The sequence below is a fragment of the Gluconobacter cadivus genome, from assembly GCF_015244745.1.
Lineage (GTDB): Bacteria > Pseudomonadota > Alphaproteobacteria > Acetobacterales > Acetobacteraceae > Gluconobacter > Gluconobacter cadivus.
In genome coordinates, this window is record NZ_JABCQI010000001.1 from 115,343 (window position 1) to 171,722 (window position 56,380).

Consider the following 56,380-nt stretch of genomic DNA (forward strand, 5'->3'; position numbering starts at 1 on the left):
ACAAAAAACCTTTCAGAGATAAAACGGAATAACATTCTTACATTTCAGGCGGGTTATCTTCTGCATGTCCGAAAATCGTTCCGCGACCCTTTGCCTCGATGGCCTCAGCCGCCAGTTTCCGCTGCTGGAAGGAACGATCGGCCCGGACGTCATGGACATGCGTGCCCTGTCCCAGAAAACAGGGGTGTTTTCCTTCGATCCCGGGCTGGGCAGCACCGCCACCTGCACCAGCGCCATCAGCTATATTGATGGTGACAAGGGCGTCCTATTGCATCGCGGCTATCCGATCGAAGATCTGGCCCTGAATGCGAGCTTCACGGAAACGGCTTATCTGCTGCTTTACGGCGAACTGCCGACGGCCGCGCAGTATCAGGCCTTCAGCAAGGACATGAACACCCACCGGCTGCTCAACGAGCAGATCCGGAACTTCTTCAACGGCTTTCGCCGCGACGCGCATCCCATGGCGATCCTGTGCGGGACCGTAGGCGCTCTGTCCGCATTCCATCACGACGGGCTGGATATTTCCCAGCCGGAGGCGCGCGACCTTTCCGCCCGGCGTCTGATCGCCAAAGTTCCAACCATCGCGGCCTGGGCCTATAAATACTCCATCGGCGAACCGTTCATCTATCCCGATGAGGAGATGTCCTTCTCCGAGAACTTCCTGCACATGCTCTTTGCCCGACCCGGTAACCATTACCGCGTCAATCCGGTTCTGGCCCGTGCGATGGATCGCATTCTGCTCCTTCATGCCGATCATGAGCAGAACGCCTCCACCACCACCGTGCGGCTTGTCGGTTCAACCGGCGCGAACCCTTACGCCTGCATTGCGGCAGGCATTGCAGCCCTCTGGGGACCTGCGCATGGAGGGGCCAATGAGGCGGCTCTGGGTATGCTGGAATCCATCGGCAGCCGCGACGGCATTCCGGCATTCCTCAATGAAGTCAAGAACCGCAATTCCGGGGTGCGCCTGATGGGCTTCGGCCATCGCGTCTACAAGAATTTCGACCCGCGGGCGAAAATTCTTCAGGCGACCTGCCACGAAGTCATTGAAGAACTCGGACTCAAGCGTGACCCGCTGCTGGATCTGGCGATGGAGTTGGAGCGTGTGGCGACCGAGGACGACTATTTCGTCAGCCGCCGTCTCTATCCGAATGTGGATTTCTATTCCGGACTGATCCTCAAGGCTCTGGGCATTCCCAAAAGCATGTTCACCGTCCTGTTCGCTGTCGCGCGGACGGTTGGCTGGGTCAGTCAGTGGAAGGAAATGATCGAGGAACCGTCCGTCCGCATCAGCCGCCCCCGACAGCTCTATATCGGTGCGGCAGAGCGGAGTTTCGTTCCGATGAGCGAGAGGAGCTAAGGCTCCTCTCCAAAATTCAGCAGTCGCAGCCCGGGGTCTGGCCTCTGGCCTGACGGACGACGTGGTGGTCGATCCATTCCGCCACGAGGCGGCGGGCTTCCTTGACGGAAGATTCGGGGTGATGGATGCGGTACAGCGTCGTGCATGCGGCGAAGGCCTGCATGTCCGGCTGTCCGACCTCTCGCAGTTCCTGATAGGCCGTGACAACAGCGCGTTCGCATTTCCGGCCGATCCGGCTGGTCTCTATGCTCACTTCTGATCCTGCCGTAAATGAGAATGAATATCGATATCCCTCCCTAGAACTCCCCGGCCTCCCATGCAAGCAGGAAGATCGGAACAGCCTGTGACACTGACAGGCAGCGGATAAAATTCACACAGTCCGAAAGGGGCGCGATATTGCCCCTACCCTTCCCGGCGACAGGCCGGTAAACCACGAGAAAACGACGTCAGCGGAGACAAGCATGACCCAGTTCGCCGAGAGCCCGATGGCGGGCCGCACCCAGTGGGACCGCGACGCGGCCCTCACCACGGCCCGTATCCTGCTTGAGATCAAGGCCATCAACTTCCGCCCGGAAGACCCCTACACCCTGACGTCAGGCTGGAAGTCCCCGGTCTATATCGACTGCCGCAAGATCATTTTCTTCCCGCGTGCGCGCACCAAGATCATGGAACTGGCCGTCGAAAAGATCGGCCGCCATATCGGCTATGAAAGCATTGACGCCGTCGTGGGTGGCGAAACCGCCGGGATTCCGTTCGCCGCCTGGATCGCGGACCGGATGATGACGCCCATGGCCTATGTCCGCAAAAAGCCCAAGGGTTTTGGCCGCAACGCACAGATCGAAGGCGATGTGCCCGAAGGCATGCGCACCCTGCTGGTCGAAGATCTGACGACGGACGGCGCATCCAAGATCCGATTCGCCAATGCCCTGCGCGATGCGGGAGCCATCGTGAACCACACCTTCGTTGTCTTCTTCTACGGCGTCTTCCCCGGCGCTCACAAAACGCTGGCGGACATGGACATTTCTCTCCATGCGCTGTGCACCTGGTGGGACGTGCTGGAAGCCTGTGCGGGAGCGAACTACTTCTCTGAAAAAGACAGCGCCGAGGTTCGCCGCTTCCTCGAAGATCCGTGTGGCTGGTCGAAGAAGCATGGCGGCGTGAGCAGCGCCGAAGAAGCGCTGGCCCTCAAGGCCAAAGCCGAAGCCTGATGGAGACTGGCGCATCCGTGCCAGCAGGTCGGAGTCTGGTTTTTGACTCCGGCATCGGGGGGATGGGCGTCGTGCAGGCCCTGCGCGATCTCCTTCCCGCTCTTCATATCGACTACCTCGCCGATACGGCGCTCTTTCCCTATGGCGAACAGCCGGATGACCTGCTGACAGCGCGTATCGTTAGCCTGCTGGTCGCGGCCTGCAACGATCTCCAGCCCGATGTGCTGGTCATTGCGTGCAATACCGCCAGTACGATCGCCCTCCCCGCCCTGCGTGCACGACTCAACATCCCGGTGGTCGGATGCGTCCCCCCCATCCGCTGGGCCGGGCGGGTTTCGGAAACCCGCGTGATCGGCCTGCTTTCGACCTCCGCCACTGCACGACGCCCCTACACCCTTCGGCTCCATCAGGAATTTGCTGCGGATTGCCGTCTGATTACTCATGGCGCGCGCAGGCTGGCTGATCTGGCGGAACGTGCTTTTCTGGGTGAGGTTATTGCGGATACGGACATTCAGCACGAACTGGACTGCCTGTTCGGGCAGCCTTATGGCAGCGAACTTGATACGGTCGGGCTGGGCTGTACCCACTACACCTTTCTGATGGATGCTTTCCAGCGTCTCTCCCCGAAGGACGTCCGCTGGCTGGACCCGGCTGCCGCCGTTGCCCGACAGGTCGGAACTGTCCTTCAAGCGGTGACTCACGGAGCAGAAACAGCGCAGAAAGGCCGTCTCCTGATGACCCGGCTGCCGCATACTGCGCCGGGGCTTGAAGCCGCCGCCGCAAGGCTCGGCTTCAGGAAGTGGGAGTTGCTCACCGCCCCCGTTCCGCCCATGACAGCGGACAGCTGAAAAGCCCCCGCCCGATCAGGCAGGGGCTAACACGCTTCAGCGGGCGCGGTCGACGGTGTACTGGACCGTCTCTGCCATCAGACGCCGCAATTCACTATCCGGAAAAATGGACAGCGCTTCGACGGCCTCGGCAGCGTAAACCCGTGCACGGGCAATGGTCGTAGCAATGGCACCTGTCTTCTCGATCAGGGCCAGCGCATGCGGCAGGTCGGCGTCCGTCTGCTCACCCTTTTCAATGACACGCTCCCAGAACGCCCGGTCTTCGGGGGAGCCCGCTTCGTAGGCCGCCAGAACCGGCAGCGTGATCTTGCCCTCGCGCATGTCGTCGCCAACGGTCTTGCCCAGAACCTGCTGATCGGCAGCATAATCGAGCGCGTCGTCAACGAGCTGGAACGCCATGCCCAGATTGGTGCCGAAACGGTCCAGGGCGACTTCTTCAACTTCGGGACGATCGGCAACGACCGCGCCGACGCGACAGGCCGCCGCGAACAGGGCCGCCGTCTTGCCGTGAATGACTTCCAGATAACGCTCAACCGGTGTGGAAAGGTCGTTCTGCGTCACCATCTGAAGCACTTCGCCCTCGGCAATCGTCGCCGAAGCATCGGACAGGATCGCCATGACTTTGAGCGAGCCATCGGCCGTCATCAACTGGAACGACCGTGCGAACAGGAAGTCGCCAACCAGAACGGACGCCTTGTTGCCAAAAACTGCATTGGCCGACGCCAGCCCACGACGCAGATTGCTTTCATCGACCACGTCATCGTGAAGCAGCGTTGCGGTGTGGATGAACTCCACACAGGCTGCCAGTCCGACATGACGCTGGTTTTCAGGAGTCGACTGATAGCCACACAGGCGGGAGGCGGCGAGCGTCAGCAGTGGCCGCAAGCGCTTGCCACCCGCTGCAACAAGATGGGCGCCAAGCTGCGGAATGAGTGGGACCGGGCTCTCCATCCGCGCGATGATGGCGCGGTTGCAGGCCTGCATGTCCTGTTCCAGATAGGCGGACAGAGCGGAAAGGGCGCTCTCGCTCCCTGCATCCCTGAGCACAGCTTTATCAACGGTCGCAGAAACGTCCGGTGCGGCAGAATCCAAGGGTCATTACTCCAGTTCCCGCAACGGCTCCGGGGGCTGGCCCAGGAGCGCACGGGCACGATATGATGTGGCGTAGCCCGTTCTTTCTCTCCTGTCGCGACAAGAACGAACGGACCATGTAACGCCGGACGACAGGTTGGAAAGACCATATGAGCGGCAGCAGGAAGACGGTCAACCCATTGCCCCCTCCGAACATCTTCTCCGGGCATGCATTTTCCGCTCCCGGCCCAGCCCACGAAGAAGGATCGCTGTTGGGAGGGCGCGTGCGCTACGACCAGTTCACCGAAGGTTACAGGACGGGTCTGGAACCTGTTCTGATGGCAGCCTCCATCCCGGCAAAAGATGGCGAAACGGTTCTGGAAGCGGGTTGTGGGGCTGGAGCAGCCCTGTTGTGCCTCACCGCGCGTCTTCCGGGAGTCCGTGGAGTCGGGTTGGAAGCCGATCCGGAGACTCTGGCATTGGCCGAGCGCAATATCCGCGCCAATGCTGATCCCGACGGTGAAACGCGGATTCAGGTGGTCCACGCCCATCTGCCCGACATCCCCAAAAGCCTGCGCGCCCTCACACCAACCGCCAATGGTCGTTTTCATCATGTGATGGCCAACCCACCCTGGCACAGTCCGCACGGCACGCCCTCTCCCGACAGCCGACGCCGCCTCGCCCTGAGTGCGGAAGCGACCGCACCGGAAGACTGGGCGCGCACCCTGATAAAGTGGGTTATGCCGGGCGGAACGCTGACATTCGTCCTGTCAGCCGCCAGTGCGGACAGGATCTGTCGAACTTTACTGGAAAATGGGTGTGGCTCGATCCAGTTCTATCCCTTCTGGCCACGAGCGAGCCGCGAAGCGAAGCTGGTTCTGGTCCGCGCCGTTTATGGCGGACGGGGGATCTTCCGGCTTAGGGCCGGACTGGTTCTGCATGAAGCAGACGGGCGTTTCACCGCCGCCGCAGAGCGTGTTCTGAGAGACGGAGAAGCCCTTCCTGAAAGTCAGGACCTCTCCAGACCTTGTTTTTAGCTGAAAACGTTTCCTTCGAACGCTTCTTCCCATGTGCCGGAGGTGGAGGCACGGGAATATTCGGTCGAACGGTTCTCGAAGAAATTGGCGTGCTCGACGGCGTTGAGCATGTCATCGATCCACGGCAGCGGATTGCTTTCCTGCCCATAGACCGGATCCAGACCAAGCTGCGTCAGGCGGCGGTCAGCGATGAAACGGATATAAGCCTTCACATCGTCCGACGACATGCCCTCGACCGGGCCCATCTCGAACGCCAGATCGATGAACGCATCCTCATGCTCGACCGTGGTGCGGCAGACCTGCGTGAGTTCGTCGCGGAAATCTGCGGTCCACAGTTCCGGGTTTTCGCGGATGAACGTCCGGAACAGGCGGATCATGGACAGGCAGTGCAGCGTCTCGTCACGCACCGACCAGGACACGATCTGCCCCATGCCCTTGAGCTTGTTGAAACGCGGGAAGTTCAGCAGAATCGCGAAGGACGCGAAAAGCTGAAGGCCTTCCATGAACGCCCCGAAGGCCGCCATCGTCTTGGCGATTTCACGCTTGCTGTCGATGTTGAACGACTGCATGAAATCGTATTTGTCCTTCATCTCCTTGTATTTCAGGAAGGCCGAATACTCGGTTTCAGGCATCCCAATGGTATCGAGGAGATGGGAATACGCGGCGATATGAATCGTCTCGATGTTCGAGAACGACGACAGCATCATCAGCACTTCGGTCGGTTTGAAAACCTGACTGTAGTACTTCATGTACGCGGAATTCACTTCCACGTCGGCCTGCGTGAAAAAGCGGAAAATCTGCGTGACGAGATGCTGCTCGGCCGCCGTCAGTGTCCGGTGCCAATCCTTCACGTCATCGGCCAGCGGCACTTCCTCGGGCAGCCAGTGGACACGCTGCTGGGTCAGCCAGGCGTCATAGGCCCAAGGGTAGCGGAAGGGCTTGTAGACCGGGTTGGCGGTCATCAGGTCGAAATGCTGCTCGTCCGGCGTGCCGGAGATCGGGGTGGTGTCGCTCATGATCGCGTCCTTTCACATCCCGCCATTACTGGCAGGACAGGCACTCTTCGTAATCGCCGCTGCTCATTTCGCCGCGCGGGGCGGCCTGAGCCGTGGCTTCGTATTTCTCGTCTTCCAGAATGTCGCTCTTTACCGCCAGCGTGGACACCGCATCGGCGCGCTGCACGGACAGGGAGCGGCAGTAATAGAGAGATTTCAGCCCCTTTTTCCAGGCCTGGAAATGGATCTGATGCAGGTCGCGCTTATGTACATCGGCTGGCAGGAACAGATTGACCGACTGCGCCTGACAGATGAACGGTGCACGGTCTGCGGCATGTTCCACGACCCAGCGCTGGTCGAGCTCGAACGCCGTTTTGAACACGTCTTTCTCGTCCTGCGTCAGGAAGTCGAGGTTTTGCACCGAGCCCTTGTTCAGCGTGATCGCCGACCAGACTTCATCCGTGTCCTGCCCACGCTCTTCCAGAATTTTCTTCAGGTGGCGGTTGCGCACCGAGAACGAGCCCGAAAGCGTTTTCTGCAGGAACACATTGGCGCTGATCGGCTCAATGCCGGGGCTGGCATTGCCCGTGATGATCGAAATCGAGGCCGTCGGCGCGATGGCGAGCTTGTGCGAGAAGCGCTCCATAAAGCCGTATTCCTCGGCATCCGGGCACGGACCACGCAGTTCTGCCAGATGCTTCGACGCAGCATCGGCCTGCTTGCGGATATATTCGAAAATCTTCCGGTTCCAGACCTTCGCCATCACGGACTCGAACGGGATCATCCGGGCCTGCAGGAATGAGTGAAAACCCATTACGCCTAGCCCGACCGAACGCTCACGGGCAGCAGCGTATTTGGCACGCGCCATGTCATCCGGAGCGCGGTCGATGAAGTCCTGCAACACGTTATCGAGGAACAGCATGACGTCCTCGATGAACTGCGGATCATCCTTCCATTCGTCCCAGGTCTCGAGATTGAGCGAGGACAGGCAGCAGACAGCCGTGCGGTTCTTGCCGTGATGATCGATGCCGGTCGGCAGGGTGATCTCGGCGCAGAGATTGGAGGTCTTCACTTCCAGACCAGCCAGCTTGTGATGCTCGGGCCGCGCACGGTTCACATGATCGGAATAGATGATGTAGGGCTCGCCCTGCTCCATCCGGGCCGTCAGGATCCGGATCCACAAACCGCGCGCCGAAACTTTGCGGATCGTGCTGTGATCCTTCGGCGACAGCAGCGCCCATTCTTCGTCGTTTTCCACAGCACGCATGAACGCATCGGTCACGAGCACGCCGTGATGAAGGTTCAGCGCCTTTCGGTTCGGATCACCACCCGTCGGGCGGCGCATCTCGACAAATTCTTCCACTTCCGGATGCCAGACGGGCAGATACACCGCCGCTGAACCACGACGGAGCGAACCCTGCGAGATGGCCAGCGTCAGGCTGTCCATGACGCGAATGAAGGGAATGACGCCGGAGGTCTTGCCGTTGCGACCGATATTTTCGCCGATGGACCGCAGATTACCCCAGTAAGACCCGATGCCGCCGCCCTTGGACGCCAGCCAGACGTTCTCGTTCCACAGCCCCACGATTCCCTCGAGGCTGTCCTCGGCTTCGTTCAGGAAGCAGGAAATCGGCAGTCCACGCTCGGTTCCGCCATTGGACAGAACGGGCGTGGCCGGCATGAACCAGTGGCGGGAAATGTAGTCATAGATCCGCTGCGCATGACCTGCATCCGCGCCGTAATAGGAGGCGACGCGGGCGAAAAGTGACTGATAATCCTCGCCCGGAAGCAGGTAGCGGTTGTTGAGTGTCGCCTTACCGAAATCCGTCAGCAGAGAATCGCGCGAACGATCGACGCGTACGGCATGATGGCCCGGAAGCTGCACCACATCGTCGAACATGTCCGCCGAATTGGCATCTCCGGGAATCGGCGTCTCGCCCACAGGATGGTCGGAAAGCGGACGCACATCATGCGGTCGGTCGGACTGATCGGACACGTCCATCGTCACGTCATGAAGGGTCATTCGCTCTCTCCGCAGGGCATCTATTTTTGAAATCTTGAGCACTCATTTCCATCACTCCGAACCCGATCGCAAGCACGAAGTTCGCTTGCAAAATCCAAAGAGCTGTGAATGCGAACTATCCCATATCTAGGGAAGGAATTCGTTAATGCCCCTAGATATAGTGCTGATCGCAGAAAACCGCCCCTAAGCGTTGTTATCCCAAGAGTTTTCCCCCGAGGCATTTTCCCGGTGTGTGATAGCGGTCACAGAATTGGGAAATTTCATGAACATCGCGTCGAGCAACGATCCGAACGGCATCGCGTTTGGATTACGAAACCCAGATTGCGAAAGACCCAATCATGACGATCAAAAAGACAGCTTCGGCCCATTGGAGCGGCGGTCTCAAGGACGGCAAAGGCACGATTTCCACCCAGAGCGGCGCTCTGCATGACCAGCCTTACGGCTTCAACACCCGCTTTGAAGACAAGCCCGGCACGAACCCCGAGGAACTGCTCGGTGCGGCCCATGCCGGGTGTTTCACGATGGCGCTGTCCATGATGCTCGAACAGGCTGGCTTCAAAGCCGAGTCACTGGAAACGAAGGCGACCATCTCACTGGACAAGTCCGGCGAAGGCTTTGCCATCACTCAGTCTCATCTCACGTTGCGCGGCAAGGTTCCGGGCGCGTCCGAGACACAGTTTCTCGACATTGCAAACAAAGCCAAGGCGGGTTGCCCGCTGTCGCAGGTCATCAAGGCGAACATCACGCTGGACGCCACCTTCGAACACTAAAACGTCGTGTGCTGGCTGGGGTCTAACGGCCCCAGCCACATTGCGCATGATCGCGCAGCAGATGATCGGCCAGTACACAGGCCATCATCGCTTCCGCCACAGGAACGGCGCGGATTCCGATACAGGGATCATGCCGCCCCTTGGTCATCACTTCGACAGACTCGCCATCACGTGTGATGCTGGGAACGGGCGTGAGGATCGAACTGGTCGGTTTAATCGCAAAACGCGCCACGATGGGCTGCCCTGTGGAAATGCCGCCCAGAATGCCACCTGCATGGTTGGATGCGAACTGCGGCCCCGGCGAAATCGGATCGGCGTTCTGCTCGCCGCGAAGGGCGGCCACGGCAAAACCATCCCCGATCTCGACACCCTTCACACCATTAATCCCCATCATGGCACCCGCAAGATCGGCATCCAGCTTGCCATAAACCGGCGCACCGAGTCCGGCGGGCAGACCTTCCGCCACGACTTCGACAGTCGCCCCAATCGACGAACCCTCTTTGCGAACGGAGTCGAGCAGAGCCTCCCACGAGCCCACGGAACCCGCATCGGGACACCAGAGCGGATTGCGCTCCACCTCGTCCCAGTCCCAGCGGGACGGATCGATGGTCTGACCACCAATGCCGGTCAGAGCAGCGCGGATTTTCACGCCCTCGCCCACGAGTGTCTTCAGCAGTACGCGCGCCACGGCACCCGCCGCAACCCGCATGGCCGTCTCGCGCGCCGAGGAGCGGCCGCCCCCGCGATAATCGCGGATACCGTATTTCATGTCATAGGCAATGTCGGCATGACCGGGACGATAGCGGGTTGCGATATCGCCGTAATCCTTGGAGCGCTGATCGGTATTTTCGATCATTAGCGAAATGGGGGTGCCGGTCGTCTGGCCTTCGAACACGCCCGACAGGATACGGACCTGATCCGCCTCCCGGCGCTGCGTAGTAAAACGGGACTGCCCCGGCCGACGACGGTCGAGCCAGGGCTGGATGTCCTCTTCGGACAGCTTCAGGCGGGGCGGGCAGCCATCAATGACGCAGCCAATGGCTGGTCCGTGACTCTCACCCCAGGTGGTGACGCGAAAGAGCTTCCCGAAGCTGTTGTCCGACATGTCAGGTCCCGGAACCAACCGCTGCGATATCCGGAGCGTCCGGGTTCTTCATGCCGACCGTGTGGTAGCCGCAATCCACATGATGGATTTCGCCCGTCACGCCGCTGGACAGGTCAGAGAGCAGATACATGCCCGAACCGCCGACATCCTTGAGCGTCACGTTGCGCTCCATCGGAGCGTTGAGCTGGTTCCAGCGCAGGATGTAGCGGAAATCGCTGATCCCGTTGGCGGCCAGCGTCATGATCGGACCGGCGGAGATGCCGTTGACGCGGATATCGTCGCGGCCCAGATCGGCGGCCATGTAGCGCACGGAGGCTTCCAGAGCCGCCTTGGCTACGCCCATCACATTATAGTGCGGCATGACGCGCTCGGCACCGAGATAGGTCATGCTCAGGAACGATCCGCCCGGATTCATCATCGCGGACGCACGACGTGCAACGGCGACGAAGGAATAACAGGAGATGTCCATGGCCTGCAGGAAGGCATCGCGCGGCGTGTCGATATAACGGCCACGGAGATACTGCTTGTCCGCAAAAGCAATGGCGTGGAGCACGAAGTCGATCTTGCCCCAGACCTTCTCGATCTCGTCGAACGTGGTGTTGATGGCGTCGTCATCGCTGACATCACAGGAGATGACGAGTTCGGACCCGACACTCTCGGCCAGCGGACGGACACGCTTGCCCAGCGCCTCGCCCTGATAGGTGAAAGCAAGTTCCGCACCCTGTGCCGCGCAGGCACTGGCAATGGCCCAGGCAATCGAGTTCTTGTTGGCGACACCCATGATCACACCGCGCTTGCCCTTCATGAGGGTTCCGGTCACGGGTGCCGGGATATTGTCTTCCGTTTCAGACATGGTGATTTCCTGAATCGCGTTGGCGTATTGAGGGTCGTGGTTGCACAAGCGCCCGTTACAGACAAGACTTTGCGACGATTGCCCGGTTTTTTGCCTTTTGACAGGACATTAAGGCATCACTCCGGCGGACAGAAACTTCCTGACCGTTTTCGGGAACATGGCATCCTTTCAGTCACTCAGATGTCGCCTTCGGATATTGAAGCCATGGGTTTTCCAGACAACAGGAATGCGCCTGACGCAACCCTGCTGCGTTACCATCCGCAAACGCTACTCCAATAAGCCGCGTGATAGCTGCAAGGCGTCAGTCGCGTTATGATCACAGATCAAGCGGTCCTGCACCGCTCCGTCATGCCGATCCCAAGGAGCCCACGATGTCCGACCTCCCCCTGATTGATCTGAAGGCCGATCCCTTCGCCCTGTTCGCAGCCTGGATGTCGGATGCGGAGGCCGCCGAGCCAAACGATCCCAACGCCATGGCCGTCGCCACCTCTACACCTGACGGGCATCCGTCCGTGCGGATGCTGCTGCTCAAGGGCGTGGATGAGCGGGGTTTTGTTTTCTACACCAATCTGGACAGCCGCAAGGGCGGCGAACTGCGCGCCAATCCGCACGCCGCCCTGCTGTTTCACTGGAAATCCGTCCGCCGTCAGGTTCGGATCGAGGGGCCAGTCGAAGCCGTTACCGCAGCCGAAGCGGATGCTTATTTCGCCAGCCGCTCCCGTATGTCGCGCCTCGGGGCCATCGCTTCCGACCAGTCGCGTCCACTTGATGAACGCAGCACATTCGAGGAGCGCCTGAAGGCTGCGGACGAAAAATATGGAGACGGCCCGATCCCCCGTCCCGCCAACTGGTCTGGTTTTCGTGTTCTGCCCGAGGCTATCGAATTCTGGCAGGACCGTCCCTATCGCCTGCATGATCGTGCTGTGTGGACGCGTGATGGAAACCAATGGAACGTCACACGACTTTATCCGTAAATACATCATAACGACGTCACAAAATTACGGCCGGGGAGCCTTCACCCATGCTTATCGACATCAAGAACATCCTTCTCCCCCTGAACGGCACTTATGAGCTGGACGCCGTCATGTCGGTCGCGCTGGACTTCGCGCGCCGTTTCGACGCTCATCTGTCCGCAGTCGTGGTCGGATCGGACCCGTCCGAAGTCGCAACACTGGCCGGTGAAGGCATCTCGGCCGGGATGGTCAATGAAATGATCGACACCGCCATCACCGAGGCACAGCACCGGGCCATCAAGATCCGCAGGGCTTTCGACGCTTTCGTCCATGAACATGGCATCCGTCGTATCGAGCCCTCGAAAATCGGCTCTTCGGCCGGAGAAGGCGTCAGCGCAAGCCTCGACGTCCTCAACGGAACCGAGCACGACTCCCTGACATGGCGCTCCCGTCTGGCCGATATGACGCTGGTCCCGAATCTTGCCAAGGACGGCGACCCGCGTGCTTCCGAGACGTTGCATGCCATCCTGTTCGACAGCGGACGCCCTCTGCTGATCGCACCGCCGTCTCCGCCCAAATCGGTCGGCAGACGGATTGCCATTGCCTGGAACGGAACGCCCGAAGCCTCGCTGGCCCTGCGCTGCATCCTGCCCTGGGCCCACAAGGCCGAAGCGGTGCAGGTTCTGACCTGCCAGGATTATCAGCGCCGCGGTCCGGGGGCAGACGAGGTCGTGACCTATCTGCGGATGCACGGCATTTCCGCCACATCCCGCGAGTTTGAGGCCGTCAACAGGGACATCGGTATGGGCCTGCTGAACGCTGCCACGGAGTTCAATGCCGACATGCTCGGTATGGGGGCTTATTCCCATTCACGCCTGCGTCAGATGATTCTGGGCGGCGTCACCCGTCATATTCTGGAGCACGCCCAGATCACGGTTCTCATGAGCCGCTGAACACGCCTGTTACCGCTTTCTGCCTGCTGACCTGAAGGAACCGTCCCATGTCCCTGCCCCGCCTCCTCTGCGCCACCTGCCTAACCCTCACGCTGGCAAGCACCGCACTGGCTCCCGCATCGGCCATGGACGCGCATGCCCCACCTCAGGCTGTTGGCTTTACCCTTCAGGAACCGCAGGCACGCCTCAAACTGCGCCTCGTTCCCGGCACTACGCTCGCTGCGGGCTATCGCAGCCCGTTCTATGAGCAGAATGCTGCGACCGGCGCTATTACCCTGCGGACGGATGCGCTCCAGCCGTCCATCCGCGGCCAAACGGCTCCCGCGACCGTGCTGCGCGAAGGGACCGCATGGTATTCCCAGCAGACTCCTGCGGACATGACCGCCACATTGCACATCGACACATGGCCCAGCAATCAGCGCGTCATCATCGGCCAGATCCAGAGCGCGCGGGGACCGGTCGTACAACTGATCGCTGACGGCAAACGTTCGCAGGTTATTGCCATCATTCATAATGGTACCGAAACGCGCCGCGTCGTTGCCGGGACCATCTATCCCGACCGCAGCATTAGCTACGGTCTTTCTTCCCGACCCGACGGAGCGCTGCTCGTCGTTGTGAATGGCACCCGCAATATATTCGCCATGCCCGCCGCCGCAACGGCTCCTGCCATGTGGTTCGAGGCTGTTGCCGGGCAGACCGGCTGGCACATGCCCTGTCACAGCGATGCAGCGCGCGTAACGTTCACATCCCTTGAGATGAATCATCCGGCAGCCTGATGGCTCTGCCTGTCGAAATGCCCGGTCTTTGCCCCCTGTAACGTCGCGTGCTACCCGACGCGACATGACCCTGTCTCCACGCCTGCTCCGCCTGTGGCTGGGACTCTGCCTACGCTCCACGCGCTGGCAGGTCAGCGGCTCCCCCCGTGCGGTCGAAACACTGCTCACGCCCCAAAAGGGGGCTGTGGTTGCTTTCTGGCACCGCTCCCTGACGCTCAGTCCCGCACTCTGGTTCTGGGCCCGTTCGCAGGAGCCACGGCTGCAATTACGGGTACTGATTTCCCGCAATCCGGATGGCATGCTGATTGCCGATGTTGTCCGGCCATGGGGCATTATCGGTATCCATGGCTCCTCCAGTAAGAACGGCAGGAACAAAGGCGGCGCTGCAGTTTTACGGACCGCCCTGAAAGAACTGCAGGGCGGTGCGATCGTAGGCATCACTCCCGACGGCCCACGCGGACCAGCCGAACACGTCCAGCCCGGCGCCGTGGCCTTATCGCGCCTTGCCGGATGCGCCGTGGTGCCGGTCGGCATGGCCTGCACGAGTCTGCGTCTGCCCTCGTGGGACGGTCTCGCCTTCCCGCTCCCTTTCGGACGCGGCGCGCTCATTCTGGGCGAACCCCTTTTCCAACCAGGCGCCCCTGACCTCCAGAACGCACTGAATACGCTTTCAGGGCGAGCAGAGAGCATTCAGCGGCATCACCAATCTGGCGTGAGCGAGCATCTGTGGCGTCTGACCGGAACCCTGCTGGCCCCGGCCCTGACTGTCATGCTCCGCATCCGGTTGCAGAAGGGTCGTGAACTCCCCGATCGTCTGCGTGAACGCATGGGGCTGGGCGACACCCGCCGCCCCACAGGCCGGATTCTCTGGCTCCACGCCGCCAGTGTTGGCGAAACCCTCTGCGCTCTGCCTCTGGCCGAGGCCCTGCTCGACGCCCGACCGGAGCTGACACTTCTTTTTACGACAGCAACCGTCACAGGGAGCGAAATCGTCGCGCGCCACCCGCTTTTCGGAAAGCGCATCATCCATCGCTTTATTCCGCATGACGTGCCCCGCTGGCTGAGGCGCTTCCTCAACCGCTGGCAACCCGAAGGCGCAGTGTTCGTCGAAAGCGAGCTCTGGCCGGGCATCATCGCGGCTTGTTCGGACCGGGATATTCCCGTCATGCTCGTCAACGGACGCCTGTCGGACCGCTCTTCCCAACGTTGGGGCCGTCTGCGTGGCCCTGCACGGCGCATGATGGGACGTCTCTCTTGGGTAGCAGCCCGCGGCCCTGAAGATGCAGCGCGATTTCGCGCACTTGGAGCCGCTCCGGTCTACGAAGACGGCGATCTCAAACAGGATGCCCCGCCCCTTCCTTATGACGAAGCGGAATATAACCGTTTGAAGGCCTTGTTTGGGGAACGTCCGATATTCGTTGCCGCATCCACCCATCCGGGTGAGGAGGACCTCGTCCTTCAAGCCGCCGAAAGCGCCCGCACCTTTCAACCCGATCTTCTAACCATCCTTGTCCCGCGCCATCCCGCCCGTGGGGCGGAACTGGCAGAGCGTTTCAGCCTTCCCCGCCGTTCCTCAGGACAGGACCCAACGCCACAAACCCCAGTCTGGCTGGCCGACACACTCGGCGAGCTAGGCCTGTTCTACAGACTGGCGGACCGCTGTTTTCTGGGCAATTCCCTAACCGGAAAAGGCGGCGGCCATAATCCGTTCGAACCGCTGCGTCTGGGAACTCCAACGGCAACCGGCCCGAAAATGGAGAACTGGCGGGAGGCAATGGCCACCATTTCTGATACCATCCAGATCGTGAACGATGTGGAGTGTCTCACACGATGGCTCAAATCCCCTCTCCCGCCCGTCAGGACCACGGGATTGCAGCGCTCGGTCGTGAGCGTCCTGCGAGACCGTATCCTCAGAACGGTTGAACGATGAGAGGTCGCCCACCCCGTTTCTGGCTGCATCCGAGGCGCAGTCTCACCGCCCGCCTTCTCAGGCCGTTCTCTCTCGTCGCCACGACCCTTACCCGCCGCCGCCTCAGGCGGCCCACATTTCATGCTCCCATTCCGGTTCTGTGCTGCGGTAACATCACTACAGGCGGAACAGGCAAAACTCCTCTCGCCCTCGACCTCGTGCAGCGCCTCAAAGACCGCGGCCACCATCCTCATATCCTCAGCCGGGGCCACGGCGGACGTGAGCGCGGCCCCATTGACGTCAATCCCGGACGCAGCACCGCCCGCGACGTAGGCGACGAACCGCTCCTCCTCGCACAGTCCGCGCCGACATGGATTGGCGCCAACCGGGCTGAAACCGCGCGCCTCGCCATTGGTCAGGGGGCAGACTGCCTCGTCATGGATGACGGCTTCCAGAACCCAACGCTGCACAAGACCGTCTCCATTCTGGTGGTGGACGGCATAACGGGTTTCGGCAACGGATGCGTCCTCCCCGCAGGCCCGCTCCGAGAACCCATCCCGGACGCGCTCTCCCGCGCACAGGCCGTCGTCGTCATCGGAGACGACAGACACAACCTGCTCCCGACATTTCCGCGTCATCTCCTGACCGCACAGGCTAGACTGGTTCCCGGCCCTGAAATCCGAACCCTTCAGGGACGGCGGATCGTGGCGTTCGCAGGAATCGGGCGCCCCGAAAAATTTTTCGACATGCTACGGGACGCCGGTGTCACACCTATCCGCGCACTCCCGTTCCCCGATCATCATGTCTACACGCCCCGCGATATTCAGCGCCTCGAAACCCTAAGCCGGGAATCGGGTACCACACTGGTCACGACCGCGAAGGATGCCGTGAAACTGCCCTTTCCATTCCGCACACAAGTGAAGGTTATCAGCGTCGAATTACTCTGGGCCGATCCGAAAGCGCCCGAACGCCTTCTTGATCTGCTGTTCAGCACTCCATGACATCTTTTCTTTACCGCGCGGAAACCTTGCTGATCCGTGGACTTGTGGCCGTGATCCGCGCCCTTCCCGCGGCCACAGCCTCGAATCTTGGAGGGGGTGTGGCCCGCACGATCGGCCCAGCACTGCCAGTCTCGAAAATAGCGGACCGGAACCTGCAACTCGCCATGCCCGAACTCGACGCCCTCGCCCGACGACGTATCGTGCGCGACTGTTGGGACAATCTGGGCCGGACGGTCGGCGAGTTCCCTCATATCGGCCACCTGAAACACAACACCCCCTCCGGCGCGGGATGGAGCGTCGAAGGCGCGGAACATCTTGAAGCCGCAAAGGCTTCAGGGCGACCCGTCATTTTCTTTTCCGGCCATATCGGGAACTGGGAACTCATGCCGCCGGTCGTTGCGCGTTACGGTATGCCGTTCGCCTCCTTCTACCGGGCCGCCAGCAACCCCGGCGTCGACGCTCTGATCCACAGCCTTCGTCAGGAGGCCATGGGACAGGATGTGCCAATGTTCCCCAAAGGGGCCAAAGGCGCACGCTCAGCCTTGAAACACCTGTCTAAAGGCGGTCATCTGGGCGTTCTGGGCGATCAGAAAATGAACGACGGAATCGAAGCCCGCCTTTTCGGACGCTCCGCCATGACAGCGTCCGCCGCCGCAGTCTTCGCCCTCAGACATGATTCCCTGATCGTCACCGGCCATGTGCGCCGTGACGGACCTGCCAGACTCGTGCTTGTGGTTGATCCGCCCTTTTCGCCTGAAAAAACGGATGATCGCGCAAAAGATGTCCTCGCCCTAACGCAGCTTTTCAACGACCGTCTTGAATCCTGGATCCGTGAAATCCCGGGCTCCTGGCTCTGGTTGCATCGTCGCTGGGACAAATCCCTGTACCGGAATATGGCAACACCCTGTTGAGCTATGCGTTTACAGCATGGCAGATTTGCCACAGTAGGGATGGTTTGTGTCGCAAAACCTTCTTCAGACGTTATTAAAGATTGTGAAACGTGCCCTCTAAACCCTAGCCTGAATTCATCACCACAGCCCGGGTGCCCTGCCCGGCTTTTTGATGAGGACTTCCTGATGGCGCAGGTGGCTCACCTTCACGACCTTTCTCACAGCCGCAGCACGAGCAATATCGTGCCTCTGCGACAGGGCCTGCTGCCGCGTCATCGCGAATATCTGCTGCGCTGGCTTGAAGCGGGACAGCGTATGGGCGTTTTCGACGCAGAAATCGCAGACGCCTCCCACGACATCATCAATGTGGACGGAAGCGCACCTGTCGATCATGTTCTGGTCTGGGTCCGTGAAAATCCCGATCCCGCTTACATGCTGCGGCCACAGGGTATGCGCTGGGTGCTGATCGACCAGATCCGAAACCATGAACTGGGCAGCTATGCCAGCTTCGAGCTCGCCCTGCATGTCATCCGCCCGGTTCTGCCGCTCGCCGAGACCTGCGCCGCCTGAACCTGCACCAGGGCTTTCTCGATCAGACATAAAAAAAGCGCGCCGTTCAAAGAACGGACGCGCTTTTTTTTGAAAAAATACAGTCTTAGCTTGGGCGAATCGCCACATCCCGGGAAGCCGGAACCACGATGCGCGCACCACCACCACGCTGGATCTGATAAATCGCCAGCGCCCGCGTTACATGTCCGTCCGGCCGCAGGCGGAATAGGCCATCCACACCCATATAACCATCCGGGCGCGTCAAAGCTTCGACCGTCACACCGCCCTGCCGGATCAGACTGCCAGCCAGAGCCGCCGCGTCATACGCAAAATCGCTGACGGGCGACGGTGCCTGTTTGTAGAGGGCTCGATACTGCGCGACATAGCCTAACCGGTCATGCGCGTCGGGGGCTGCATACCAGGCGCCATGCAGCGCGCCGAGCTTGCCATCAAAGGCCTTCCACAGCGCGGGCCCCATGATCTGCACCTGCGACGAATCGATATGATCGGCCTGAAGCGCGGTGATGACTCGTCCAAGCTCCAGCCCGGTATCAGCCAGCACCAGAGCATCGAATGGCGGCGGCGGGATCGGCGCGGGTTGCGCCGCAGGCGTGGGGGCGGGAGACGGAGTCCCCCCTGGAGCAGCAGCGTCCGGAGTGGCCTCACCTGTCGGGTCAATTGCGGATGGGCCAGACGGCGTCTCCATAACCACTGGCGCAGCGGGCTGACGTGTTTCGATGGCGGACAGCGTTTTCAGCCCGTCGTCGATGTTCTGGGCATCCATCGTATGGAAGACGATCTGCGGATCCTTCAACCCGGCATCCCGGCAGGCCCGGGCCAACCCGTCTCCCATGGCGTGTCCGAAAGCATTGTCCGGCAGGAAAGCCGCGAAAGTCTTGCGACCCGTCGCCCGCGCGGCATCGACCATCCGGCGCACCTGCTGCTCCGGCGTCAGTCCCATCACCCACACACCCGGACGGGCCTGCGTGGAGTCGCTGGTGAAGGCAAGCTCTGGCTTGCCTGCATTGATCGCAAGCGGTGCAGCGGCGGCAGTTTCGGTAGCGGTCAGAGGGCCCAGCAGAATGGCGTCACCCCGCGCAAGCGCATCGCGCACGGCCTGTTCCGTCCCGCCCGGCCCATTGGTGTCATGAACGTCAAGTGCAGGCGACCCCTTGGCGGAAAGGGCCAGTTTCGCTGCATCGCGCATCCGCGTGCCGTAAGACGCATTGCGTCCCGTCAGCGGCAGAATCAGCCCGACATCATGGGCGCCCGGCCCTTCGGAAACACCCGGAATACCGCCCACACCTGGCACGGAAGACGACCCGCCACCCGAGCAGGCGGCAAGGGTCAGGAAGGTTCCCGCGGCAAGGCCGGTGCTTACACCCTTGCGCAGACGGCTCAAGGGGCGACAATACGCCCCTGAGTTTGTCACCGAGGATGCAGATGTCCGAAAAGTCATGTTCCGCTGAAACTCCCTTGAGCGATGCGGCTGAAACGTTACCGGCCGCCCCCCTGCCAGCGCAGGGCCAGGCCGAAGGTGGATGTCTGATATTGGTTGCAACGCCAATCGGCAACCTGGCCGATATCAGCGAACGCGCAATCGAGGCCCTGAACACCGTGGATGCGATCCTCTGCGAGGACACGCGCGTCACGGCAAAGCTCCTTCTTTCGCGCAATATTGCCACACCGACCCGAACACTACACGACCATAACGAACAGGACCGCACTCCGTTCCTGATCGAAAAACTGCAAGAAGGTGCCCGCTATGCCGTCGTTTCCGACGCGGGCACACCTCTGGTCTCTGATCCCGGCTATCGACTAGTCCGCGCCGCCATTGCAGCCGGAATACATGTCACGGCTATTCCCGGCCCGAACGCCGTCATCACCGCCCTGACGCTTTCGGGCCTGCCACCCCTGCCCTTTATGTTTCTGGGCTTTCCGGCCCCACGCAGCGAAGCTCGCAAGAGCGGATTCTCTGCCCTGCGCGCCGCAGAACAGGCGGGTCTGCACGCAACCCTGATCTGGTACGAAGCGCCGCACCGGCTGGTCGAGAGCCTCGAAGACCTGATCGACGTGTTCGGTCCCGAGCGCGAAGCGGCAGTCGGACGCGAACTCACCAAACGGTTCGAGGAAATGGTGCGCGGCACGCTCACCGAGGTTCTCGAACATTTCCGCGTCACGGCACCACGCGGCGAAATTACGCTCCTGATCGGCCCGTCCGCCGAAGACGACAGTGGCGCGGCCGATCTGGACACGCATCTGCGCGAGGCTCTTGCCACCCATTCCGTCAAGGACGCGGCGGCTCTGGTGGCGGGCATCGTCAAGCTGCCCAAACGCACGGTCTATGCCCGCGCGCTGGAGCTTTCACGCGAACTGAAGCACTGAAAGTTCAGTCCGCTTTCGGCAGCACGAACAGCGATTGCGACACATCTCCGCCGAGATGCACATCGGACAGCGCAATCGTGGTCGTGCGTCCCTGCGCGTCCACAACGCTCCAGCCTTCCAGTGCCAGAGGCGCATCGGAAAACACGAGCGTCAGACTGCCCTCACCTGCACTCTGCGTCCGGACAAGCTGAATCCTGATCTGCCCGTCCCGATGCTCGAATCCTGTTACAGTCACATCGCCTGAAAGCTTGAACTCGGGCCGTAGCAGCAGCCCAAGCGGCGTGCGGTCGAGCGGAAGGGTTGTGACCTGATCGACGCTGCGGTCCTGAAACACCACACGTCCGTCATTGGCGACCAGCAGCAGCGGGCTCGGTTTGTCATAATCGAAGCGCATCCGACCCGGTCGGTCGAGCGTGGCCGTCCCGGCTGTCACGCTGCCATCCGCAGCCGTCTGGCGAAAATGCGCCTGAAGCGTCGTCACCTTTCCGAGCGTGTCTTCAATGCGGGACACCCATCCCTGATCCGTGGGACGAAGCTGCACGGGGGCCGTCTGTGCAAAAGCACTGCAAGGCAGGGAGACAGGAAACAGCGCCGCCAGAGCAGCCGCGCGGAAAAAGGAACGGTTCATCATGTCTCAGGAACTGCCAATCAGCACGCCGGTTGCAAAAACAAGAGCCCCGCCAAGGAAAACCTGCACCATGGCCGAGCCGAACGGTGTGTCCTGATAGCGCCAGCGCACCCAGGAAATGAGCAGAAGCTCAATCGCCACCGCAACGAGCGCCACGCCGAAAGCCAGACGGAAATCCGGCACCAAAAACGGCAGCGTATGGCCGATGCCACCGCCGAACGTCATGGCTCCACAGATCAGCCCACGCAGAAGCGGCGCTCCTCGCCCGGAGAGCTTTCCGTCATCAGCCAGCCCTTCCGCCAGCCCCATGGAAATCCCGGCCCCCAGCGATGCCGCAAGCCCAACCAGAAAAGCAGCATGGGGGCTGTGCGTCGCGAACGCCGCTGCAAACACAGGCGCTAGCGTCGATACGGAGCCGTCCATAAGCCCGACCAGACCCGGCTGGACGATCCGCAGTACGAAGTCGCGGCGGCTATGCTCGTCCTCGCGGTCACGACTGTTATCGTTCAAGTGCTCGTCTTCCAGACGGCGCGCTTCACGCTGGTGACGGTCTTCTTCTGTTGCCAAGTCGCCCAGCAGTTTGCGGATTTCCGCATCCTGCGTCTGTCCAGCGGCCTGACGGTAAAACCGTGCCGCCTGCCGCTCCATTTCGGCAGCCTGCGCCCGGATGGCCTCAATTCCGCGATTCTGCATTTGCCAGGCCGATTTACGGGACGGAAACCCCTGCACGTCCTGCCGACGAACCAGCGGAATATGATTGCCGAAGCGCCGGACGAACAGGTCGATCAGCGCCCGGCGGTGATGGTTTTCCTCTTCCGCCATATCCTGAAAGATGGCGGCGCTGTCGGGATAATCTTCCGCCAGCATCTGGCCGAAATCCGCGTAAATATGACCATCCTCCTCCTCGCTGGCGATGGCCAGCGCAAGGATTTCGCGTTCGGTCAGCTCGGAAAGTTTTGTCACGTAGGCAGCAGGTCCCGTCTCATAAAATCAGATGGCGGCTTCGGTGAAGAGCGGCTTCACGCTCTGCCCCCACGCACCATTATACAGATCCAGCCAATGCTGTGCCTGATTCGGACCACCATCGGCAATGAGATGCAGCGGATCGAGATAGCTGGCCTCGTTGCGCACGCGGGCCCGCAGGCCCTGCTCCGCAAGCTGGACCACACGCTTGGCCAACGGCTTCAGTCCACCCGGGAACGCAGCATCCAACCCAAGACGCGGCACTTCGGCGCGAAGCTGCTGATAGGCGCTCCAAGGCTGTTCGCGCACAAGCTTTTCCGCCGCTTCCAGCGTTGCGGGGTCGTAGAGCAAGCCAACCCACAAAGCCGACTGCGCCACCATCATCTCCAGTTTCCCCGCATCCGCACCGCGCATTTCAAGGAACTGCTTGAGGCGCACGTCCGGGAAAACCGTCGTCAGATGGTCTTCAAAATCGCCAACCGTCGGCGTCAGACCCTTCAGTGGCTCCTGAATGTCTCCAGCAAGCCAGCGACGGAACGAGCAGCCTGCCACGTCGATGTTCTTTCCCTCACGCGAGACGAAATACATCGGCACGTCGAGCGCCCAGTCCACATATTGCTCGAAGCCGAACCCGTCCTCGAAGAACACCGAAGGCTGGCCCGAACGCTGGTTGTCCGTATCGGTCCAGATCCGCGCACGGTTGGACAGAAGCCCGTTGGCCTTGCCCTCGACGAACGGGGAGTTCGCAAACAGCGCGGTGGCCAGCGGCTGAAGGGCGAGAGAGACCCGCATTTTGCGCGCCATGTCGGCTTCGTCGCTGAAATCGAGATTGACCTGAACCGTGCAGGTCCGCGTCATCATGTCGAGACCAAGCGTGCCGACTTTCGGCATGTAGTTGCGCATGATCGCATAGCGGCTCTTGGGCATCCACGGCATCTCATCGCGCGACCAGAGCGGCTGAAAACCGAACGGCAGGAAACCCAGCCCCAGTTCCGCAGCAGGACCGCGGACCTGATCGTAATGCTCCTGCATCTCCGCTTCCGTTTCCTGAAGCGACACCACCGGCGCACCCGAAAGCTCGAACTGCCCGGCCGGTTCAAGCGAAATTGCCCGTCCAGCCTGTGCGTTCTGCCCTTTCAATCCGATCAGGTTTTCGCCGTCCATGATGGGGGCCCAATCCGGGCCCTGAAGCTTTTCCAACAAGGCTCCGATTCCGCGCGGCGCGTAAGGCGGCGGTGAGAGCGGCTCGCGTCCATCAGCATCCTGAGGAAGGATGAAACCGAATTTTTCATGTTCGGTCCCGATCTTCCATTCCGATTTCGGTTTGCAACCCCTTGCGATCGCCTCGACGAGCTGCGCCCGGCTTTCGATCGACGCAGCATTGGACGTTCCGGGATTGGACATGGCGTTTGGCCTCGGTCTGAATTCGTTGTTCGATAATGATTGAACTGTAGCAGGTCCGACGGTTCTGTCACCCTCAGGGCGTACCGCCGGCTCCCGCTGCCAGACGGGCCAGCCCCGCGCACACGGCCGTCTCCGCCCGCAGCACAAGCGGCCCCAAACTCAGCGCATGAACGGCACCATGCCGCCTGAGCATCTCCACTTCGGTTTCCGAAAAACCGCCCTCCGGCCCGATCAGCAGAGCGGCGGCCCGCACGTTCGCGTCTTCGCCGGGGCGACGCTCCAGCGCGGCAAACAGCGGGCGATCCTCCGGCCACTCCGCCAAAACCACACGCAGCGACTCTGGCGGCAGGATCTCTGGAACGTCCAGCCGTTCACACTGCTCTGCCGCTTCCGTCGCAATCACCGCCAGACGCTCCAGATTGAGCCGGTGCGTATTGGTCCGCTCCGTCACGACAGGGCGGAACCGTGTCACGCCAAGCTCCGTGCCCATGCGGATGACAAGTTCCGTCGCATCCCTCTTGAGCGGCGCAAACAGCAACTCCACGCCCTGTGTCGGCATGGGGTCCCGCTCGCGATGTTGGAGCAGGATGCTTCCACGATCCTTCTTCAGAGCCGCAATCTCGGCACTCCACTCCCCGTCACGCTCGTTGAACACCCGCACAAGGCTTCCCACGCCCTGACGCATGACATTGCCCAGATAATGCGCCTGTCCCGGTGGAAGCGGCACAGTCTGGCCTTCCACGAAAGCTGTTTCAGACGCAGGCACATAAAGACGGGGATCGGATCGGCTCATCCTTTTCCGATAGCGCGCCTGAGCCATTGACGGAAGCACGTCCACACAGCATCACATCTTCCCATGAGCCAGACCCGCGCCCATACCGACATTGATCTGAGCGGCCGTATTGCCCGCCTCCCCGAGCCGTGGCGTTCCTATGCGCTGCTCGCCCGTCTCGACCGCCCGGTTGGGACATGGCTTCTGCTCCTGCCTAGCGTGTGGGGCCTGTTCCTTGCCCCCGGTGCCTCTCTCCAGACGCGGTTGATCGACACGGCGCTGTTTGCGTTTGGCTCTCTGGTCATGCGCTCCGCCGGATGTGTCGTGAACGACATCTGGGACCGCGACATCGACGCAAAAGTCGCCCGGACCGCAGGCCGCCCCCTCGCCAGCGGGGTGCTATCCCTGAAACAGGGGCTGCTGCTTCTGGCGATGCTGCTCCTGATGGGGCTCGGCGTTCTGGTCTGCCTGCCACCTGTCTGCTGGGCGCTTGCCCCGCTCGCGCTCCTGCTCGTCGCGCTCTACCCGGCGGCCAAGCGAGTCACATGGTGGCCGCAGCTCGTCATGGGGTTCACTTTCGGATTCGGCGCCCCCATGGGATACGCCGCAGCAGCCGGGACGCTCGATGGTAACGGGCTGCTGCTCTATGGCGCCGTCATCCTGTGGCAGCTCGGATTCGATACGATCTACGGCTTTCAGGACATGGATGACGATGCCCGCATCGGTGTGCGCTCCACCTCGCGCCTGATGGAGAAAAACGCCCGTTCCTTCATCGGCACCTGTTACAGCCTCATGATTCTGGCTCTGGCGCTCGTCGGTATCCATGCGCATCTGCACTGGATTTTCTGGCCGTTCCTCGCCATTGCAACAGCCATGCTGCTCCAGCAGGTCCGGGTGCTGAACCCGTATGATGCTCCGGCGTGTCTGAAGGAATTTCGCCGTAACGTGCCCATCGGGTTCGTGCTGGCCGCAGGCTTCGTCGCGGCAAGAGTATTGGGATGATCACCACCTTAGGCGATCCCGTCAGCTTTATCCGCGACAATACGCTCGTTGAGCAGGCCCCGCTGGTTCCCGAGATTTCCCTGTATCTGGCAACGGAGATCACCCCGATCTGGCAGGCCAGCGAGACCTATCTCGAACAGATTGGGATCGAACCGCCTTTCTGGGCCTTCGCATGGCCTGGAAGCCAGCTCATCGCCCGCTTCATCCTCGACAACCCGGAGCTTGTGCGCGGACGTCGCGTTCTGGATGTGGCCTGCGGATGTGGACTGGCGGCCATTGCCGCGACCCTGTCTGGCGCATCGGCTGTGCAGGCCAACGATATCGACTTCATGGCGCTGGAAGCCACGGTTCTCAATGCGGGGTTGAACCGCACGACCATTACTCCGCTTCCCGGTGATCTGATCGGAACGGTTCCGGACTGTGACCTGCTGGTCATCGGAGACGTCTGCTACAACGAATCCATGGCCTCACGCATTATTCCGTGGCTTCTGGAGTGTTCGAAAACCTGCGAAGTCTGGCTCTGCGATCCGGGTCGGCATTATGCGCCATCAATGCCGCTTGAAGTGCTGGTCCGGCAGTCCGTCTCCGTCACGCAGGAACTGGAAAGCGTGGAGCAACGCGCGACCACACTCTTCAGGCTGCGAGATATTTCCGCCCCAGACTGAGGATTGATCCCGTCAGCGCCACAGTCATGGCCGCCCCGAGGCAAATGAAGGCCGGATGGGGGAAGATCGTAAACAGTGCTGCAACGAGGAGCGCTCCTGTCGTTTGTCCTGCCAGTCGTGCAACAGACAGCATACCGCTCGCCCCACCCTCCCGTCCGGGAGGGGCCGTCACCATGATGGCGCGGTTGTTGGGCGGCTGAAACAGTCCAAAGCCACATCCGGCAAAAAGCGTCCGCCAGGCGATATCCCAGTTACCTGCATCCGTCGGCAGGAACCAGAGCAGGCAGAAACCGCTCGCAGTAATGAACAGTCCGATCGAAGAGAGCACTGAGGCCGGGAAACGGTCGGCCAGACGGCTGACTACAAAAGACATCGTCGCCACACCCACCGCCCATGGCGCGATCAGAAGGCCGATCGTTCCCGCCCCGCGATGAAATGCCGTAGCCAACGTGAAAGGCATCGCCACAATGTAAAGATTGGACGCCACGAACCCCAGAAATCCAACCAGACAGGCCAGCAGAAACGGCCGACGCGCCAGAAGATCGACCGGCACGATCGGTTCAAGTCGCTCACGCTGATAATGCAGCAGCATCGCCCAGCACAGCACACCCGCAGCCGTGACTGCGGCACCGGACACGAAATCGGCGTGCATCAGCCCATCCAACCCGACACCGGTCAGGGCAAACGACGCCACCGTCAGGAGCGAGCCGACCACGTCGGTTGGAATATCGCTGCGTGGAGTCTGGGGAAGCGCCGCATGTGCCAGCGCCAGAGCGGCCAGAGCCAGTGGCAGATTAATCCAGAAAATCCAGGGCCACGTCGCAACAGACAGGATCAGAGACCCCAGAGTGGGTCCGAGCGCCACGCCGATACCGACGAACAATCCGTTCAGCGCAATCCCGCGCCCCAGTTCATTATGCGGATAGATGAAACGGACGAGCGCAATGTTCACGCTCATGATGCAGGCCCCGCCCACGCCCTGTAAGGCGCGCGCCAGCGTCAATTCCAGCAGATTTTGCGAAAGCGCGCAGGCCACGGACGCGATCAGGAAAAGGAAAATCCCGAACTGGCTCAGCCGTCCGAACCCCACGCGGGCACCCAGAGAGGCCAGCGGCAGAAGACAGGACAGATTCGCAAGCTGATAGGCATTCACGACCCAGATGGCCCGCGACGATGACGCATGAAGATCCACCGCGATCAGCGGCAGGGCCACATTGGCAATCGCATAATCCAGAACCGACAGAAGAAGCGCCAGAAGAACAGCCGACATCGCCTTGATCCGCTGCGCCCCGTAAAGCCCCGCATGGCGTTTGGAGTCGTATTCTTCGTGTTGTTGCTCGTCTTCCGTCGTGGTCGTCATGGTATCAGCGCCCCAGATCACGCAGGCGCATGCCTGCAAAAAGGTTGGCCTCCAGCTTTTCGAGCGAGACGCCTTTCGTTTCGGGAACGAACAATACGGTCACAACGATGAAAAGACCATTGAAGAGGGCAAACATCAGGAACGTCACGGACGCCCCCATCATGGCCATGCCGAGCGGAAACACGTTGGAGATGGCCCAGTTTGCGGCCCAGTTCGTCACGGTCGAGCAGCCAATCCCGAAATCGCGTCCCCGCGTTGGTTGCACTTCCGAGCACAGCGTCCAGACCAGCGGCCCTTCACCAATGGCAAACCCGGCCACGAACAGAAGCACAAACCCGCAGAGCAGAAGCTGGGATTCAAAACTGTTCGCCCCGACGGCCAGCAGTGTTCCAACACCCGCCAGAGAAAAAGCTGCAATCGCGCAACTGAGGATCAGCAGCGGCCGCCTGCCCCAGCGATCGACACAGGCGATCGCAACCCCCGTCAGCGCCATATTCGTCAGCCCGACGAGGGTCGTCGCCCAGATGGCGGCGTTCGTTCCGAAATGCGCAGCCTGAAACACGCGCGGCGCGTAATACAGGAGCGCGTTGATGCCCGAGAGCTGCTGCATGATCTGAAGCAACATGCCGAGAAAGACCGTCCGTCGGAAATTGGGGTTGCTTTTGAAAAGCCCAATCCCCGCGCCGCTGCTTTTCTGGAGCCGCGACTGAATATCGACCAGTTCCGCTTCCGCCACTTCCTCATCGGATCGCAGGCTCTGCAAAACCCGGCGTGCGTGCTCCGTTTCCCCCCGCATCATCAGCCAGCGAGGGCTGTGCGGCAGGATCAGAACAATCACAAGAAAGAAACTGGCCGGGACCGCCATAATACCCAGCATCCAACGCCAGTGCCCTCCCGAAGCCAGCAGGCTGTCCGAGACGAAAGCCAGAAAAATCCCGAGAGAGACCATGAGTTGGTAAAACGAAATCATGGCTCCGCGAACGGATTCAACCGTGATTTCGGAAATATAAAGCGGCGCTGCAAATGCCGCGACACCGACCGCAAGCCCCAGAAAAATCCGGCCTACGATCATGATCGCAGCGCCCGGAGCAAGAGCGCAAAGCAGTGTGCCGATCAGAAACAGGATTGCGGCCCCGAGCATCGCGCCCGTTCGCCCGAACCGAACCGAAATCCGACCAGCAAATAGCGACCCAACCGCAGCCCCTGCCATCATAGAGGATACGATCCAGCCTTGCAGAACGTCGCCCGCATGAAAATCGGTTGCAATGAAAGGAAGGGCGCCCGCGACAACGCCGGTATCAAGACCGAACATCAGTCCCGCTAACGCTGCCAGAATACCAAGGGTTGTCGCCCGTGCGGTGCTGCGGGTCTGTCCTGTCGACAGACCTTCGCTGGAAGACGCAGCAATCCCAACCATACCCTTAGTCACCCCAAACATATCCCCTCATACCGGCGAGGGGAACAGAACCGAATGTTCCGAAATCGGAAACAGACGGTCCTGTATTTAATGATCAATCAGGGGTGTGGTCTATATCGAAACCAACAGAAAATCACTTTTCCGCGTAAGGATTTTTCGTTCCGCGCAATTGTACGCGCACCGGAACGCCCGGCATGTGGAACGTTTCACGCAGGCCATTGACCAGATAACGCTTGTAGGAATCGGGAAGCTGTTCCGCACGCGTGCCAAACAGAAGGAATGTCGGAGGACGTGCCTTCACCTGCGTCATATAACGCAGTTTGAGGCGACGACCGTCCACCAGAGGCGGCTGATGGCGCTCAAGCGCATCTTCGAACCAGCGGTTCAGTTCACCCGTCGAGATGCGCGAGTTCCAGATCTCGTAAACCTCCCGCACGGCTGGAAGAAGACGGTGCACGCCCGCTCCCGTGAGTGCGGAGAACGTCACAACCGGAATACCCCTGACCTGCGCCAGAGAAATTTCCAGACGGTCCAGAATCGCCTTTTTCGTCGCGTTCCGGTCCTCGACCGCATCCCACTTGTTAAGCGCAATGACACAGGCGCGGCCTTCGCGCTCGATCAGACGACCAATCTGGAGATCCTGCTCATGCACGCCGAGCGTCGCGTCGATCACCAGCACGACCACTTCCGCCATTTTCAGGGCTTCGATGGAAGCCGAAACGGACATACGCTCCAGATGCTCCTCGACGCGGGCACGCTTGCGCATTCCGGCCGTATCGACGAGTCGGATCTCGCCCTGATCGTCATGAAGCGTGACTGCAATGGAATCGCGCGTCAGCCCGGCTTCAGGACCGGTAATCATCCGCTCTTCGCCAAGCAGACAATTCAGAAGCGTGGATTTTCCAGCATTGGGCCGTCCGATAATCGCCAGACGCAGCGGACCCGCCGGACGTTCGTCCTCCTCGCTCCCCTCTTCGCCTTCGCTCTTGGGAGCTTCCCGACGACGCTGTTTTTCAGCCGGAGGCAGACGCTCGGCAATCTCGCCCATCAGATCGGCAATGCCTTCGCCGTGTTCGGCTGACAGTGCCAGCGGAGTGCCAAGACCCAAGGAATAGGCTTCAAGCGCCGCATTCGTCCCGGCCTGCCCTTCTGCCTTGTTGGCGATCAGCAGGACAGGACGGTTCTGACGCCGCAGCCAGCTTGCAAAATGGGCATCCGCAGGCGTGATACCAGAGCGTGCATCAATGCAGAACAGCACCAGATCCGCCATCGCAACAGCAGATTCCGACGAAGCGCGCATCCGGCCGTACAGCGTATCGGGTGCTGCTTCTTCTAACCCGGCCGTATCGATCAGTCGCACACGGCGGCCACGCAGAAGGGCTTCGCCCTCCTTGCGGTCGCGCGTAACGCCCGGCATGTCGGAAACGATCGCCTGACGGCGGCCGACAAGCCGGTTGAACAGAGTGGATTTCCCGACATTCGGGCGCCCGGCAATAACAACAACGGGCAGGTTCTCAGAGGTCATTCGTTCAGCCATAGGCCCGCAGAACGGCATCCTGCGACAGAGCCAGCACATGACCGTCACAGACGATCGGCTGAACCTGACACGGGGCAACGGTCTTGCGGGTCAGTTCAAGTTTCCCGGTCACGGCGTTCACGACCGCCATGCCTTCTTTCGGAAAGGTGGAGAAGCAGACCAGCTTGCCATTCACCAGAAGCGGTCCCACCCAAGCGATGGCATCCTTTTCCACATCTACCCGGACAAAGCGACGAAGCTGCGTGATCCAGCGGACATGCCCGGACAGACGATCCAGACAGGCAATCTGCTGATCCGTGGACAGCACATACATCCAGTCGCCACAGATCGCCAGAGGGCTCTGTCCGCTGACTTCACGTTCCCACAACCGTCGGCCTGAACGCATGTCGATCGCCACCAGCACGCGGGACATGGACACGGCATAGGCCGTGCCGTCCTTAATGACCGGCGCGCCCCGGATGCAGGAGAAATCCAGCATGGCGCCCATGCCGTTCGTGCCACCCAGACTGTCGCTCCAGACCATCTCGCCTGAAGCCGCACGCAGGGCAACCAGATCGCCGCTGCCAAAGCCCGCGAGAATAACACCATCCACAAAGGCTGGAGCGGACTGGCCGAAAATGACCGTGTCGGACGCCGTTGCCTGATACGCCCAGACCTGATGGCCCGTATTCGCATTCAGCGCGATCAGACGCTCGTCAATGGTTCCGAAGACCATCAGGCCTTCTGCAATCGTGGGTGCGGAACGACCCGGCGTTCCCGTACTCACGCGCCATTTTACCTTGCCTGTCAGCGCGTCGACCGCAAGAGCCTGAGCTACGCCGTCCACGATGTAGAGCGTGTCTCCGTCAAGCGCGAGGCCACCACCGATATTGGTGGAACGGCTTGCCGAAGATGCAGGCTGGCGTGTCCAGACAAGGCGGCGGCCCGGCCATGTCCAGGCCTTAACCACGCCTTGCGCGTCCGTCGTGTAGAGATGTCCGTTTCCAATCACCGGAGGAGACTGGATCGCGCCACGATTAGTCGGCATGATGGCGATCATGGACAGGAAACTGGATGGATCGGTCGGCGCACCGATGGCCTGACTCCAGGCCAGATCCGGACCATTCCAGGCAGCATTCACCGCGACATGGGACGGACGACCGCCTTCCTGAAGCCATTCCCGAACCGGCTGCACCGGACCCAGATTGATCGGCGTATGATCGTCGTGATCAACCGTCAGCCCGGCCCCGGTGGACAGCACATCGACACGATGCCCGGCCAGAGGTGGCTTCTTGTCGTCTTCAAACAGGCTGCATCCGCCGAGGACTGCGAGCGCACTGCCTGAGCAGGCCGTCCGAAGCAGAGCCCTGCGGTTCACGGGGAGAGAAGAGCGGGAAAGAACAGGACGGCGCATCAACCGGCGTCTCCAAATGTCTCAAGCAGGGCCTGCGCACGCGCACGCACCCCTTCGGTCGCGTTTGCACTGCTGACGATCTGTGTCAGGATACGCCGGGCTTCCTTCTGCTGGTCGGCCGTCGCGCCGGATCGCAGATCCAGCGCCACAAGACCTTCCTGAGCGAGAGGCGCCCATGCTCCACCACCCTGCGCCAGAGCTTCATAGCCCGAACGGATCGCCTTCGGGTCAGCAGGAGAGGCCGTCTGGGCGTTCAGGCCCATATAGCGCGCCATGTCCCGCAGAGACGGTTCGGCTGAGGAATCATCCGCAACGCTTTTCCATGACTGGAGAGCCGCAGCGTCCTGATGTGCCTGAACCTGAAGGTCGGCCAGACGCAACGCAGCATAAGAGCGCGCACCCGCAGGGCCATGCTCCGCCAGATCCTGCAAGGTTGCGGTGGCTTTGCTGATGGCCGCAGCGTCCCGCTTCGGATCAGACAGAGCAGCCATGGCTGTGAAATAGCGTGCCGATGCTGCCTTTTGTGCGACATGGCGCGCATGGCTGTTCCAGCCCCACACACCACCCCCGATGGCACCAACGAGCACAACGACGCCAGCTACGGCACCAATCCGCCGTGCCATGGCCCGCAACCGCTGCGCCTGCATTTCTTCGTCAATCTGCGTGATGAAATCGTCTGCCACCTGGTCCCCTGCTGGATCGGTCTTCAAACTGTTTGCACAACCATACAGGTGCCGAACCGTCGCGGCAAACGCTTCACACGCCCGGACAGATATTCGCGTAGCGCGCAGTACTGAAAAACCGGTTTTCGTCAGAAAATCCGACCGACATTCAGACTTCCTTAACGCGGCCCAACGCATCCTGACGGCCATGAAAAAGCCTGCCCCGCTCCTGTTGTTTCCGCTGGTATTCTGCGCCCTTGACGGCTGCGCGCCGGACCGTATCGCGTCCGCCATTACCGGAAAGGACTGCAACACGGCCTATCTGTATGACAATGAGAGTTTCTGTGCCCGCCCGATCGGGCCACCTCCGCCACAACCTTACTGCACGACGAGCTTTGAAGGTACGACCTGCTGGGCGCGTCCTGACCTTATGCCCAATGTCGCCCGCCAGACCTATGAAGGCCCGACGACATTGACACCGCTTCAGAATCAGGAACGCATGGGGCAGTAAGAGTCGCAAACTGCCCCAACTGGGCTTCAGTGATGGCCGAGCTTCCGCCCGGCTGCCGCAAGATTGGCGGAGAGCGTCTGGAATGATGCCGCAATATGAGACTGAACGGCGGCACTTCCCGCATGGACATGCGCGATCCGCGCACTGGCATCCTGGCTGATGGCCGTTTCTTCGCGGTTAGCCTGAGCCGCAACGCAGGCATTATAGACGCGGGCGGCCTTTTCATAGGCCGTCACACGGTCAACGCTTTCGTTATATTGCGCGACCGTCCCAGCCTTGACGGCTGGCGCCTGCGGCTCAGCACCACATTTTGGAGCCGTCCATGCTGCCTCACCCGCCTGTGCCGTTCCGGCACCAACAATTCCTGCGAAAACCAGTCCAAACAGCACCGCCTTACGGCTGGCGGCAACGCAACGTCTCATACAGCTCCCTTTCCTGATTAAAGCGTTGCGCGCCCTACGCCCAGATCAAGGCGCAAATTTGGCAGGCTGACCTGTTGGCGCACCCGGAACCTCATTGTCCTGCATCACGACCGTTCCACGGACGATCGTCGCCATCGGCCATCCCGTGACACGCGTGCCATCGAATGGCGTCCAGCCCGCAGGCGTGACGATCCAGTCATTGGTGATTTCACGCTCTGCCTTCATGTCCACGAGGGTAAAATCGGCATCGAATCCAACGGCCATCCGCCCCTTGGTCTGCAACCCGTAAACGCGCGCGGGCCCAGCGGCCATCAGATCCACAAGACGCGACAGCGACAGACGGCCCGCATTCACATGATCGAGCATGACGGGCACGATCGTCTGCGTCCCTGTCAGGCCAGCCGGGCATTTGGGCCAAGGAAGCTGCTTGGCCTCGAGCGGATGCGGTGCATGGTCGGAAGACACCACGTCCACCCGCCCGTCCCGCACGGCTTTCCAGCTCGCTTCCCAGTGCGGCCGGTCCCGGAGCGGCGGGTTCATGACCGCCAGACCACCGAGCTTTTCGTAACATTCCGGCGCCACCTGCGTGAGATGGTTCACCAGAACCTCGACCGTGGAAATATCTCTATAATCTGCCAGATATTCCAACTCCTCCGCTGTCGAGACATGCAGGATATGCGCCGGACGGTTAGTTTTTCGGGCTAGCGCCATGATGCGACGCGTGCCGAGGAACGCACATTCCACATCCCGCCACACACTATGTGTTTCGTAAGGCTGACCCTCGTGGAACATCGGCTTGCGCGCCTGAAGGCGGTATTCGTCCTCCGAATGATAGGCCACGCGGCGATGGCCAGAGCGCATGACCGCTTCAAGCCCCGCATCATCTTCGATCATGAGATTGCCGGTGGACGATCCTGCGAAAACCTTCACCGCACACACACCCGGCTGCTGCTCCAGCACCGCCAGATCCGGCGTATTTTCACGCGTCGCACCGACATACATCCCGACATCCACATGGGCCGTCTTGCGGATATGATCACGCTTCCAGTCGATCATCGTCACGTCGGTGATGCTCGGAGACGTGTTGGGCATGTCGAAAACCGTTGCAATCCCGCCCAGCGCCGCAGCGCGCGTTCCGGTTTCCAGTGTTTCAACTTCCGGCTTGCCCGGATCACGCAGATGAACATGCGCGTCGATCAAACCGGGCAGAACATGCAGGCCACGCGCGTCAATCACCCGATCCGCTTCATCCGTCGAGGCAACGGACAGCGACGCGACCTTGCCGTTGCGAACTCCGATATCTGCTTCAGCCTCGCCCCAGGGAAAGACGCAGCGTCCACCGCGGATGATCAGATCGTAATGCATGTTCCGTCCTTGCAAATCAGTAAGCTATTCATAAAGCGCGCGAGAGAGTTTCAAACGTATCCCCATCCACGGGAACACCCTCGATATGATGGCGATGCCAGAGCGCATAAAACAGTAATGTCCAGGCCTGCCGCGCAACGCCGCGCTGGCTGGCGCGGGCGAAAAGACGCTCTACATCCTGCTGCGGCATCATGGCGCGGATACAGGGCTGACGCGCGACCAGCGGCCCCAGACGCGGAGCCTGTTTCTCGATCCATGCCCCTACAGGCACCGTAAATCCCTGCTTTGGCGCAAACGGCCGGGCCTGAGGCAATGCGTCCTGAAGCCAGCGGCGCAAAAGCCATTTTCCGTAACCGTCACGCACTTTGAACGTCTCAGGTAAAGACCACACCGCTTTGGCCACCACCGGGTCCAGCAGCGGGGTACGTCCTTCCAAAGAATGGGCCATCAGACAGCGATCCAGCTTGAGCAGCAGATCGTTGGGCAGCCATTCCGCGATATCCAGCGCCTGCGCGCCTTCGAGCCCGGATGTTCCGAGCGCCACTTCCGTCATGGCGATCCCGTGTCGCCACTGCCGCCCCCGCTGCGGAAAATTTCGGCCGAAGGTCCCGGAGCGATACGGCGCACGGCCACCTTTCCACCAGGGTTTCATGACCCGCCGATAGCGACCATAGCCCGCAAAAAGCTCATCCCCGCCCTCACCACTCAGGATGACGGTCACGTCCTTTTTTGCTTCGCGAGCCAGAAACCATGTCGGGATGATGGCATAATCCGCCGCCGGATCGTCCATACACGCTACGATGGCTGGCAGATCGCGCCAGACCATGTCTTCGGTGACGGTCAGGACATGATGCTCCGCACCGACAGACGCCGCCAGAGCGGCGGCATCGGCGGACTCATCTGCCGATCCGGCATCAAAACGCGCGGTCCATGTTTTGGGGTGCGGCAGTCCAAGCCGATGGGCCGCCGCCAGAATGACCGAACTGTCGATCCCGCCCGACAGGAACAGCCCAAGCGGTACATCCGCCCGCAAATGGGCTGCCACGCTGTCGAGAATCGCCGTGTCCAGCCGGGCCAGTGCGTCCGTATCCGTCAGGCCGGCCGGAACCGTATCCCGTGCCTCGTGCAGAACGTGACGGCGGCGTGACTCCACGATTCGCCCGTCCACGATCCTGAGCGTCTCACCCGGAAGAAGACGCCGGATGCCCTCGAAAATGGTGTCCTGGCCTGTTGTGAACTGAAGCTGCATCAGTTCATCACGCGCGCCTTCGCGAACGGCGCGTCGCCCAAATCCGCCCGCAAGCAATGCCTGCGCTTCGGATGCGAAGGCGATGCCGCCTTCGTAAGCCGCAATATAGAGCGGCTTGATTCCGAATGGGTCACGCGAGAGCACCATTTCATGACGCCCATGCTCGTTCTCCACGATTGCAATGGCGTACATGCCCCGCAATGCGTGGGTATAGCCCGCACCGTCCTGCAACCACAGGTGCAACGGCGGCTCGCAGTCACTGTGCGTCTGAAAGCAGGTTGTGGGGAAACGTCTGCGGAGGACCGGATCGTTATAGATTTCACCATTCGCGATCAGGGCTGCCGCGCCAAGTTTAAAGGGTTGCGCACCGCCTGCGATATCGACGATGGACAGCCGCCGGTGACGCAGGGCGGCCCCCGCCAGATCCAAGCGCCCCTCCCCATCCGGTCCACGGTGGAAAATTGCCTGTGACATGCGCTCCAGCGCCGCGTGGTCCGGGCGATGTCCCGGCAAACAGGACAGGCCTGCGATGCCACACATCAGACCCGTACCCCGTCCAGAAACGCGGACCATCTCGCCATGACCACGTTCTGCGAAAACTCCCGCTCAAACCGCGCCCTCCCGTTCACGGAAAGCTGCTGCGCCAGCGTGGGACTTTCCAGAACACTGCCGATCTGCGCCGCAAGGTCCTTCTCGTCCTCGACTGCAACCAGAAGCCCGTCTTCCGTGCCTTCAAGAATTTCCTGCGGTCCCTGAATGCTGCTTGCCACGACCGGCACCCCGGCGGAGAGCGCTTCGATCACGACATTGCCAAGTGGTTCGATCCGGGACGGGCAGACCAGAACATTACAGGCCCGCAGCCATGGGCCGCTCTGACCAATCCAGCCGGGAAGATGCACGCGATCCGCAACAGCTTCCGCTTTCGCCAGCGCCTCAAGAGCGCCACGCTCCGGCCCCTCACCCGCAATGACGAGATGCACACCCGGCAGATGCGCCATCGCCCGGATCAGCACATCGAAGGCCTTGTTTTCATGCAGGCGGCCCAGAGCGAGCACAAACGGCACACCGGACGGGAGAAAATCGGGACGCTGCGGCGTCACGTCCGAAAAATCCGTCGCGAAATTCGGCAGGTGATGCACGCGATCGGCGGCCCAGCCCTGCGTTTTCATCCAGTCCGCCAGACCCCGCGTATTGCCGATCAGATGATCGCATCGCCGGTAGTTCGACAAGTCATAATATCCGCCCAGACGCCCAGCCATCTGCCACGGCCCTGACGGCACGAGACGCGCCGCCCGGCTCATCCACGCCACAACGACATCCGGGCGGAACGCATTCAAACTACGCCGCAAGCCGGGCCGGGTCCGCAGGTCCAGCAGACCGCCGAACCGATACGTCCGGGTGTCGACTCCTGCTTCCTCAAGCCGTGCGAGCCGACCGGCATCGTGTCGGATCAATGCCTGAACGGGACGGCCATCCTGCATCTGGGCCATCGTCAGGCGCTCGAAGAAAAGCTCTGCGCCCCCTCGGGGAGCCCCCGCCATCACATGGGCCACACGGCCCCGGTATTCGTTGGACGATGCAGACATCATCCTTCTTCTATCGGCCATGACCGACGGGGCATCAAGTCAGTCTGTTGCAAGGTCCGGAACAAACACGCTTTTTTCATTCAGGATTTCCGTCGCAGCTTTCAGAACCTGCGCCACATCCAATCCGGCCATAGGAGCATGACCTTCCGGCCCCGGGGCTTCCACAAAACGCGCAAGACGACCGGCGGGCGCATATTCCGACGCCCGGGACGGCCCAAACAGACCCAGCGTCGGCGTCCCCGCAGCGGCGGCGAGATGCATCAAGCCGGAATCATTACCTACAAACAGCGCGCAACGCTGAAGACGTGCCGCCACATCGCCTAGCGCATGGTTCCCGCCCAGATCCAGCGCATCGGGAAGTCCCTTTAGCACAGGCTCCGCCCGCGCACGCTCGTCCTCACCGGGTCCATAAAACACGACGGGGCGTAGATTTTCCGACCTTAGTGCCTGCGCCAGCGCCACGAAGCGCTCGGGGGGCCAGATTTTGCCATCCCAATTCGCCGTCGGCCCCAATGCCAGCCAACGCCCTTCAGGCAATGCCGCAACCGCATTCGCCTGTTGCGCCTCGGACGTCCAGACACGCGGCATGGGCGTGCGACGATATCCGAGCGCTTCTCCAAGCTGTTCAACCCTCCGCCCCGGACGACGGCCGCCCCGCACGATGATCCGACGCCGCGCCCGCAGTGTCAGCCCGAGCAACGATCCGCGCAGATCCACGACCATGAACCATCGTGTTCGGAAACAGGCCCGCCACAGATCAATCCAATGCCGGTCATGAGGGCGCTTTTCCATGGTAATGATGCGCTCACATCGCGGGTCCGCTTCGAAAAGCCCCGCCGCTACAGGACCACAAACCACTGTGAACATCGCCGCCGGATAGCGCTTCTGCAGGGCATCCAGAACGCCCGTGGAAATCACCGCATCGCCCAGACGGTTGGACGTGATGAACAAAATCCGCATCATTCGCGATGCCACACCGCGTCCTTGATGGTGCTCACGAATGCCTCATGCACCTGAAGTTCTTCCGCGGTCGGCGGGGCCATTTTCCGTGGCGGACGACTGGCGAGCGCATTGATCCCGTCCGTCATGCTGCGACTGCGGGACGGACCTGCCAGACCTAAGCCACGTTGCCGTCCGCCCATCAGTTCGACATACACTTCCGCCAGAAGTTTACAGTCCAGCAGCGCGTTATGGGTGCCGCGCTGCGACAGGTCGATGCCGAAACGCCGACACAGCGCATCCAGGCTTGCCGGAAGGCCCGGATATTTTTTCCGCGCCATTTCCACAGTGTCGATGGCCCGGCTGGCGTAGTCGAGCGGCTCACGTCCACAGGCTTTCAGCTCGGCATTGACGAACTTGAAATCGAAGCGGGCATTATGCGCGATCATCGGACTGTCTGCGATGAACTCCAGAAAACCGTCCGCAACTTCGGCGAATTTCGGCTTTCCCTCCAGATCCTCGATCCGGAACCCGTGCACCTTGGTCGCTTCGGGCGGGATATCACGCTCGGGATGGATCAGCACATGATAGGCCTCACCCGTCGGCAAATCGTCGATCAGTTCGAGAGCCGCGATCTCGATGATGCGGTCGCCCATATCCGGGTCAAATCCCGTGGTTTCCGTATCGAACAGGATGGATCGTTTCATGACGCCTCACGCAGCCGGTGCAACAGGGCATGGACCTGCCGGGCGGCGTGTCCACGGGACAGGCCGGTTCGTATCACGATGTCGGTCCGGCGTCTGCGTTCATGGTCACTCATCTGACGGGCCAGCAATCCTTTGGCATCTGTCACGCTCATACGGCCTCCGTTGCGCCCCCGCTGTCGGATACGCGACAAACGCGTGCTCATTGGAGCCTCCGCAACTACAACCATATCGCAGCGTCGGTCTTCGCCGATTTCCATCAACAGCGGAATATCGAGCACGCAGAATGACTCTTGTCGTGCCCGGCACTGCTTCAGAAAACGCACCCGTTCGGCGCGCACCAACGGATGCATGATGGCTTCCAGACGTTTGAGCGCATCAGGCTGCGTCCGTACAATCTCTCGCAGCGCCCCTCGATCCAGACGGCCTTCAACCACCGTGTCCGGAAACATTTTTTCGATCAAGGGGAGTGCCTTCCCCCCTTTACCCTGAAGCCTCCGAACACACGCATCCGCATCGAAAACCGGCACTCCGGCTCTCCGGAACAATGTTGCAACCGTGCTTTTCCCGGCTGCCATCCCGCCCGTCAGACCGATGATCCGCACGCCCTAGCGCAGGCTCGCCGCCAGAAGGTCGAACGTCGTCCGGTCGGCCTCAGGGTCAACGCCGAACCACGCCCGAAACCCGGCCCGCGCCTGATGGACGAGCATTCCCAGACCATCCACCGTCCGCAGTCCGCGCGCCTGAGCGGCCAGCAGCAGAGGCGTCTCACGCGGTGTGTAGACGATATCGGTTACGCAGAGCCCCGGCGCGGCCTCTCGCAACGCGGAATCCCAGTCCATGCCGGGCTTGCCCCCCATGCCCATGGAGGTGGCATTCACCAGAAGCGAACACCCCGACAGCAGGGACGGCCAGTCGTACCACGCGACGGCCTCACCGCCACCAAGCGCTTCGACCAGAGCCTCGGCCCGCTCCAGCGTCCGGTTCGCGATTACGACCTCGCAGCCCCGGTCCAACAGCGCAGCCGCCACAGCCCGCGCTGCACCACCTGCACCCAGAATCAGCGCGCGACCACCAATCGCGACATCATGTGCGCTCAGATTGTCGCAAAAGCCCGTTCCGTCCGTACAGTCACCGATGATCCGTCCCGCTACGAAACAGATCGTGTTTACGGCTCCCGCCCGTTTCGCAGTTGGCGTGAGTTCGTCACAGGCGCGCATCGCGGCTTCCTTGTGCGGAATCGTGACGTTCACGCCCTGAAAACCCGCTGCTGCCAGTCCACGCAACGCCTGATCGAAGCCTTCCGGCCGCGTCGGCAGCGGCACATAGGCGCCATTCACCCCGTTCACCCGGCACCAGTGATTGTGCATCAGCGGAGAGCGCGAGTGTTCGACGGGCCATCCCATCACGCCGGCGAGTTTCGTATGTCCGTCAATCATGCCGCCAGCCTTTCCCAGACTTTCGGCAGCAAGTCGGCCAGACGCTCGGCCCATGCCCGCTGTCCGGCTGTTTCAAGGATCAGATCCTGCCGGATCTCGATTTCCAGATAGGGCAGACCCGCTGCTTCTGCATGGCGCGGCACCGTGTAGTCGGACGTATCGGTCAGAACGTAAGGCTCGTTATCACCCACGCACAACGCACTGTCTTCGCGCAGCAGGTCCAGCGCGATCGACGCCATGCGGCTGTCCGAATTGTGCAGAATGCCGATCTGCCACGGGCGGTCTTTCCCGTTCATCTGCGGCGTAAAACTGTGCAGCGCAATCAGCGCCGTCGGACGCGAGCCCCGCTCGGCGAGAACTTCTGCGATCGTGTCATGATACGGATGCAGGATTTCCCGCTCACGTTTCGCCCGACAACTCTCCTGCGCCGTCTGATTAACCGGAACCGGCGTGCCATCACTGACACCCGGCATGGATGTTGGATGGCCGGGGGCGCGGTTGCAGTCGATCACGAGCCTTGAATAGACCTGCTCGATCAACGCTGCGCCCAGCGTTTCATGCAGCACGCGCCCGACACCGACGATGCCGATATCCCAGGCGATGTGCCGGTCCCAGTCCTCGGTCCGCACCCCCATGTCTCCCAGCGCATCCGGCACCGCCCGCCCTGCGTGATCGCTCACGAACACGAACGGAGACGGCGTCTTTTCAGGGAAAAGAAGGAAGGGCGCCGGGTCATTGGCGCCAAGAAGGGGAGCAGACATCAGGACTTTACTCTTACTATCCAGCCAGAGCCTGCACAGTATGCCTCACAGCGTCCGCAGACCAGTCCATGTTCCCGATGGATTCCGCCACGACTTCGCCTTTCGCATTCAGGATCAGCGACCGGGGCACGCCATGCAGGGACATGACATCTGGTGTCAGGCTCTTCAGATCATCCGGGCGCACCTGCCGGATCGACTGGATCAGCGCCGCCTGATCGGCCGTTTCCATCATCACTGCTGAAAGCGGATCGACCAGGATCGGCAGGGCGTCGATCCCGTGGCTGTCATAAAACGCCCTGACCTTGGGAATCGTGCTGCCACGCACAGCGACGGCGACGATCTGCGGCCCCTCGGCCCCTAGCGCCTTGGCCGTCGCATTCACCGAAGGTAGTTCGCGGATGCAGGGCGGGCACCATGTTGCCCAGAAATGCAGGATGAACGGTTTGCCATACCAGTGCGACAGCGGCACGTCCTGATCCTGCTCGTTCTTCACGCTCAGCGGCGGCAGAACTTTTGGCACAGCCAGTTTGCCGAAAGAGTTCGGCTCGAAAGCCAGCCCCTTCCCGGCCTCTTCCTTTGCCGCCGTTGCGGCAATGGCCCGTCCCGAAACCAGGAGGGCACCGGCTCCGCCTAAGAGATGACCCATGAGATGACGGCGCGTCAGGGGGAAAGTCATGTTGGAAATCCGTTCTTTCATTTCTACTTTATCGCGTCTCAGGCAGTCGTGGCGGCAAGCACCTGATGAAGCACGCCAACGGCATCGGAAGCGCCCCAGTCCAACGGACCGGCCGCCGTCGCGCGAATGCGCCCTGCACCATCAATCAGGAATGTTACAGGGATGGCAAGCGCCGCAGCCCGGTACCAGTCTTTCAGAGCCGTCCCGTCCACTGTCCATGCGGGCAAATCTGCGATGCCGTTTCGGTCCAGAAACGCACGAACATCGTCGGGCGATCCACTTGAAACCGCGACCGGAACAACAGGGCAATCTGTCCCCCATGCCCGCATGAACCCCACCAGAGCAGGCAGTTCATGACGGCAGGGCGGGCACCATGTCGCCCAGACATGCAGCAGGAAAGGCGCTCCCCGACGCGAGACAAGTGACAAATGCGCACCTTCAGGGCCGGACAGCGAAAGCGTAACGGATTCCGAGACGGGCCGCCCCGGCATCAGCCGCTCAATCGGCATCCCACGGCGCACAACCGTCCCGGCCAGTTTCGAAGCCCCGATCCCGACCAGAACCGCAAGACCTGCCGTTCCCAAAACAAGGCTCCGCCGACTGGCCAGCCCACCGCTCACGCGGGTTTAGGCGCCTGAAGGCTCGACAGGATCTTTTCAAAAGACGCCTGACTGTCCGGCGCGCTCCACGCCATTTCCCCTTCGACACTGGCACGCAACCGTCCCTGCGAATCAATTACGCAGGTCATGGGAAGGCTTGGCTCGCCGGAGGTGAACCATTGAGAAAACTCATGCTGGTCCAGCGTCCAGGGCGCGATATGCGGCAGATTGCCCTGCGCCAGAAAGATCATCACTTTCGGCAGCGGACTCGCCACGGCGACTGGAATGACAGGAATGCTGGCTCCGGTTTTCTCGATGAACGCATTCAGTGCAGGAAGCTCGAGCCTGCACGGCGGGCACCATGTCGCCCAAAGATGCAGAATAAAGGGCCGCCCCCTCAACGAGGAGAGTGCCAACATCGTGCCATCCGGTCCCTTAAGCTGGAAATTCACGGGCTCCAACTTAGGCGCGCCGGGCGCGAGCGAGGGCAGCACGGGCTGTGCTCCATCCGCTGCGCGGGCGGAATTCCCCAGCCCGCAATTGCAGAGGGAGGCTGCCGCAGCTAGGCTAGCAGCTCCTCCAAGAAGGGTTCGCCGGTCGATCTGCTTCCGAATCATCTGCTTACGGTTATCATGAAAAACGCTCCTGTCGACACACAATCAGATGCCGCCACGTCCTTTGAAGGCACTGCCGCCAATCCGCAATGGGGTGGCCGCTTTGCCTCAGGCCCTGCCGCCATCATGGGTGAGATCAACGCCTCCATCGGATTTGACAAGATCCTGTGGCGACAGGACATCCGCGGTTCTCTCGCACACGCTGCCATGCTCCAGAAAGTCGGCCTGCTGACCGAGACGGAACTTGCCGAAATCCGTCAGGGCCTTGGCGATATCGCGCAGGAAATCGGCGAAGGCCGCTTCGAGTTCTCCCCGGCCCTCGAAGACATCCACATGAACATCGAAGCGCGCCTGTCCGAACGGATCGGCGAGGCCGGAAAGCGCCTGCACACGGCGCGCTCGCGCAACGATCAGGTCGCCACCGATTTCCGCCTCTGGGTCCGCGATGCCATTGACGGCCTTCAGGACCAGACCGCCGCCCTGATGCGGTCCCTCGCCAAGCGCGCGCTGGAACATGCCGCAACGCCGATGCCCGGCTTCACCCATCTTCAGGTCGCACAACCGGTCACGTTCGGACATCATCTTCTGGCCTATGTCGAGATGCTGTCGCGCGATCGCGGCCGTCTGCGTGACGCCCGCGCCCGTCTGAACGAATGCCCGCTCGGCTCGGCCGCTCTTGCTGGAACGTCCTTCCCGATCGACCGTCGCATGACGGCTGCAGCGCTGGATTTCGACCGCCCGACCGCCAATTCACTCGATGCCGTCTCGGACCGTGACTTCGCGCTCGAATTCCTGTCCGCCCTGTCGCTTCAGGCCATGCATCTGTCGCGTCTGGCAGAAGAAATCGTGATGTGGGCCTCTGCGCCCTTCGGTTTCGTCACGCTGTCCGATGCCTTCACAACCGGCTCCTCCATCATGCCGCAAAAGCGCAACCCGGACGCCGCCGAACTGGTTCGCGCCAAGATTGGCCGGATCATGGGCGATTTCGTGGGCCTGCTGACAGTCATGAAGGGGCTGCCGCTCGCCTATGCCAAGGACACGCAGGAAGACAAGGAACCCGTCTTCGACGCCACCGAGGCCATGACGCTTTCCCTCGCCGCCATGGACGGCATGATCCGGGACCTCAAGGCCAACGCTTCCCGGATGCGCGAAGTCGCGGGCATGGGCTTCTCCACCGCGACCGACCTCGCCGACTGGCTGGTCCGTGAACTGCGCGTTCCCTTCCGCACCGCCCATCACGTCACAGGTCGGCTCGTCGGCATGGCGGAACAGAAAGGCTGCGATCTGGCGGATCTGTCGCTTGGCGAAATGCAGTCCGTCGAGCCCCAGATCAACGCGGGCGTTTTCGATGTCCTGACCGTTGAGGCCTCTCTGGCGTCCCGCACCAGCGAAGGCGGCACCGCACCGGCCAATGTGACGCATCAGGCCAAAGCGTGGCTCGCAAAACTCGGAGAATCCACATGAAAACCCTGCTGCTCGTCAGCATGGCGCTTATGGCTCTCAGCCTGACCGCCTGCGGCAAGAAAGGCGCGCCACACGCCCCCGGCCCCGCGCAGGACATCACCTATCCGGGGACCTACCCGCCGGAATAAAGCTCTCTTTCAAAGCCTGCCGCACCAGTGGATGGTCCAGAACCTGTCGGGCCGTCCACCCCTCCTGCCGCAGAACCCGCACACCTTCCGCCCCATCCCGTTTGGACAGTTTCTGCCCGTCCGCACCCATGATGAGGGCATGATGGGCATAGACCGGTTCCGGCCAGCCCATCAGGTCCTGCAACACCCGCTGCACCGACGTCGCCTCGTACAAATCCCGCCCGCGCGTGACTGTAGTCACGCCTTGCAGCGCATCATCACGAGTGACGCACAGATGATACGAAACACCCGTATCCCGCCGCGCCAGAACAATATCACCGAACGCCCCGGCCTGCCCTGCCATCTGCCCATGCCCCAGTTCGTGCCAGCCCGGCACTTCCTGCAACACATCAAGCGCCCGCCCCATATCGAGCCGCCAGACCGGCTCCCGACCTGCATGCAGCGCGCCATGCCGACAGGTTCCCGGATACACGACGCTCCCGTCCGGCGCGGCTTGCGTCGCAGCCTCGGCAATCTCCCGTCGCGTACAGAAACACGGATAGAGCAGCCTCCGCTCCCGCAGAGTTTCCAGTACGGACTGATATTCAGACAAATGTCTGGACTGCTGCCGAACCGGCGCGTCTGACGACAATCCAAGCCAGTCCAGATCCTCCCGCAGCGCTGTTGTTAGCTCCGGCGTACAGCGCGTCGTATCAATATCCTCGATACGGATCAGGAACCTTCCGCCCTCACCCGCCATGATCCGCGAATAGAGCCCTGACACCACATGTCCCAGATGCAGAAAGCCCGTAGGACTCGGCGCAAATCGTGTTGTGGCGGGAAGCGTCATGAATGTGTCACCAGCGTTTGCTTGCGGTTCGCGCAGTTTACTGGAATAGTTTCCTCAAAGAAGCCGACGACACGTGTTTTCCCGCTGTTTGTCCCGTTTTCATTCGGCGCCTAATCCCGCATGTGTCGTCCTTGCAGAAAGGATGCGTGTGGTGTCCGTCAGCGGTCAGCATTTTCCGGCTCTTGTCCTGAACGCGGATTTCCGTCCGCTGTCCTATTTCCCGCTCTCGCTCTGGTCCTGGCAGGAAGCGGTCAAGGCCGTCTTCCTCAACCGCGTCTCGGTCCTTTCGGAATATGAAGACGCCGTCGTCCACTCTCCGAGCCAGAGCATGCGCCTGCCCAGCGTGATCGCCCTGAAAGACTATATTCCCAGCGCGCGCAAACCGGCCTTTACACGCTTCAACGTCTTCCTGCGGGACAATTTCTCGTGTCAGTACTGCCACGACCGATTGCCCACGCACGAACTGACCTTCGATCATGTCATCCCCCGTGCCCGCGGCGGACGCACGACATGGGAAAATGTTGTCACTGCCTGCAGCCCCTGCAACCTGCTCAAGGGCTCAAAACTACCAAGCGAACTCGGGATGCACCCGCACCGCAAGCCGGTCCAACCCAGCAGTCGTCTTCTTCAGGAAAATGGCCGGACCTTCCCACCCCATTACCTTCACGAAAGCTGGCGCGATTATCTGTACTGGAATACCGAACTCGAAACCTGAGCAGACGTTCTGTTGATCCCCATTCTGCCCAACTTCTGCAAGGATGATTTTCCATGCGTACCGGACTTCTGCTCACAACATTCGCCCTCGGTCTTTCCGTCACAGCCCTCCCGGCTTCCGCCGAGACCCTGCATCTTTTTGGCCCTTTCAAGGGTGAACACGGTGCCACAACGCCGATCAAGGGTTCGGCGTCCGCCATGCTGGACACCACGAAAAACACCCTGACCTACCGCTTCGAAGATAATGGCCTGTCCGGTCCCGTCACTGCCATCCATCTTCATGGCCCCGCAGATGCAGGTGAAGACGCAGGCGTTCTGGCCCCAATTAACGGTCCCTACACCACCCGCATGACTGGTACACTCCAGCTCACGCCTGATCAGGTGAAGGACGTTCAGGCCGGACGGAGCTACATCAATCTTCATACGGAAAAATTCCCGGACGGAGAAGCCCGCGCCCAGCTCACCACGGAACTGACCGGCCACCGCCACCACGCGGAATAAGACTGTCATCACGGCAAATTAAAAAAGGCCTGCCCCTCACAGGGCAGGCCTTTTTCATGAGACTGGCAACAGATCCAGTCTGGCGGGCAGTTTTATTCGCCTGTCGTGGAATTTTTCGTAGCGGGAGCCTTGGCGGGTTGTCCCGGATCAAGATCATGCACGGTTTTTTTCGTCCAGACGCGAGTGTCATGCACCGCATCCTTCGTACCGTTCTTGGTGGCCTTCCAGCCCTTCTCGCCTTTCTTGCCAGTCCAGTGAGCCGCATCGGAAACGCCATTTTTCGTAGCGTCCCAGCCTTTAACGCTCTCTTTCTTCGTCCACTGCGCCGCATCGGACGTGTCATGACGAACCGCAGCCCAGGACTGACGCACACTCCGGCACAGATCGGTTTCACAGGGCTTCTCAGCGGAGTCAGCCGCCATAGCCTGCGGAGCCATTCCCAGCGGCAGCGCGGCCAGAGCAGCAAGAAGCAGAGGGGCGGAAGAGGAAATGAACCGGATCGACATCGAGAGTCTCCTGTTTTCAGAGACATACACCCTGTCACCCTCCACAGGGTCGAGCAACCCCAACATAGCCTCTCCATCACAACACATAATAACCACAACAAAAAACCCCGCATCACTGCGGGGTTTTCAGCACGTCAAACCTGAAGAGGTTCAAGCACTAACGAAACAGAATCATTCCCACTCGATGATAAATTATAGTAATTTCCATAGTAAAATCAGGAACTTATATTTCTTATTAAGATCGATGCCATGAAAAATACCCCTCCCTGAAAACACGCTGCTTGGCGCGGTACAGCCTTGACCCGTTAGCGCTCTGCTGAGCTACTCTTCCGTGAAAAAGTCTTCGTCGAGCCGCTTGAACTCAATCGTGCGACTGACACGAACGCCGACGCCATATTCGATCATCAGGTCGGTCAACCGTTCCCCATCGATCAGGATGACTCGCTGGGCGAGGTGTTTGACGTAATCTCGCGCCTGATTGCTGAAGGTGGAGGTGGTGACAAACACGCCCTTGGTGGCACCGTGGCCGACCAAGCTGCCAACAAAAGCCTGCACATCAGGGCGGCCGACAGTTGTTTCAGCGTAGCGCTTGGCCTGAACATAGACCCGGTCCAGGCCCAGCCGGTCCTCGTTGATGACGCCATCGACGCCGCCGTCGCCCGAACGGCCGAGCTGGGTGGCTGCGTTCTTGTGCGATCCGCCATAGCCCATGGCGATCAGCAGATCGACGATCAGTTGCTCGAAGAAGGCCGGTGTGTTCTGGACGATACGTTCCAGCAGGTCCGCGCGGAGCGCCGATTGCACGGCCTGATAGGCCGTCTCAATCTGTTCCTCCGGTGTGCCGGTTTCGACTGTCGGAGCGATGGCAACAGGTGCGGCATCGTCGTCTGAAGATTTCTGACCGCTGAAAAATTCGCGGAAGCCCGCGAAGTCCTTCAGTTCGTTCACACCGATGCGTGTGGGATTGGTTGCCAGCAACCCCCGCCCGGCATCGGTCGCGATGAAACGCCCGCGCTGTGGGGAGGCCACGAGGCCCGCCTTGGATAGATAGGTTTTTGCCCAGTGGATGCGGTTGTACAGCAGGCGTTGTCGCCCGCTGGGTAGCATTTTTTCGCGTTCGTCGGGACTGAGACCGAGATCATCGGCAATCTGCTCGGCGGCATCGGCCACGCGCTGTTCGCCAGCGGCGGCGAGGCGCAGGACCGGCAACATCAATGTCTGGTAATCGGGGATGGCCATGGGGTCAGGCCGCCTTCTTGCGGCCGCGCTTGGCCTTTGGCGCGGCAGCGCGTTCTTCCCGGATGCGATCGAGCAGGGCGCTCGCGGGTTCGTCGGCAGGGTCTTGCGGTACCAGTTCGCCCCTAAAGGCCTTGGCCAACACCGAATTATCGAGGTGATCGATCAGCTTGCGCGCGCTCGTGGCATCGACCGTAACCCGATTGATCCAAGACAAAGCCCTCTCGATACGTCGAACAATTTCTTCCTGCTCTTGCACTGAAGGAAGATCGAAGCGGAAAGCAGCCAACTTCTTCGCATTGATGTTCGACTGACTCACGCCGTCGGTCTTCACTTCCCAGCTATAGGCGCGCCCGTTTGGTGCATTAAGGCAATATGTTAGGAATGCAGGCAACAGCTGCGGCTTACACCGTACCTTGATGAGATAACCGGCATAAATGGCTTCGCGTTTCCCTGTGAATAGCGCGGTTTTACCAACCAGCGCCGGGCTATTGGTGCGATTGAACAGCACATCGCCGTTCTTCAGTCGGTATTTTGCGATTTCCGCAGCGTCGTCCGTAAAAACGAGGTCCGCCCAGTCGAGTTTGCCGTCTTGAATGTTCCCCATTCGGAGAACCGGCACACGCCCCTGTTTTGCAGATTTCGCAGCTGAACCGTAGTTAAAGCCCTCAGCTACTTCGCCAAGTAAAACGCTGCGCGTCGCTGCCAAACTGCGACCTTCGCGCCATTCTCGCGTCAAATCGCCCCGGAAGGCGGCGGCGAGGATGGCTTGTTTGTATTTCTCGACGAGGCGGGGAATGTGGTCGAGATGGTCGCAGGCGCGTCTGGATTTGCCGGTGAAGCTGTCGATCTTCGCCACGATCCGCCGCTGTTCGGGGAGTGGCGGAAGTGGGACATTAATTGGTGCCAGATCTGATTTGTTGAACCCGTTTTGCGCTGAGCGTGAGATATTGGCCAGCGGATTCTGGAAGTAATCGCTGCGAAGTAGTTGCTTAACCCAGCCAGGATGAAGACTATCGTGGTCAAAAATCATACGAACGAGCGCAACATTGTATGCGCCTGCTTTCCCACCAAGAATTTTGCCCACGCTTGCGCCATAACGACCGATCATAATATCTTCGGCACTGCATTTCGGCCACTTGTGGTGATCTTTAATAAAGACTGCTTTTGCGTCACTTTCAAAGTCACGTATCTGGAGCAACCGCACATACCCTGGGGCAGCGGTGTCGCGGAAGGTGGATTTCGGCGGCTGTGATCCGCCTTTAAAGTCGAAGAGTTCGCCGAAAGTCGTCAAGCTCCAACCTTGTGGCAGATCACTCATTCCGCTGCCTCCGCAACGTTAGAGGTTTCATCCCCGCTCCCAGACTCTAATTCATCGGATAGGGCCTCAATCTCCTCCAGCGCGGCCTTCAAATGGCCGATGATAGCGGCGGCAATGTCCTCCGGTTCGGTCAGTGCTTCTTCCGCCTCCGCCTCGGTATCCCGAAGCCAGCTTATGTCGAGGTTATCATTGCGGTTGGTAATGGCGGCACGGTCGAACTTGCGCCAGCGGCTATCCTCGCCCCGATCCTGCCGTTTGGCTCCGCCATTGGCATCCGCACCATAGGCTGCCTCAAAATCAGTAAAATCGGCGACTACCAGCGGACGGGTTTTGCCAAAGGCGGGCATGTTTGCCCGCATGTCGTAGACCCATACAGCCTTGGTGTTGCCCTTGTCACTCTTGCCACGCCGGAAGAACAATACATTGGTTTTGACGCCTTGGGCATAGAAAATGCCGGTCGGCAAACGCAGGATGGTGTGAAGGTCGCACAAATTCATCAACCAGGTGCGAAGGCGGCGTCCGGTATTGTCCTCGAACAGCACATTGTCGGGGATGACCACGGCAGCGCGGCCGCCGGGGGCCAGTGCGCGCACGATATGTTCGACGAAGGCAAGCTGCTTATTCGACGTATCCGCCGTGATCGAGAAATCGGAACGGGTAGGACGTCCTCCCCCCTTCTTGGTGCCGAAAGGGGGATTGGTCAGGATCACATTGGCCTTGGGCAGCGCCTCGCCGTCAGGCGAGAGCGTATCGATATTCTCCATCCCGCCTTCGATGCCATGAAGCAGCAAATTCATCATGCTCAGACGGTGAGTATCCGGTACCAGTTCCGCGCCAGAGAAAGCGTTGTGCCGCTGGAAGAAGGCCTGTTGCTCCGTCAGGGTGTAGAGATCGTCCGTATGATCCTTGATGTAGCGATCGGCGGCGACGAGGAAACCCGCCGTTCCACCGGCTGGGTCCTGGATCACTTCGCCCGGCTGCGGCTGCATCAGGCGCACAATGCAATCGATCAGCGGACGAGGCGTGAAGTATTGCCCTGCGCCGGATTTCTTGTCGGCTGCGTTCTTTTCCAACAGGCCTTCATAGAGGTTGCCCAGCCCCTCTTCGCGCGCGGAGAACCAGTCGAGTTGATCTATGTTAGACGTCAGCGCTTTGAGGTTGGTTGGCTTGCGCAGACGGGTCTGGGCGTCGATGAAAATCGCGCTGACGAGCGCATCTTTCGCTTTGCCGAGCTCCAGCAACATCGCCTTGTAATAATCCAGCTGTTCCAAGCCTTCTCGTTTGGCAAGCAGGCCCCATCGCCAATCTTTCGGCAAACGCTCTTCCTTGCCTGTCTCTTCCAGCATCTTGAGGAACAGTAGGTAAGTCAGCTCTGTCACATATTCGTTGTAGGTGACGCCATCATCGCGCAAGACGTTGCACAGGCTCCAAAGCTTGGCGACGATGTCAGTGGTCGTGCTCATTTACGCGGTCTTCTTCCACAATTCTTCGTTAATCCCGGCGAGGATGCTTTCCAGCTCTCCGCCGAACACTTTATTAAGGCGATTGAAGCCGCCATCGGCGATAAACGGCTCCTTGTCGATGGCGACACGATCCACCACAATCTCTTTTTCGATCTGCTCGCCGATCCGCTTGAGCCAGCGTTTCTGTGGATCTGTCCATGCACGGCTCGCCATGATGGCGCGCATCGCGTGTCGCACACGGTCTTCATAAGGGATCAGGGCATCGCCCAAGGCTGCCTGCCGGACGAAGCCGATGACAGACGCGGCAATTTCCTCATTGCGTGCATCCGCCCACGCACGGCGCAGATTGGCGTCGGAAAAGCCCTTGGAGTCTAGGGCAAGGCGCAATGCCTTCAGATCGGCGCGGGTCAGATCACGAGGTCGTTGCACGACGACTTTGAGGGCTGCGATCGTGTTGATATTGTCGCGCACAAAGGCGGCGAAGCTATCCAGAAAATCCTCAGGTTTCGCCCCGCTGCCATAACCGCGCGACACTTCAACGATATGATCCGCGTGCTTGGCAATCGGGACGTGGCTTGCATTGTCGCCATCAGCCTGCCAATCGAGGATAGGGCCTATCGCGGCACGGTCTTTCAGCCATGCGGCAAGGCCCGGTGCATCGCCAGACATGACCCTTTGCAGCATCGCCTCCGGCGTTTCTCCCGCTGTGGCCTCGAACTGCTGTCTAGCCTCATCGGTCAGCTTTTTGAGCCGACGACGCAGCTTCACGGCGAGCTGTTCGCGAATGGCCTCCCGCTGCTCATCGTTCTGCGCGGCTGTCATTTCGTGGACGAGCTGGGAAAAGCTGATCGAGGGGTTAACGACGACCGGCTTCATGTCGGTCATGTTCTGGAGGTGGGGATAGAGATCGACGGCGTCGAAAATCCGGAAGACTTCTTTGCCTATTTCCGGACACTGACGCGTGGCGCGACCAATCATCTGTTCATACAGGATGCGACTGTTCACCCGGCGCAGGAACACGAGGTTGGTGATTTTTGGCACATCAATGCCAGTGGTAAGGAGGTCGACGGTCACAACGATTTGCGGATTGGCATCGTTGCGGAACGAGCGAATCCAGTTCTTCACCTTGTCCACGCTACCGGTGATTTTTTTTACGGCTGCGTCGTCAATCTCGCCATAGTGCTCAGCAAATGCGGTTTTGATCGCGCTGACCACCATATCCGCATGGGCATCGGTGGCTGCGAAGATCAGCGTTTTACCGGGTAGCGCCGGATCGATGTGGCGCGCTAGTTCCTCCGCCACGACACGGTTGAAGTCTGGGGTGATGACCTGCCGATTAAATGCCTCTACCTCAAAACGGATTTCGTCGGGCGCATGGGCCAGATCGACTTCTCCGGTGCGGGTATTGAGAAGTTCAAGCTCTTCATCCTTCTCGAATTTGATACCCGCGCGCCCTAGCGCAGTTTCGATTCGGATCGGCGGCTCGTGGTCGATCAGAAAGCCATCCACCACCGCTTCGCGGTAGGAATAGGTGAAGACCGGATCGCCGAAAATATCCGTGGTGTGAAGCGCAGGCGTGGCCGTCAGGCCGATCTTGACCGCATCGAAATAGTCTAGCACGCGCCGATACTTCGAGATGTAGTCGTCCTGCCCCCTAAAGCTCAGTTCCGTATCCGACATTTCCCGGTCAAGCAGATAGCCCCGGTGGCATTCGTCGATGACCATCAGGTCATACTGGTCCACTGGCGGCACGGATGCTGCATCGGCGGCGAACAGCACACGCTTCACCAAGCCCTGAATGGTGCAGATATGGACCTTGGTTTCCAGATCCGGGGTCACATCTCCCAGCCCCTTGAGGCCGAAGATTTCCGCAAATGTCTTGCCGGATACGACTTTGGTGGTCGAAAACTCTCCCTCAGTCTGATCACCAAGGGCGCTGCGATCAACCACGAAACATATGCGCCGGAACCGCTTCACTGAGAGCAGACGGTACAGCATGGCGATGGCCAGCTTGGTCTTGCCAGTGCCGGTTGCCATCGCGACCAGAACAGCCCGCTGCTCAGCCGACAGGGCGGCTTCCACGGACCGGATGGCGCTTTCCTGATAATGGCGAAGCGGAAAGCCAAATTCGAACGGCTGGGCCTTTAGGGCGGCATCAGCAGCATCTTGATCGACTTCAAGCAGGCCGGTCAGACCTTCCGGCGTCGGCCAGTCAACCAATGCGCGGCGATGGTTCGCGGCTCGCCGGGTGTCGCGGAACCAGATGCCGCTCTCTGTCTCGATTTGCCTGAGATAAGATCTGCCATTCGCGCTGAACGCAAATGGCACTTTGTGCTCACCCCAAGGGCCACCGGCGTAAATGAAATCGGTGCTATTCTTGATGCCGACCGAATAACGCTCAGCCTGATCGATTGCAGCGGAAACATTCTTCCGGCGGCGCTTCGCTTCCACGACGCCGACCAGGGTGGTTCCAACAAACAAGGCATAATCAGCCGGGCCATTTGCAGTAGGCCATTCAGCGATAGCGAGATTGCGGCCTTTGGCTGGGCGAACACCATTAGCGTATCGAAGCTCGCGGGTGTTCGCCTCCCATCCACGGTCGCGAAGTTGCTGGTCTATGAGCGCGCGTGTTTCCGCCTCGTCGAGGTCGATCTTTATCGCAGCCTTTTCGCCCCGCTCCACCAACTGAGCAGCTACAGCGCGAGGGGTGGCCTCCGCCTCGGCTTGGAGCGCAGCGAGCTTGGCAATGACCTCGGCCTTCTCGGCATCGATGTCCTGAGCGATCTTCTCCCAAGTGGAACGCTCCTCAGCCTCGCGCGACAACCTCTCTTCTACTGCCTCACGCGCGTGAGCGTGCTCGTCAGCCTCAAGTCGAGCGCGCGCCGCATCGCCTTCAGTTTCCGCTACTTTTTGCCTAAGATTTTCAATCTCTTCGCGCAGCGCAACCGTCGCATCGACGGGCTTGCGCGGCGGAACAAAGGCACCGGACCGAAAGTCGGCTGCACGGCCATAAGTCCTATGAAACCAAATACCGAGCGACCAAGCGAATTTCAACGCCGTAAGGGCGGTAGAGTGGTCGCCCGTTGCTTCATGCACCGCGCTGTTTCCGGCCTTCCGCAAGGCATGAAAAATATCAGCGGCTTCTTTCGGTATTAGTCGGTCATACGACAGGCGTCGCAGGGTTTCCTCGAATGTTTCACGCTCATCACGATAAACCGCATGGTGGGCAGCGACCAGCTTCGCCATCAATTCTGCAAACTGTCGCAGCTTCACGATCGCCGTGGAGGGATCGCTAGGGAAATAGCTTTCCGCGAGACCACCAAGAGTCACTAGTTGTTTGTTGTGCGGCGCTAAGAAACCGAAGTTCAACGAATTCATCGTACACCTCGGTTCTTGATCGAGTGTTTATGTCCCCCAAAGGTCATGCATGCCTCGGGGCAACGACGCCTACGTGCTTGTAAAGCGTGGTCCGAGAAACTCCGTAACGTCGGGCCACGTCAGCAACCTGGATTTCTGGGTCGCGCAGGAGCGCCTTGATCTCGCGGACCTGCTTCTCCCCAAGCTTGGGTTTGCGGCCGCCGGAGCGGCCTCTAGCGCGCGCTGCGGCTAGGCCAGCCTGGGTGCGCTCGCGGATCAGGCTACGCTCGAACTCCGCTAGGGCAGCAAACACCTGAAAAACCAGCTTTCCAGCAGCACTGCCGGTCTCAATTTTCTCGGTTAGGCTTTCGAAGCTGATGCCGCTGCGCTCAAGATCAGCCACAATCTGCACCAAGTCGGGTAGACTGCGACCGAGCCTGTCTAAGCGCCACACCACGAGCGTGTCGCCGCTACGGAGAGCCTTGCGGCACTGCTCAAGCTCAGGGCGTGTAGCGCTCTTACCGCTCGCGGCCTCTTCATAGATGACACCGCACCCGGCCTGCTGAAGCGCGTCGCGCTGTAGATCCAGATGCTGGTCTTCCGTGGAGACCCGCGCATATCCAATACGCTGATTCATTGACGAAACCGGAACATTGAAAACTTGACGGCAATGCTAACCCAGCGGATGCCGTTCGGCGAGTCCGGAATGCCCATTTTCAACCTGTCCAGAAAATGACCGTTTTCTGAACAATGCAGTAGGCGTTCTAACGTCGAATTAAGGGCCGCATCTCACTTATCAAATCAGCAACCTGCTCTTGGCGTTCCAATATCTCGACCAAAGTCTCCCGAACGACCTTATTTGGCACTACAGCATCAGGCCGATCGACCAGCCATAGCTTGAGAAGACCACCAATGCGGCCCAGATCTCCTCTCAGCCTGAACAGTTCAAGAAAGGCCTCCTGATCGACACGACTAGGCGGACTATAGCCAAGAGCTAGGTTCCTCATCAGGGTGGAAGCCGGTAGCCTCACTTGGCGAGCCGTGAGCTCAATGGCTTCTTTTTCTTCTGCCGTCACTTTGACCGGAATACGTTGACCCGCCCTCGGTCCGATATTTTTTTGGCGTTTCTTCTCGATCTCGGTCACTAGACCGCCCCTTTACCAGCGTTGAGCCACAGGCGAACAAGCACGTTGCCGTGTACACGGCAACCTATCTTGCTTTCAGCCATCACACGACAAAATGCAATTATATGCGAACGTACCGTCGGCCCCACGATCAGGAAGATTTTCGCATATATTCGCCTATAATTGCATATATTGGATTATATTAGCACATATCCGCGCTTTAACGCGGTAGACATACCAAGGGAGTATTTACAATGACGCCAAATAAGAAAGGTATGGCTCGCGTGAGGTTTCTCGCCCTAAAGACCGCCATCGCAGAAGAAGTGGAACAAGGTTACAACAGGTCAGATATCTTCCAAAAACATCACGATGCCCTTCAGATG

The 56,380-nt window shown here is 60.5% G+C and carries 57 protein-coding genes (1 of these 57 only partly in view); 21 read left to right on the top strand and 36 right to left on the bottom strand.

Going from position 1 to position 56,380, the window contains the following annotated elements; genetic code table 11:
* Positions 1-64 precede the first annotated feature (64 nt).
* Positions 65-1,360 (top strand): citrate synthase, encoded by a 1,296-nt coding sequence (locus HKD28_RS00505; protein WP_194261436.1) that lies wholly within the window; start codon positions 65-67, stop codon positions 1,358-1,360.
* A 16-nt stretch (positions 1,361-1,376) separates the two neighbouring features.
* Here the strand turns inward: HKD28_RS00505 and HKD28_RS00510 are convergent, their stop codons facing one another.
* Positions 1,377-1,613, bottom strand: coding sequence for a hypothetical protein (locus HKD28_RS00510; RefSeq protein ID WP_024716776.1), 237 nt, complete (start codon positions 1,611-1,613; stop codon positions 1,377-1,379).
* Between the two features lie 208 nt (positions 1,614-1,821).
* On the opposite strand from HKD28_RS00510, the gene HKD28_RS00515 reads away from it, so the two are divergent.
* Complete coding sequence (locus HKD28_RS00515; protein ID WP_194261437.1) at positions 1,822-2,568, top strand: orotate phosphoribosyltransferase; 747 nt, start codon at positions 1,822-1,824, stop codon at positions 2,566-2,568.
* Positions 2,568-3,416: a glutamate racemase gene (gene murI, locus HKD28_RS00520; protein ID WP_194266455.1), complete on the top strand. Its 849-nt coding sequence runs from the start codon at positions 2,568-2,570 to the stop codon at positions 3,414-3,416. Before HKD28_RS00515 ends, murI begins: the two co-directional genes overlap by 1 nt.
* Before the next feature lie 36 nt (positions 3,417-3,452).
* On the opposite strand, the gene HKD28_RS00525 is transcribed toward murI, so the two are convergent.
* Positions 3,453-4,508: a polyprenyl synthetase family protein gene (locus HKD28_RS00525; protein ID WP_235993228.1), complete on the bottom strand. Its 1,056-nt coding sequence runs from the start codon at positions 4,506-4,508 to the stop codon at positions 3,453-3,455.
* A gap of 149 nt (positions 4,509-4,657) precedes the next feature.
* Between HKD28_RS00525 and HKD28_RS00530 the strand changes: the two genes are divergently transcribed.
* Entirely contained in the window at positions 4,658-5,524 is an 867-nt protein-coding gene (locus HKD28_RS00530) for a tRNA1(Val) (adenine(37)-N6)-methyltransferase (protein WP_194266456.1), read from the top strand.
* On the opposite strand, the gene HKD28_RS00535 is transcribed toward HKD28_RS00530, so the two are convergent.
* Together HKD28_RS00535 and HKD28_RS00540 are read right to left on the bottom strand one after the other, a co-directional pair.
* The gene (locus tag HKD28_RS00535; RefSeq protein WP_194266457.1) at positions 5,521-6,540 is read right to left on the bottom strand and encodes a ribonucleotide-diphosphate reductase subunit beta; all 1,020 of its coding nucleotides are present in this window, start codon (positions 6,538-6,540) and stop codon (positions 5,521-5,523) included. The genes HKD28_RS00530 and HKD28_RS00535 overlap by 4 nt on opposite strands.
* A gap of 25 nt (positions 6,541-6,565) precedes the next feature.
* Complete coding sequence (locus tag HKD28_RS00540; RefSeq protein WP_194261441.1) at positions 6,566-8,542, bottom strand: ribonucleoside-diphosphate reductase subunit alpha; 1,977 nt, start codon at positions 8,540-8,542, stop codon at positions 6,566-6,568.
* A 338-nt stretch (positions 8,543-8,880) separates the two neighbouring features.
* Between HKD28_RS00540 and HKD28_RS00545 the strand changes: the two genes are divergently transcribed.
* A complete protein-coding gene (locus HKD28_RS00545; RefSeq protein WP_194266458.1) occupies positions 8,881-9,312 on the top strand; it encodes an OsmC family protein in 432 nt (143 codons plus the stop codon).
* Between the two features lie 22 nt (positions 9,313-9,334).
* Here the strand turns inward: HKD28_RS00545 and aroC are convergent, their stop codons facing one another.
* Positions 9,335-10,417, bottom strand: a complete 1,083-nt coding sequence (aroC, locus tag HKD28_RS00550) for a chorismate synthase (RefSeq protein WP_194266459.1) — start codon at positions 10,415-10,417, stop codon at positions 9,335-9,337.
* 1 nt (position 10,418) lies between these two features.
* A complete protein-coding gene (fabI, locus tag HKD28_RS00555; protein WP_099285158.1) occupies positions 10,419-11,270 on the bottom strand; it encodes an enoyl-ACP reductase FabI in 852 nt (283 codons plus the stop codon).
* 371 nt (positions 11,271-11,641) lie between these two features.
* On the opposite strand from fabI, the gene pdxH reads away from it, so the two are divergent.
* From pdxH to HKD28_RS00590, 7 genes are all read left to right on the top strand, one after another.
* Entirely contained in the window at positions 11,642-12,244 is a 603-nt protein-coding gene (pdxH, locus tag HKD28_RS00560) for a pyridoxamine 5'-phosphate oxidase (RefSeq protein WP_194266460.1), read from the top strand.
* Positions 12,245-12,291: 47 nt separating this feature from the next.
* Positions 12,292-13,176: a universal stress protein gene (locus HKD28_RS00565; RefSeq protein WP_194261445.1), complete on the top strand. Its 885-nt coding sequence runs from the start codon at positions 12,292-12,294 to the stop codon at positions 13,174-13,176.
* A 47-nt stretch (positions 13,177-13,223) separates the two neighbouring features.
* On the top strand, positions 13,224-13,952 hold the full coding sequence (locus HKD28_RS00570) for a polysaccharide lyase family 7 protein (RefSeq protein WP_194266461.1): 729 nt from the start codon (positions 13,224-13,226) through the stop codon (positions 13,950-13,952).
* Between the two features lie 64 nt (positions 13,953-14,016).
* Complete coding sequence (locus tag HKD28_RS00575; protein ID WP_194266462.1) at positions 14,017-15,882, top strand: glycosyltransferase N-terminal domain-containing protein; 1,866 nt, start codon at positions 14,017-14,019, stop codon at positions 15,880-15,882.
* Positions 15,879-16,862 carry a tetraacyldisaccharide 4'-kinase gene (gene lpxK, locus HKD28_RS00580; RefSeq protein WP_194266463.1) on the top strand — a complete coding sequence of 328 codons (984 nt, stop codon included), beginning with the start codon at positions 15,879-15,881 and terminating at the stop codon, positions 16,860-16,862. Before HKD28_RS00575 ends, lpxK begins: the two co-directional genes overlap by 4 nt.
* The gene (locus tag HKD28_RS00585; protein ID WP_194266464.1) at positions 16,859-17,773 is read left to right on the top strand and encodes a lysophospholipid acyltransferase family protein; all 915 of its coding nucleotides are present in this window, start codon (positions 16,859-16,861) and stop codon (positions 17,771-17,773) included. The genes lpxK and HKD28_RS00585 overlap by 4 nt, the downstream gene beginning before the upstream one ends.
* A gap of 165 nt (positions 17,774-17,938) precedes the next feature.
* Complete coding sequence (locus tag HKD28_RS00590) at positions 17,939-18,322, top strand: hypothetical protein (RefSeq protein ID WP_194266465.1); 384 nt, start codon at positions 17,939-17,941, stop codon at positions 18,320-18,322.
* 85 nt (positions 18,323-18,407) lie between these two features.
* Here the strand turns inward: HKD28_RS00590 and HKD28_RS00595 are convergent, their stop codons facing one another.
* Positions 18,408-19,703, bottom strand: a complete 1,296-nt coding sequence (locus HKD28_RS00595) for a penicillin-binding protein activator (protein WP_194266466.1) — start codon at positions 19,701-19,703, stop codon at positions 18,408-18,410.
* A 149-nt stretch (positions 19,704-19,852) separates the two neighbouring features.
* Between HKD28_RS00595 and rsmI the strand changes: the two genes are divergently transcribed.
* Positions 19,853-20,686 (top strand): 16S rRNA (cytidine(1402)-2'-O)-methyltransferase, encoded by an 834-nt coding sequence (gene rsmI / locus HKD28_RS00600; RefSeq protein WP_194266776.1) that lies wholly within the window; start codon positions 19,853-19,855, stop codon positions 20,684-20,686.
* Between the two features lie 4 nt (positions 20,687-20,690).
* Here rsmI and HKD28_RS00605 read toward each other — a convergent pair whose 3' ends face one another.
* The 4 genes from HKD28_RS00605 to HKD28_RS00620 form a co-directional block, all read right to left on the bottom strand.
* Complete coding sequence (locus tag HKD28_RS00605) at positions 20,691-21,317, bottom strand: LolA family protein (protein ID WP_194266467.1); 627 nt, start codon at positions 21,315-21,317, stop codon at positions 20,691-20,693.
* A gap of 3 nt (positions 21,318-21,320) precedes the next feature.
* Positions 21,321-22,277 (bottom strand): iron exporter MbfA, encoded by a 957-nt coding sequence (gene mbfA / locus HKD28_RS00610; protein WP_194266468.1) that lies wholly within the window; start codon positions 22,275-22,277, stop codon positions 21,321-21,323.
* Between the two features lie 27 nt (positions 22,278-22,304).
* Positions 22,305-23,681: a glutamate--cysteine ligase gene (locus HKD28_RS00615; RefSeq protein WP_194266469.1), complete on the bottom strand. Its 1,377-nt coding sequence runs from the start codon at positions 23,679-23,681 to the stop codon at positions 22,305-22,307.
* A gap of 73 nt (positions 23,682-23,754) precedes the next feature.
* Positions 23,755-24,501 (bottom strand): 16S rRNA (uracil(1498)-N(3))-methyltransferase, encoded by a 747-nt coding sequence (locus HKD28_RS00620; protein WP_194261454.1) that lies wholly within the window; start codon positions 24,499-24,501, stop codon positions 23,755-23,757.
* 36 nt (positions 24,502-24,537) lie between these two features.
* Here HKD28_RS00620 and ubiA point away from each other — a divergent pair, with 36 nt between their 5' ends.
* The gene (gene ubiA / locus HKD28_RS00625) at positions 24,538-25,455 is read left to right on the top strand and encodes a 4-hydroxybenzoate octaprenyltransferase (protein ID WP_194266470.1); all 918 of its coding nucleotides are present in this window, start codon (positions 24,538-24,540) and stop codon (positions 25,453-25,455) included.
* Positions 25,452-26,120, top strand: coding sequence for a class I SAM-dependent methyltransferase (locus HKD28_RS00630; protein WP_194266471.1), 669 nt, complete (start codon positions 25,452-25,454; stop codon positions 26,118-26,120). Before ubiA ends, HKD28_RS00630 begins: the two co-directional genes overlap by 4 nt.
* Here the strand turns inward: HKD28_RS00630 and HKD28_RS00635 are convergent.
* The 5 genes from HKD28_RS00635 to HKD28_RS00655 all read right to left on the bottom strand — a co-directional run bounded on the left by HKD28_RS00635 (position 26,089) and on the right by HKD28_RS00655 (position 32,510).
* Complete coding sequence (locus tag HKD28_RS00635) at positions 26,089-27,480, bottom strand: MFS transporter (RefSeq protein WP_194266472.1); 1,392 nt, start codon at positions 27,478-27,480, stop codon at positions 26,089-26,091. The two genes, HKD28_RS00630 and HKD28_RS00635, sit on opposite strands and share 32 nt — an antisense overlap.
* Before the next feature lie 4 nt (positions 27,481-27,484).
* Positions 27,485-28,897 carry a sugar porter family MFS transporter gene (locus HKD28_RS00640; RefSeq protein WP_194266777.1) on the bottom strand — a complete coding sequence of 471 codons (1,413 nt, stop codon included), beginning with the start codon at positions 28,895-28,897 and terminating at the stop codon, positions 27,485-27,487.
* 133 nt (positions 28,898-29,030) lie between these two features.
* Positions 29,031-30,422 (bottom strand): ribosome biogenesis GTPase Der, encoded by a 1,392-nt coding sequence (gene der, locus HKD28_RS00645; protein WP_194266473.1) that lies wholly within the window; start codon positions 30,420-30,422, stop codon positions 29,031-29,033.
* Positions 30,423-30,426: 4 nt separating this feature from the next.
* Positions 30,427-31,827 carry a PQQ-binding-like beta-propeller repeat protein gene (locus tag HKD28_RS00650; protein ID WP_194266474.1) on the bottom strand — a complete coding sequence of 467 codons (1,401 nt, stop codon included), beginning with the start codon at positions 31,825-31,827 and terminating at the stop codon, positions 30,427-30,429.
* Complete coding sequence (locus HKD28_RS00655; protein WP_328748529.1) at positions 31,827-32,510, bottom strand: tetratricopeptide repeat protein; 684 nt, start codon at positions 32,508-32,510, stop codon at positions 31,827-31,829. The genes HKD28_RS00650 and HKD28_RS00655 overlap by 1 nt, the downstream gene beginning before the upstream one ends.
* 187 nt (positions 32,511-32,697) lie before the next feature.
* Here HKD28_RS00655 and HKD28_RS00660 point away from each other — a divergent pair, with 187 nt between their 5' ends.
* Entirely contained in the window at positions 32,698-33,000 is a 303-nt protein-coding gene (locus tag HKD28_RS00660; RefSeq protein WP_194266475.1) for a hypothetical protein, read from the top strand.
* A 26-nt stretch (positions 33,001-33,026) separates the two neighbouring features.
* Here HKD28_RS00660 and HKD28_RS00665 read toward each other — a convergent pair whose 3' ends face one another.
* Genes HKD28_RS00665 through HKD28_RS00720 form a run of 12 tightly spaced genes read right to left on the bottom strand, consistent with a single transcriptional unit; the run spans position 33,027 to position 43,357 of the window.
* A complete protein-coding gene (locus HKD28_RS00665; protein WP_099285189.1) occupies positions 33,027-33,422 on the bottom strand; it encodes a hypothetical protein in 396 nt (131 codons plus the stop codon).
* Positions 33,423-33,467: 45 nt separating this feature from the next.
* Positions 33,468-34,787 (bottom strand): dihydroorotase, encoded by a 1,320-nt coding sequence (locus HKD28_RS00670; RefSeq protein WP_194266476.1) that lies wholly within the window; start codon positions 34,785-34,787, stop codon positions 33,468-33,470.
* Between the two features lie 28 nt (positions 34,788-34,815).
* The gene (gene asnB / locus HKD28_RS00675) at positions 34,816-36,576 is read right to left on the bottom strand and encodes an asparagine synthase (glutamine-hydrolyzing) (protein ID WP_194266779.1); all 1,761 of its coding nucleotides are present in this window, start codon (positions 36,574-36,576) and stop codon (positions 34,816-34,818) included.
* Positions 36,576-37,625, bottom strand: coding sequence for a glycosyltransferase (locus tag HKD28_RS00680; RefSeq protein ID WP_194266477.1), 1,050 nt, complete (start codon positions 37,623-37,625; stop codon positions 36,576-36,578). Before HKD28_RS00680 ends, asnB begins: the two co-directional genes overlap by 1 nt.
* A 36-nt stretch (positions 37,626-37,661) precedes the next feature.
* Positions 37,662-38,582: a glycosyltransferase family 9 protein gene (locus HKD28_RS00685; RefSeq protein ID WP_194266780.1), complete on the bottom strand. Its 921-nt coding sequence runs from the start codon at positions 38,580-38,582 to the stop codon at positions 37,662-37,664.
* Positions 38,582-39,268, bottom strand: coding sequence for a DNA polymerase III subunit epsilon (gene dnaQ, locus HKD28_RS00690; RefSeq protein WP_194261464.1), 687 nt, complete (start codon positions 39,266-39,268; stop codon positions 38,582-38,584). Before dnaQ ends, HKD28_RS00685 begins: the two co-directional genes overlap by 1 nt.
* Positions 39,265-39,870: a dephospho-CoA kinase gene (gene coaE, locus HKD28_RS00695; protein ID WP_194266478.1), complete on the bottom strand. Its 606-nt coding sequence runs from the start codon at positions 39,868-39,870 to the stop codon at positions 39,265-39,267. Before coaE ends, dnaQ begins: the two co-directional genes overlap by 4 nt.
* A gap of 3 nt (positions 39,871-39,873) precedes the next feature.
* The gene (locus HKD28_RS00700; protein ID WP_194266781.1) at positions 39,874-40,704 is read right to left on the bottom strand and encodes a shikimate dehydrogenase; all 831 of its coding nucleotides are present in this window, start codon (positions 40,702-40,704) and stop codon (positions 39,874-39,876) included.
* Positions 40,701-41,465 (bottom strand): N-formylglutamate amidohydrolase, encoded by a 765-nt coding sequence (locus HKD28_RS00705; protein WP_194266479.1) that lies wholly within the window; start codon positions 41,463-41,465, stop codon positions 40,701-40,703. The genes HKD28_RS00700 and HKD28_RS00705 overlap by 4 nt, the downstream gene beginning before the upstream one ends.
* A 16-nt stretch (positions 41,466-41,481) precedes the next feature.
* Positions 41,482-42,141 (bottom strand): TlpA disulfide reductase family protein, encoded by a 660-nt coding sequence (locus HKD28_RS00710; RefSeq protein ID WP_194266480.1) that lies wholly within the window; start codon positions 42,139-42,141, stop codon positions 41,482-41,484.
* Between the two features lie 38 nt (positions 42,142-42,179).
* Positions 42,180-42,761, bottom strand: coding sequence for a TlpA family protein disulfide reductase (locus HKD28_RS00715; RefSeq protein ID WP_194266481.1), 582 nt, complete (start codon positions 42,759-42,761; stop codon positions 42,180-42,182).
* On the bottom strand, positions 42,758-43,357 hold the full coding sequence (locus HKD28_RS00720; protein ID WP_194266482.1) for a TlpA disulfide reductase family protein: 600 nt from the start codon (positions 43,355-43,357) through the stop codon (positions 42,758-42,760). The genes HKD28_RS00715 and HKD28_RS00720 overlap by 4 nt, the downstream gene beginning before the upstream one ends.
* 15 nt (positions 43,358-43,372) lie before the next feature.
* Here HKD28_RS00720 and argH point away from each other — a divergent pair, with 15 nt between their 5' ends.
* Together argH and HKD28_RS15880 are read left to right on the top strand one after the other, a co-directional pair.
* Complete coding sequence (argH, locus tag HKD28_RS00725; protein WP_194266483.1) at positions 43,373-44,818, top strand: argininosuccinate lyase; 1,446 nt, start codon at positions 43,373-43,375, stop codon at positions 44,816-44,818.
* Positions 44,815-44,946, top strand: a complete 132-nt coding sequence (locus HKD28_RS15880) for a hypothetical protein (RefSeq protein WP_268898542.1) — start codon at positions 44,815-44,817, stop codon at positions 44,944-44,946. Before argH ends, HKD28_RS15880 begins: the two co-directional genes overlap by 4 nt.
* Here the strand turns inward: HKD28_RS15880 and gluQRS are convergent.
* Complete coding sequence (gene gluQRS, locus HKD28_RS00730) at positions 44,915-45,775, bottom strand: tRNA glutamyl-Q(34) synthetase GluQRS (protein ID WP_194266484.1); 861 nt, start codon at positions 45,773-45,775, stop codon at positions 44,915-44,917. The genes HKD28_RS15880 and gluQRS overlap by 32 nt on opposite strands.
* Positions 45,776-45,917: 142 nt before the next feature.
* On the opposite strand from gluQRS, the gene HKD28_RS00735 reads away from it, so the two are divergent.
* On the top strand, positions 45,918-46,490 hold the full coding sequence (locus HKD28_RS00735; RefSeq protein WP_194266485.1) for an HNH endonuclease: 573 nt from the start codon (positions 45,918-45,920) through the stop codon (positions 46,488-46,490).
* Positions 46,491-46,543: 53 nt separating this feature from the next.
* Positions 46,544-46,990, top strand: a complete 447-nt coding sequence (locus tag HKD28_RS00740) for a CHRD domain-containing protein (protein ID WP_194266486.1) — start codon at positions 46,544-46,546, stop codon at positions 46,988-46,990.
* Between the two features lie 92 nt (positions 46,991-47,082).
* Here the strand turns inward: HKD28_RS00740 and HKD28_RS00745 are convergent, their stop codons facing one another.
* The 7 genes from HKD28_RS00745 to HKD28_RS00775 all read right to left on the bottom strand — a co-directional run bounded on the left by HKD28_RS00745 (position 47,083) and on the right by HKD28_RS00775 (position 56,018).
* Positions 47,083-47,496, bottom strand: coding sequence for a hypothetical protein (locus tag HKD28_RS00745; RefSeq protein WP_194266487.1), 414 nt, complete (start codon positions 47,494-47,496; stop codon positions 47,083-47,085).
* Between the two features lie 321 nt (positions 47,497-47,817).
* Complete coding sequence (locus HKD28_RS00750) at positions 47,818-48,735, bottom strand: restriction endonuclease (protein ID WP_194266488.1); 918 nt, start codon at positions 48,733-48,735, stop codon at positions 47,818-47,820.
* A gap of 4 nt (positions 48,736-48,739) precedes the next feature.
* Positions 48,740-50,053, bottom strand: a complete 1,314-nt coding sequence (locus HKD28_RS00755; RefSeq protein WP_194266489.1) for a restriction endonuclease subunit S — start codon at positions 50,051-50,053, stop codon at positions 48,740-48,742.
* A complete protein-coding gene (locus tag HKD28_RS00760; protein ID WP_194266490.1) occupies positions 50,050-51,516 on the bottom strand; it encodes a class I SAM-dependent DNA methyltransferase in 1,467 nt (488 codons plus the stop codon). The genes HKD28_RS00755 and HKD28_RS00760 overlap by 4 nt, the downstream gene beginning before the upstream one ends.
* Positions 51,517-54,894 (bottom strand): type I restriction-modification system endonuclease, encoded by a 3,378-nt coding sequence (hsdR, locus tag HKD28_RS00765; RefSeq protein ID WP_194266491.1) that lies wholly within the window; start codon positions 54,892-54,894, stop codon positions 51,517-51,519. It abuts the gene before it with no gap.
* Between the two features lie 43 nt (positions 54,895-54,937).
* Positions 54,938-55,510, bottom strand: coding sequence for a recombinase family protein (locus HKD28_RS00770; RefSeq protein WP_194266492.1), 573 nt, complete (start codon positions 55,508-55,510; stop codon positions 54,938-54,940).
* A gap of 127 nt (positions 55,511-55,637) precedes the next feature.
* A complete protein-coding gene (locus HKD28_RS00775; RefSeq protein WP_194266493.1) occupies positions 55,638-56,018 on the bottom strand; it encodes a plasmid mobilization protein in 381 nt (126 codons plus the stop codon).
* A gap of 233 nt (positions 56,019-56,251) precedes the next feature.
* On the opposite strand from HKD28_RS00775, the gene HKD28_RS00780 reads away from it, so the two are divergent.
* On the top strand, positions 56,252-56,380 hold the start of the coding sequence (locus HKD28_RS00780; RefSeq protein WP_194266494.1) for a TraK family protein. Its footprint extends 228 nt past the window's final position; only the first 129 of its 357 coding nucleotides appear in the window; the start codon lies at positions 56,252-56,254; the stop codon falls past the right edge of the window.

What these genes read in the sequence shown, in the direction of transcription:
- HKD28_RS00760 (WP_194266490.1), bottom strand. Translation starts at nt 51,516, where the DNA reads ATGAGCACGACCACTGACATCGTCGCCAAGCTTTGGAGCCTGTGCAAC.
- HKD28_RS00620 (WP_194261454.1), bottom strand. Translation starts at nt 24,501, where the DNA reads ATGGCTCAGGCGCGCTATCGGAAAAGGATGAGCCGATCCGATCCCCGT.
- HKD28_RS00650 (WP_194266474.1), bottom strand. Translation starts at nt 31,827, where the DNA reads ATGCGCCGTCCTGTTCTTTCCCGCTCTTCTCTCCCCGTGAACCGCAGG.
- HKD28_RS00505 (WP_194261436.1), top strand. Translation starts at nt 65, where the DNA reads ATGTCCGAAAATCGTTCCGCGACCCTTTGCCTCGATGGCCTCAGCCGC.
- HKD28_RS00755 (WP_194266489.1), bottom strand. Translation starts at nt 50,053, where the DNA reads ATGAGTGATCTGCCACAAGGTTGGAGCTTGACGACTTTCGGCGAACTC.
- HKD28_RS00605 (WP_194266467.1), bottom strand. Translation starts at nt 21,317, where the DNA reads ATGATGAACCGTTCCTTTTTCCGCGCGGCTGCTCTGGCGGCGCTGTTT.
- HKD28_RS00710 (WP_194266480.1), bottom strand. Translation starts at nt 42,141, where the DNA reads ATGACTTTCCCCCTGACGCGCCGTCATCTCATGGGTCATCTCTTAGGC.
- HKD28_RS00705 (WP_194266479.1), bottom strand. Translation starts at nt 41,465, where the DNA reads ATGTCTGCTCCCCTTCTTGGCGCCAATGACCCGGCGCCCTTCCTTCTT.
- HKD28_RS00630 (WP_194266471.1), top strand. Translation starts at nt 25,452, where the DNA reads ATGATCACCACCTTAGGCGATCCCGTCAGCTTTATCCGCGACAATACG.
- aroC (WP_194266459.1), bottom strand. Translation starts at nt 10,417, where the DNA reads ATGTCGGACAACAGCTTCGGGAAGCTCTTTCGCGTCACCACCTGGGGT.
- der (WP_194266473.1), bottom strand. Translation starts at nt 30,422, where the DNA reads ATGACCTCTGAGAACCTGCCCGTTGTTGTTATTGCCGGGCGCCCGAAT.
- HKD28_RS00720 (WP_194266482.1), bottom strand. Translation starts at nt 43,357, where the DNA reads ATGATTCGGAAGCAGATCGACCGGCGAACCCTTCTTGGAGGAGCTGCT.
- fabI (WP_099285158.1), bottom strand. Translation starts at nt 11,270, where the DNA reads ATGTCTGAAACGGAAGACAATATCCCGGCACCCGTGACCGGAACCCTC.
- HKD28_RS00570 (WP_194266461.1), top strand. Translation starts at nt 13,224, where the DNA reads ATGTCCCTGCCCCGCCTCCTCTGCGCCACCTGCCTAACCCTCACGCTG.
- lpxK (WP_194266463.1), top strand. Translation starts at nt 15,879, where the DNA reads ATGAGAGGTCGCCCACCCCGTTTCTGGCTGCATCCGAGGCGCAGTCTC.
- pdxH (WP_194266460.1), top strand. Translation starts at nt 11,642, where the DNA reads ATGTCCGACCTCCCCCTGATTGATCTGAAGGCCGATCCCTTCGCCCTG.
- HKD28_RS00575 (WP_194266462.1), top strand. Translation starts at nt 14,017, where the DNA reads ATGACCCTGTCTCCACGCCTGCTCCGCCTGTGGCTGGGACTCTGCCTA.
- HKD28_RS00635 (WP_194266472.1), bottom strand. Translation starts at nt 27,480, where the DNA reads ATGACGACCACGACGGAAGACGAGCAACAACACGAAGAATACGACTCC.
- HKD28_RS00615 (WP_194266469.1), bottom strand. Translation starts at nt 23,681, where the DNA reads ATGTCCAATCCCGGAACGTCCAATGCTGCGTCGATCGAAAGCCGGGCG.
- HKD28_RS00530 (WP_194266456.1), top strand. Translation starts at nt 4,658, where the DNA reads ATGAGCGGCAGCAGGAAGACGGTCAACCCATTGCCCCCTCCGAACATC.
- HKD28_RS00680 (WP_194266477.1), bottom strand. Translation starts at nt 37,625, where the DNA reads ATGATGTCTGCATCGTCCAACGAATACCGGGGCCGTGTGGCCCATGTG.
- HKD28_RS00640 (WP_194266777.1), bottom strand. Translation starts at nt 28,897, where the DNA reads ATGGTTGGGATTGCTGCGTCTTCCAGCGAAGGTCTGTCGACAGGACAG.
- HKD28_RS00515 (WP_194261437.1), top strand. Translation starts at nt 1,822, where the DNA reads ATGACCCAGTTCGCCGAGAGCCCGATGGCGGGCCGCACCCAGTGGGAC.
- HKD28_RS00700 (WP_194266781.1), bottom strand. Translation starts at nt 40,704, where the DNA reads ATGATTGACGGACATACGAAACTCGCCGGCGTGATGGGATGGCCCGTC.
- dnaQ (WP_194261464.1), bottom strand. Translation starts at nt 39,268, where the DNA reads ATGAAACGATCCATCCTGTTCGATACGGAAACCACGGGATTTGACCCG.
- HKD28_RS00535 (WP_194266457.1), bottom strand. Translation starts at nt 6,540, where the DNA reads ATGAGCGACACCACCCCGATCTCCGGCACGCCGGACGAGCAGCATTTC.
- HKD28_RS00735 (WP_194266485.1), top strand. Translation starts at nt 45,918, where the DNA reads ATGCGTGTGGTGTCCGTCAGCGGTCAGCATTTTCCGGCTCTTGTCCTG.
- HKD28_RS00670 (WP_194266476.1), bottom strand. Translation starts at nt 34,787, where the DNA reads ATGCATTACGATCTGATCATCCGCGGTGGACGCTGCGTCTTTCCCTGG.
- HKD28_RS00585 (WP_194266464.1), top strand. Translation starts at nt 16,859, where the DNA reads ATGACATCTTTTCTTTACCGCGCGGAAACCTTGCTGATCCGTGGACTT.
- HKD28_RS00770 (WP_194266492.1), bottom strand. Translation starts at nt 55,510, where the DNA reads ATGAATCAGCGTATTGGATATGCGCGGGTCTCCACGGAAGACCAGCAT.
- murI (WP_194266455.1), top strand. Translation starts at nt 2,568, where the DNA reads ATGGAGACTGGCGCATCCGTGCCAGCAGGTCGGAGTCTGGTTTTTGAC.
- HKD28_RS00745 (WP_194266487.1), bottom strand. Translation starts at nt 47,496, where the DNA reads ATGTCGATCCGGTTCATTTCCTCTTCCGCCCCTCTGCTTCTTGCTGCT.
- HKD28_RS15880 (WP_268898542.1), top strand. Translation starts at nt 44,815, where the DNA reads ATGAAAACCCTGCTGCTCGTCAGCATGGCGCTTATGGCTCTCAGCCTG.
- HKD28_RS00660 (WP_194266475.1), top strand. Translation starts at nt 32,698, where the DNA reads ATGAAAAAGCCTGCCCCGCTCCTGTTGTTTCCGCTGGTATTCTGCGCC.
- gluQRS (WP_194266484.1), bottom strand. Translation starts at nt 45,775, where the DNA reads ATGACGCTTCCCGCCACAACACGATTTGCGCCGAGTCCTACGGGCTTT.
- HKD28_RS00565 (WP_194261445.1), top strand. Translation starts at nt 12,292, where the DNA reads ATGCTTATCGACATCAAGAACATCCTTCTCCCCCTGAACGGCACTTAT.
- HKD28_RS00750 (WP_194266488.1), bottom strand. Translation starts at nt 48,735, where the DNA reads ATGGCCATCCCCGATTACCAGACATTGATGTTGCCGGTCCTGCGCCTC.
- HKD28_RS00740 (WP_194266486.1), top strand. Translation starts at nt 46,544, where the DNA reads ATGCGTACCGGACTTCTGCTCACAACATTCGCCCTCGGTCTTTCCGTC.
- HKD28_RS00665 (WP_099285189.1), bottom strand. Translation starts at nt 33,422, where the DNA reads ATGAGACGTTGCGTTGCCGCCAGCCGTAAGGCGGTGCTGTTTGGACTG.
- HKD28_RS00590 (WP_194266465.1), top strand. Translation starts at nt 17,939, where the DNA reads ATGGCGCAGGTGGCTCACCTTCACGACCTTTCTCACAGCCGCAGCACG.
- ubiA (WP_194266470.1), top strand. Translation starts at nt 24,538, where the DNA reads ATGAGCCAGACCCGCGCCCATACCGACATTGATCTGAGCGGCCGTATT.
- hsdR (WP_194266491.1), bottom strand. Translation starts at nt 54,894, where the DNA reads ATGAATTCGTTGAACTTCGGTTTCTTAGCGCCGCACAACAAACAACTA.
- asnB (WP_194266779.1), bottom strand. Translation starts at nt 36,576, where the DNA reads ATGTGTGGCATCGCAGGCCTGTCCTGTTTGCCGGGACATCGCCCGGAC.
- HKD28_RS00540 (WP_194261441.1), bottom strand. Translation starts at nt 8,542, where the DNA reads ATGACCCTTCATGACGTGACGATGGACGTGTCCGATCAGTCCGACCGA.
- HKD28_RS00685 (WP_194266780.1), bottom strand. Translation starts at nt 38,582, where the DNA reads ATGCGGATTTTGTTCATCACGTCCAACCGTCTGGGCGATGCGGTGATT.
- HKD28_RS00545 (WP_194266458.1), top strand. Translation starts at nt 8,881, where the DNA reads ATGACGATCAAAAAGACAGCTTCGGCCCATTGGAGCGGCGGTCTCAAG.
- argH (WP_194266483.1), top strand. Translation starts at nt 43,373, where the DNA reads ATGAAAAACGCTCCTGTCGACACACAATCAGATGCCGCCACGTCCTTT.